Origin of the sequence: Neobacillus citreus, assembly GCF_018343545.2 — a bacterium.
In the GTDB taxonomy this organism is placed as follows: domain Bacteria; phylum Bacillota; class Bacilli; order Bacillales; family Cytobacillaceae; genus Neobacillus; species Neobacillus citreus.
The window spans coordinates 57,672-115,342 of the sequence record NZ_JAGYPE020000009.1; the positions used below are offsets into that span (position 1 = coordinate 57,672).

At 39.0% G+C, this 57,671-nt stretch carries 50 protein-coding genes and 1 pseudogene (1 of these 51 only partly in view); 8 read left to right on the forward strand and 43 right to left on the reverse strand.

The genetic code is table 11. The annotated features are described in order from the left end of the window. Window positions 1-104: 104 nt before the first annotated feature. From KHB02_RS07360 to KHB02_RS07420, 13 genes and pseudogenes are all read right to left on the reverse strand, one after another. On the reverse strand, window positions 105-1,376 hold the full coding sequence (locus tag KHB02_RS07360) for an McrC family protein (protein WP_213145770.1): 1,272 nt from the start codon (window positions 1,374-1,376) through the stop codon (window positions 105-107). Further along, on the reverse strand, window positions 1,373-3,856 hold the full coding sequence (locus tag KHB02_RS29895) for an AAA family ATPase (protein ID WP_213145769.1): 2,484 nt from the start codon (window positions 3,854-3,856) through the stop codon (window positions 1,373-1,375). Before KHB02_RS29895 ends, KHB02_RS07360 begins: the two co-directional genes overlap by 4 nt. A gap of 184 nt (window positions 3,857-4,040) precedes the next feature. Continuing rightward, window positions 4,041-4,259, reverse strand: coding sequence for a hypothetical protein (locus tag KHB02_RS07370; RefSeq protein WP_213145768.1), 219 nt, complete (start codon window positions 4,257-4,259; stop codon window positions 4,041-4,043). Window positions 4,260-4,583: 324 nt separating this feature from the next. Further along, window positions 4,584-5,522 carry a fumarylacetoacetate hydrolase family protein gene (locus tag KHB02_RS07375; RefSeq protein ID WP_213145767.1) on the reverse strand — a complete coding sequence of 313 codons (939 nt, stop codon included), beginning with the start codon at window positions 5,520-5,522 and terminating at the stop codon, window positions 4,584-4,586. A 28-nt stretch (window positions 5,523-5,550) separates the two neighbouring features. Further along, a complete protein-coding gene (locus KHB02_RS07380; protein WP_213145766.1) occupies window positions 5,551-7,167 on the reverse strand; it encodes a class I adenylate-forming enzyme family protein in 1,617 nt (538 codons plus the stop codon). A gap of 35 nt (window positions 7,168-7,202) precedes the next feature. Continuing rightward, window positions 7,203-7,844, reverse strand: a pseudogene (locus KHB02_RS07385) (ABC transporter ATP-binding protein); the annotation flags it as partial. Window positions 7,845-7,929: 85 nt separating this feature from the next. After that, the gene (locus KHB02_RS07390; protein ID WP_213145764.1) at window positions 7,930-8,676 is read right to left on the reverse strand and encodes an ABC transporter ATP-binding protein; all 747 of its coding nucleotides are present in this window, start codon (window positions 8,674-8,676) and stop codon (window positions 7,930-7,932) included. Beyond that, window positions 8,651-9,607 carry a branched-chain amino acid ABC transporter permease gene (locus tag KHB02_RS07395; RefSeq protein WP_213145763.1) on the reverse strand — a complete coding sequence of 319 codons (957 nt, stop codon included), beginning with the start codon at window positions 9,605-9,607 and terminating at the stop codon, window positions 8,651-8,653. The genes KHB02_RS07390 and KHB02_RS07395 overlap by 26 nt, the downstream gene beginning before the upstream one ends. An 18-nt stretch (window positions 9,608-9,625) precedes the next feature. Next, window positions 9,626-10,480 carry a branched-chain amino acid ABC transporter permease gene (locus KHB02_RS07400; protein WP_213145762.1) on the reverse strand — a complete coding sequence of 285 codons (855 nt, stop codon included), beginning with the start codon at window positions 10,478-10,480 and terminating at the stop codon, window positions 9,626-9,628. A 66-nt stretch (window positions 10,481-10,546) separates the two neighbouring features. Next, a complete protein-coding gene (locus KHB02_RS07405; RefSeq protein WP_213145761.1) occupies window positions 10,547-11,437 on the reverse strand; it encodes an isocitrate lyase/PEP mutase family protein in 891 nt (296 codons plus the stop codon). A gap of 20 nt (window positions 11,438-11,457) precedes the next feature. After that, complete coding sequence (locus KHB02_RS07410) at window positions 11,458-12,657, reverse strand: ABC transporter substrate-binding protein (RefSeq protein WP_213145760.1); 1,200 nt, start codon at window positions 12,655-12,657, stop codon at window positions 11,458-11,460. A 39-nt stretch (window positions 12,658-12,696) separates the two neighbouring features. Continuing rightward, window positions 12,697-13,224, reverse strand: coding sequence for a 3-isopropylmalate dehydratase small subunit (locus KHB02_RS07415; RefSeq protein ID WP_213145759.1), 528 nt, complete (start codon window positions 13,222-13,224; stop codon window positions 12,697-12,699). A 21-nt stretch (window positions 13,225-13,245) separates the two neighbouring features. Continuing rightward, the gene (locus KHB02_RS07420) at window positions 13,246-14,496 is read right to left on the reverse strand and encodes a 3-isopropylmalate dehydratase large subunit (RefSeq protein ID WP_213145758.1); all 1,251 of its coding nucleotides are present in this window, start codon (window positions 14,494-14,496) and stop codon (window positions 13,246-13,248) included. 468 nt (window positions 14,497-14,964) lie between these two features. Between KHB02_RS07420 and KHB02_RS07425 the strand changes: the two genes are divergently transcribed. Together KHB02_RS07425 and KHB02_RS07430 are read left to right on the forward strand one after the other, a co-directional pair. Continuing rightward, window positions 14,965-15,570 carry a TetR/AcrR family transcriptional regulator gene (locus tag KHB02_RS07425; protein WP_213145757.1) on the forward strand — a complete coding sequence of 202 codons (606 nt, stop codon included), beginning with the start codon at window positions 14,965-14,967 and terminating at the stop codon, window positions 15,568-15,570. Between the two features lie 88 nt (window positions 15,571-15,658). Then, complete coding sequence (locus KHB02_RS07430) at window positions 15,659-16,615, forward strand: phosphoglycerate dehydrogenase (RefSeq protein ID WP_213145756.1); 957 nt, start codon at window positions 15,659-15,661, stop codon at window positions 16,613-16,615. Window positions 16,616-17,065: 450 nt separating this feature from the next. Here the strand turns inward: KHB02_RS07430 and KHB02_RS07435 are convergent, their stop codons facing one another. The 8 genes from KHB02_RS07435 to KHB02_RS07470 all read right to left on the reverse strand — a co-directional run bounded on the left by KHB02_RS07435 (window position 17,066) and on the right by KHB02_RS07470 (window position 23,850). Next, a complete protein-coding gene (locus tag KHB02_RS07435) occupies window positions 17,066-17,380 on the reverse strand; it encodes an Ada metal-binding domain-containing protein (RefSeq protein ID WP_213145755.1) in 315 nt (104 codons plus the stop codon). Between the two features lie 145 nt (window positions 17,381-17,525). Next, a complete protein-coding gene (gene nagZ / locus KHB02_RS07440; RefSeq protein ID WP_213145754.1) occupies window positions 17,526-19,256 on the reverse strand; it encodes a beta-N-acetylhexosaminidase in 1,731 nt (576 codons plus the stop codon). A 299-nt stretch (window positions 19,257-19,555) separates the two neighbouring features. Then, complete coding sequence (locus tag KHB02_RS07445; protein ID WP_213145753.1) at window positions 19,556-20,008, reverse strand: OsmC family protein; 453 nt, start codon at window positions 20,006-20,008, stop codon at window positions 19,556-19,558. Between the two features lie 14 nt (window positions 20,009-20,022). Further along, window positions 20,023-21,192 (reverse strand): cobalamin-independent methionine synthase II family protein, encoded by a 1,170-nt coding sequence (locus KHB02_RS07450; RefSeq protein ID WP_213145752.1) that lies wholly within the window; start codon window positions 21,190-21,192, stop codon window positions 20,023-20,025. Between the two features lie 10 nt (window positions 21,193-21,202). Next, a complete protein-coding gene (locus KHB02_RS07455; RefSeq protein WP_213145751.1) occupies window positions 21,203-21,916 on the reverse strand; it encodes a sulfurtransferase TusA family protein in 714 nt (237 codons plus the stop codon). A gap of 46 nt (window positions 21,917-21,962) precedes the next feature. Then, entirely contained in the window at window positions 21,963-22,325 is a 363-nt protein-coding gene (locus KHB02_RS07460; RefSeq protein WP_213145750.1) for a DsrE family protein, read from the reverse strand. Window positions 22,326-22,367: 42 nt separating this feature from the next. Then, window positions 22,368-22,607, reverse strand: a complete 240-nt coding sequence (locus KHB02_RS07465) for a sulfurtransferase TusA family protein (RefSeq protein WP_213145749.1) — start codon at window positions 22,605-22,607, stop codon at window positions 22,368-22,370. Window positions 22,608-23,082: 475 nt separating this feature from the next. After that, entirely contained in the window at window positions 23,083-23,850 is a 768-nt protein-coding gene (locus KHB02_RS07470; protein ID WP_241113763.1) for an SDR family oxidoreductase, read from the reverse strand. Between the two features lie 297 nt (window positions 23,851-24,147). Between KHB02_RS07470 and KHB02_RS07475 the strand changes: the two genes are divergently transcribed. Then, window positions 24,148-25,020 (forward strand): LysM peptidoglycan-binding domain-containing protein, encoded by an 873-nt coding sequence (locus tag KHB02_RS07475; RefSeq protein WP_213145747.1) that lies wholly within the window; start codon window positions 24,148-24,150, stop codon window positions 25,018-25,020. Between the two features lie 239 nt (window positions 25,021-25,259). On the opposite strand, the gene KHB02_RS07480 is transcribed toward KHB02_RS07475, so the two are convergent. From KHB02_RS07480 to KHB02_RS07535, 12 genes are all read right to left on the reverse strand, one after another. After that, window positions 25,260-26,666, reverse strand: a complete 1,407-nt coding sequence (locus KHB02_RS07480) for a hypothetical protein (RefSeq protein WP_241113764.1) — start codon at window positions 26,664-26,666, stop codon at window positions 25,260-25,262. A gap of 209 nt (window positions 26,667-26,875) precedes the next feature. Then, on the reverse strand, window positions 26,876-28,687 hold the full coding sequence (locus KHB02_RS07485) for an acyl-CoA dehydrogenase family protein (RefSeq protein ID WP_213145745.1): 1,812 nt from the start codon (window positions 28,685-28,687) through the stop codon (window positions 26,876-26,878). A gap of 14 nt (window positions 28,688-28,701) precedes the next feature. Beyond that, on the reverse strand, window positions 28,702-29,472 hold the full coding sequence (locus KHB02_RS07490; protein WP_213145744.1) for a citryl-CoA lyase: 771 nt from the start codon (window positions 29,470-29,472) through the stop codon (window positions 28,702-28,704). A gap of 77 nt (window positions 29,473-29,549) precedes the next feature. Next, window positions 29,550-31,703: an acetate--CoA ligase family protein gene (locus KHB02_RS07495; RefSeq protein ID WP_213145743.1), complete on the reverse strand. Its 2,154-nt coding sequence runs from the start codon at window positions 31,701-31,703 to the stop codon at window positions 29,550-29,552. 3 nt (window positions 31,704-31,706) lie between these two features. Beyond that, window positions 31,707-33,614 carry a TRAP transporter permease gene (locus KHB02_RS07500; RefSeq protein ID WP_213145742.1) on the reverse strand — a complete coding sequence of 636 codons (1,908 nt, stop codon included), beginning with the start codon at window positions 33,612-33,614 and terminating at the stop codon, window positions 31,707-31,709. A gap of 118 nt (window positions 33,615-33,732) precedes the next feature. After that, window positions 33,733-34,923 (reverse strand): TAXI family TRAP transporter solute-binding subunit, encoded by a 1,191-nt coding sequence (locus tag KHB02_RS07505; protein ID WP_213145741.1) that lies wholly within the window; start codon window positions 34,921-34,923, stop codon window positions 33,733-33,735. Window positions 34,924-35,299: 376 nt separating this feature from the next. Further along, window positions 35,300-35,704, reverse strand: a complete 405-nt coding sequence (locus KHB02_RS07510; RefSeq protein WP_213145740.1) for a Zn-ribbon domain-containing OB-fold protein — start codon at window positions 35,702-35,704, stop codon at window positions 35,300-35,302. A 2-nt stretch (window positions 35,705-35,706) separates the two neighbouring features. Further along, window positions 35,707-36,876, reverse strand: a complete 1,170-nt coding sequence (locus KHB02_RS07515; RefSeq protein WP_213145739.1) for an acetyl-CoA acetyltransferase — start codon at window positions 36,874-36,876, stop codon at window positions 35,707-35,709. Between the two features lie 68 nt (window positions 36,877-36,944). Further along, the gene (locus tag KHB02_RS07520; protein WP_213145738.1) at window positions 36,945-38,117 is read right to left on the reverse strand and encodes an acyl-CoA dehydrogenase family protein; all 1,173 of its coding nucleotides are present in this window, start codon (window positions 38,115-38,117) and stop codon (window positions 36,945-36,947) included. Continuing rightward, window positions 38,117-39,283: an acyl-CoA dehydrogenase family protein gene (locus tag KHB02_RS07525; RefSeq protein WP_213145737.1), complete on the reverse strand. Its 1,167-nt coding sequence runs from the start codon at window positions 39,281-39,283 to the stop codon at window positions 38,117-38,119. The genes KHB02_RS07520 and KHB02_RS07525 overlap by 1 nt, the downstream gene beginning before the upstream one ends. Before the next feature lie 120 nt (window positions 39,284-39,403). Continuing rightward, on the reverse strand, window positions 39,404-40,144 hold the full coding sequence (gene fabG / locus KHB02_RS07530; RefSeq protein ID WP_213145736.1) for a 3-oxoacyl-ACP reductase FabG: 741 nt from the start codon (window positions 40,142-40,144) through the stop codon (window positions 39,404-39,406). Between the two features lie 266 nt (window positions 40,145-40,410). Further along, complete coding sequence (locus KHB02_RS07535) at window positions 40,411-41,217, reverse strand: IclR family transcriptional regulator (protein WP_213145735.1); 807 nt, start codon at window positions 41,215-41,217, stop codon at window positions 40,411-40,413. A 294-nt stretch (window positions 41,218-41,511) separates the two neighbouring features. On the opposite strand from KHB02_RS07535, the gene KHB02_RS07540 reads away from it, so the two are divergent. Next, entirely contained in the window at window positions 41,512-41,649 is a 138-nt protein-coding gene (locus KHB02_RS07540) for a hypothetical protein (protein WP_165976406.1), read from the forward strand. A gap of 180 nt (window positions 41,650-41,829) precedes the next feature. Here the strand turns inward: KHB02_RS07540 and KHB02_RS07545 are convergent, their stop codons facing one another. Further along, the gene (locus KHB02_RS07545) at window positions 41,830-42,264 is read right to left on the reverse strand and encodes a CBS domain-containing protein (protein WP_213119390.1); all 435 of its coding nucleotides are present in this window, start codon (window positions 42,262-42,264) and stop codon (window positions 41,830-41,832) included. A gap of 302 nt (window positions 42,265-42,566) precedes the next feature. On the opposite strand from KHB02_RS07545, the gene KHB02_RS07550 reads away from it, so the two are divergent. After that, entirely contained in the window at window positions 42,567-44,825 is a 2,259-nt protein-coding gene (locus KHB02_RS07550; RefSeq protein ID WP_213145734.1) for a beta-glucosidase family protein, read from the forward strand. A 1,038-nt stretch (window positions 44,826-45,863) separates the two neighbouring features. On the opposite strand, the gene lgt is transcribed toward KHB02_RS07550, so the two are convergent. The 3 genes from lgt to KHB02_RS07565 form a co-directional block, all read right to left on the reverse strand. After that, window positions 45,864-46,685, reverse strand: coding sequence for a prolipoprotein diacylglyceryl transferase (gene lgt / locus KHB02_RS07555; protein ID WP_213145733.1), 822 nt, complete (start codon window positions 46,683-46,685; stop codon window positions 45,864-45,866). Window positions 46,686-47,039: 354 nt separating this feature from the next. Then, window positions 47,040-47,549 (reverse strand): hypothetical protein, encoded by a 510-nt coding sequence (locus KHB02_RS07560; RefSeq protein ID WP_213145732.1) that lies wholly within the window; start codon window positions 47,547-47,549, stop codon window positions 47,040-47,042. A gap of 107 nt (window positions 47,550-47,656) precedes the next feature. Beyond that, window positions 47,657-47,905 (reverse strand): hypothetical protein, encoded by a 249-nt coding sequence (locus KHB02_RS07565; protein ID WP_213145731.1) that lies wholly within the window; start codon window positions 47,903-47,905, stop codon window positions 47,657-47,659. A gap of 331 nt (window positions 47,906-48,236) precedes the next feature. Between KHB02_RS07565 and KHB02_RS07570 the strand changes: the two genes are divergently transcribed. Next, the gene (locus KHB02_RS07570) at window positions 48,237-48,815 is read left to right on the forward strand and encodes a hypothetical protein (RefSeq protein ID WP_213145730.1); all 579 of its coding nucleotides are present in this window, start codon (window positions 48,237-48,239) and stop codon (window positions 48,813-48,815) included. Between the two features lie 111 nt (window positions 48,816-48,926). Here the strand turns inward: KHB02_RS07570 and KHB02_RS07575 are convergent, their stop codons facing one another. Further along, the gene (locus tag KHB02_RS07575; RefSeq protein ID WP_213145729.1) at window positions 48,927-49,130 is read right to left on the reverse strand and encodes a zinc ribbon domain-containing protein; all 204 of its coding nucleotides are present in this window, start codon (window positions 49,128-49,130) and stop codon (window positions 48,927-48,929) included. Window positions 49,131-49,340: 210 nt separating this feature from the next. On the opposite strand from KHB02_RS07575, the gene KHB02_RS07580 reads away from it, so the two are divergent. Continuing rightward, a complete protein-coding gene (locus KHB02_RS07580) occupies window positions 49,341-49,646 on the forward strand; it encodes a transposase (RefSeq protein WP_213145728.1) in 306 nt (101 codons plus the stop codon). A gap of 313 nt (window positions 49,647-49,959) precedes the next feature. Here KHB02_RS07580 and KHB02_RS07585 read toward each other — a convergent pair whose 3' ends face one another. The 4 genes from KHB02_RS07585 to KHB02_RS07600 all read right to left on the reverse strand — a co-directional run bounded on the left by KHB02_RS07585 (window position 49,960) and on the right by KHB02_RS07600 (window position 56,012). Further along, window positions 49,960-51,129 carry a M20 family metallopeptidase gene (locus KHB02_RS07585; protein WP_241113765.1) on the reverse strand — a complete coding sequence of 390 codons (1,170 nt, stop codon included), beginning with the start codon at window positions 51,127-51,129 and terminating at the stop codon, window positions 49,960-49,962. Window positions 51,130-51,175: 46 nt separating this feature from the next. Next, the gene (locus KHB02_RS07590; RefSeq protein WP_277398184.1) at window positions 51,176-52,516 is read right to left on the reverse strand and encodes a M20/M25/M40 family metallo-hydrolase; all 1,341 of its coding nucleotides are present in this window, start codon (window positions 52,514-52,516) and stop codon (window positions 51,176-51,178) included. Between the two features lie 12 nt (window positions 52,517-52,528). After that, on the reverse strand, window positions 52,529-54,331 hold the full coding sequence (locus KHB02_RS07595; protein ID WP_213145726.1) for a S9 family peptidase: 1,803 nt from the start codon (window positions 54,329-54,331) through the stop codon (window positions 52,529-52,531). A gap of 109 nt (window positions 54,332-54,440) precedes the next feature. Beyond that, the gene (locus KHB02_RS07600; RefSeq protein ID WP_241113766.1) at window positions 54,441-56,012 is read right to left on the reverse strand and encodes an ABC transporter substrate-binding protein; all 1,572 of its coding nucleotides are present in this window, start codon (window positions 56,010-56,012) and stop codon (window positions 54,441-54,443) included. A 128-nt stretch (window positions 56,013-56,140) separates the two neighbouring features. Between KHB02_RS07600 and KHB02_RS07605 the strand changes: the two genes are divergently transcribed. Further along, on the forward strand, window positions 56,141-57,037 hold the full coding sequence (locus tag KHB02_RS07605; protein ID WP_213145724.1) for a LysR family transcriptional regulator: 897 nt from the start codon (window positions 56,141-56,143) through the stop codon (window positions 57,035-57,037). A 22-nt stretch (window positions 57,038-57,059) separates the two neighbouring features. On the opposite strand, the gene KHB02_RS07610 is transcribed toward KHB02_RS07605, so the two are convergent. Continuing rightward, on the reverse strand, window positions 57,060-57,671 hold the end of the coding sequence (locus tag KHB02_RS07610) for a threonine synthase (protein ID WP_213145723.1). The gene runs 612 nt beyond the window's last position; 612 of the gene's 1,224 nt are visible here — the last part of the coding sequence; its start codon lies off the right edge, out of view; it ends in the stop codon at window positions 57,060-57,062.

Below are 57,671 nucleotides of genomic sequence, written 5' to 3' on the forward strand. Positions count from 1 at the left end.
TACTTAAACAAAACTCGCCGCAGGATTGGCGAGTTTCTAATTTGGGTCCAAAGAACCCACTTTATTTAATTTTCCTCTCCAGATTTTATATTTGCAATTATTCTTTATGATATAAGGTTTATGGCTATTTCTTTTAACTCGTCTACCTTCTTACTTTGAACGGCCTGCAAAACACTCTCAATGCCCAATGAATGTAAATGTAATGCACCTGGATAGCCTGAAAGAAGATTCAAGGCCAACCTTCTGCTTTTCATATCAAGGTCCTCTAAAAACCGGGGATAGATGATCGCTGCATCATATAATCCATCTTGGGCCATTTTGCGGTTTTGCGCATAAAATGCAAGCTGGAATACATCATCTGTATCGACACGCTTATTGCCATACTGTTTATATTTTACATCCAATACCTTGACATCTTTGGTCCGCTTATTTTCCACGAGAATGTCCGGAATGATGTCTCTGTATCTGACACCATCCAATTGGATTGCCTGTGTAATCCTTTTGCTTGCTGTGATTTTATATTCCATTGGTAAATACTTCGTGAGTAGCTGGGCCACAAACCTTTCAAACAGCTCGTTCATGTCGATTAAAAAGGAATAGTAAAAGTTCTTGCCGGTATAAAAGGTCTTGGCAGATAACCGCTCCCACAAATATCGACCGAGCTTATGGGCGCGTTCATAGTGAGCATTTAGTCGATGGTAGGAAAAGCTAGGCCACTCCGTTCCCTTATATTCGCTGCACAATTGTTCCAGTTGATACCGGATTTGATTCAGCTGTTGCTTTGTTCGTTGCTGCAACTTAATTGTTGTTATTTTTCGTATTACAGATAATAAAATTTGATTTTCCGCTACATCGGTGACCAATTCATCATAGTTGCAATAGATTTTAGTCGGGATATTGAAGTTCTGTTGTAAGTTTTTCCGGAAATGAACTCTCCCTCTTAAATTCGTTAGGTTGTCTGATTCCGTTACGTATTCTTTGATGATCCCAAATTGAAATACTTGATCAACCTCTTTCAGGAAAAGTCGAACGAGTATCTCGAGGAAATCGGATTTGTCGAGGGTTCCCAAGGAATCTTCCCATTGGTAAAAGGGAAGATCCTCAATAAAGGAAATCATATCGATTAGGTCGGTGAACCCTTTATTAAATTTCGGTTGGATGACAATCCGCATCTTGTCCAACTCAATAACCCCAACCCAGCTCTGGGTTTTGATCCGCAGCCCGGTTTTTAATTCATCAAAGTAAAATCTTCTCTCCCACGGTTTCGTATCACGGATAATCGAAGTCCTGGTTAAATAATCTCGTTCATCGGGAGTCAGTTCATAATCGGCAATCTGAATATCCGCATATTCACTTAAAATGAATTGCTGCTTCATAGGACCGTTCCTTTAAATTGCTTTTCTAACGCTTGGATAAACGCATCATCAGTACCATTGAGTAGTTCATTGTTAATATCCATGCCCTCGACATCGACAAAGTCCTCGCCAATGATTTCAGCCAGCTGGGCATAGTCATCAAAGCAATATTCCTGTATCAATGGTATGATTTCCAGCTTGAAAATTTCCTTGATTTCCTCAATGGAGGTTATCTGGTCTCCATCCTGCATAAAATACGCATGGCCTATTTGCTTGTCCCTTCCTTGCAAATGAAGCAAGTTCTGATTAATCGAACGTAATATGTCCGCTGGAGTAATACTTAATAGTGCAACCGGATGATTAATTAAATCGTAATTTGGCATGCATTCAATAAAGGCAAAACGGCGTTTGAGGGCAGCATCCATCATTTTTATGCTTCGGTCTGATGTATTCATCGTCCCAATGATGAAGATATTCTTCGGGATGCTGAAGGTATTTTTAGACTGCGGCAAGCGAACCTCTACCCCACGCTTATCTTTTTCCAGCAATGTAATGATTTCGCCAAAGATTTTCGGTACATTGCCCCGATTTAACTCATCAATAATAAAATAAAAACTCGATTCCCCATTTTCATGGGCTTTTTCTGCCAAGCGTTGGAAAATGCCTTTTTCCAGCTGAAAGGCTATAGTTCCGTTCTCTGATTGAACCGGCTTAAAGCCTTCGATAAAATCTTCATATTGGAAGGACGGATGGAAGGTGCAAATTTCCAAGTTATTCTGGTTCATTACATTTCCAAGGATTTCAGCACTGTCCGAATCCCCTATATCCATTAACGTTTCTGTGAGCCAATTTATGAATTCCTCTGTTACCTCAAACATCGACCCGCGATTACCCATCTTACCAGCTTGTGTAGACTTATATTCTTGCGTATCTTTATAATCATTGTAAGGTATTTCCTCCGTGAATTTCTGGAGACCTTTGACAACCATTTTTTCTCCGTCAAATTCTTCGGCCACCTCCGCAAGACCAAGCAGGGCGTTATTCGTTCCGCCGCCGCGATAAGCAAGGATTTTTTCGCCTTTTTGGGCCGCTCTGAAATTACGTTTCACCGCACCCAGCTCCCAATCAACTGTTCCACCGGTATCTAATATATCCTCCCAGCGAAAGTCAGCGGCGCGTTCTGAGGCAATCATAAGCCAGGTTTTCGCCGGATTTTCATTTTTCGGCTTCAATAGCTCATCCTTGTCATTTTTCCAAGTAATGTATTTGCGTGCCAAATAGGTCTTTCCGGTACCGGGCGGCCCATATAATATGACCTGCCCTTTTCGATTCAGCGCTTGTTCCACCATTTCGAAAAATCGTTCTTCCTCTGAAGTGTATTGTTTTACGGGTGCCCCCGGTTGGGTTGGAATCGCGGTCCACTCAAGAATCTGCTTTTTTCCAACCTTTGAAACTGTCTTATATCCCCAATATTCTTGCTTCGGAATTTCCAATGGCGGTTCAAATACTTGGTCCCATTTGACATAGACCACGTGCTTGTGTTTTGAAAGGTCGTTCCGATACTCATAGCCTTTGTCGGTGACGGTGCCAATCGCCAGAATTTGTGATTTCCCTTTATTAGCAATCACCTTGTCACCGTTTTTTAATTGATAAAATTCCCAAAGTTCATTGGCTTTTTCGGTATTTTTCTGTGGGGATGCTTGAAAATTATGCTTAGAAAATGCAGATTTAAATTCATCATAATCATTGAACTCATTTAAATCGCCGATTTCATCCCAGCCTATCGAAATATATTCGCCTTCCAGACACTCTTGCCAATAGGCAGCATCTCTTCCCGGGGCAATTTTTATGTATTGCTCCTCTCGCATGAACTCGTAATATAAGAAATTGGCAATGAGAATAGGATCGAATTCTTTTAAATCCTCATCTTGATCCAGCTTTTGCCTAAGCTTCACATTTAATTCGATGGAGTCTTTATTTCTAAGTTTTGCTTCATTCTCACCAAGCTCAATTAAGAACTTCCTTAAATGATTCTCATTATAGATCGTGACAAGCTTCTCCGGGTGATAAAGGTATAAAATTTTTCCCTTTAACATGTTGGCCCGATAAAAAAGATTGCTTTCGTCAATCCCTTTATAGGATTCACCATCAAAGGAATGGATTAATAGTTGCATATCCTCTTTAAGCTTTTGCCACGCTTCCTCGACATTTTGAAATTGACCAGGATATTGCCATTGGTTGTCCTTCTTCCGAAAATAAATGATATGTTTCGCTGCACTGCCACCCTTAATACTGCCTAAGGGAATCGTATTGTATTCCAGCCACCATCCAAACGAACCTTTTGCGGACCGGCCAAGAGCATACTGATCCAAGGTCATATTCGGTAGTTGCTCCAGTGGAAACGTTTCTAAGAATTCCTTATGTAATTGTTTTGCCTTTTTAACCTCTTCTTGTATTTCCGGCGTATTGTATTCGAGGATTTTTTCCTTTAAGCTTCGCACTCTATGTCCTCCCTACTTTAAAACTTTTTCTAATTTTGGTATATTTTCCTTTTACATTATACAATTTATTACAGTGCTATAGGTGATAAAAAAATAAGGTCTACCATAAACGGTAAACCTAGCTTGCATTTAAATGTTTTGCCATATAGTGTTTATTCTCATGTTTTCCTTTTTACAGTTTCCTCTAATCACGTTCTCTAATTAGTAAGTTTTCCATACTTAGCTGCTCCATCTCTTCTGTTTTAGGGGTACTTAACTTAACTAGATTTGGTTCTTCTCGCTCAAAATGCTTCTTCAATTGTTCTTCCGAAAACATTTTTTCAATCGAACTGCTATCAAGCCCCTCGGCCATTGCTAATTGGATGAGCTCATTTATTTTTTCTGCTAATTGTTTTGTATCCATTCGTTTTTGGTAGTTGCTTTCTCTAAAAAGCTCCTCAAAGGACGTGAACAGCCTCGCATTTCCTTCAAAAATGGGGTCAGTCCCCCATCACACTAAAGTGTTAACGCGCCGGGGGGCTGACCCTTAAATTCCAAAATTAGAAAAAGGTAACATCAAGTACTGATGATACCTAGTTTATAAAATTGTTTAAACTTCTAATTTAATTGAATAGCCAATATAATTGCTTCTGATTAATAATGTTACAGACCCATAGCTTATTAGAAGAGGATACTAAGGGTCATACAGATGTACTGCTGTATTATGTCTTTCAAATTGCCAGCAATTTTAATTACTTTCAGCCTTTTTTACTTTATTTTGAAGAACTCCCATTTTTTCTATTTCAATTCGAACAATGTCCCCATCTTTCAAAAATACTTGAGGATTTCTTGCTACTCCAACGCCTCCAGGAGTACCTGTTAAAATCACATCTCCTGGATCTAGGGTCATCAATTCAGACAAGTACTCTATTAGACTTTGAACAGTAAAAATAAGATTGGAAGTGTTGGACCTTTGTCTTTCTTCACCATTTACTGATAAGGAAATTTCTAATCGAGAAGGATCTTTAATTTCGTCCGATGTTACAATCCATGGACCCATTGGTGCTGTCCCGTCTACCGATTTTCCTTGAAAGAATTGGGTTGTTCGACGTTGAATATCGCGGTATGTCACATCATTACAGATGGTATAACCTGCTACGTAATCTAGCGCAGTTTCTTGAGGAACATTTCTGGCCCGTTTTCCGATGACAATTGCCAATTCCGCTTCATAATCAAGTTGTTCAGAAATTGGATAAAAAGGAATATCATCTTCAGGTCCTATCACCGTATTTGCAAATTTAGCAAATAAAACTGGGTATGTTGGTAAATCACGGCCCATTTCAACTATGTGATCGCGATAATTATGACCAACACATATAATTTTCCCAGGGTTTAGGATTGGCGCACAAATTTTTATGTCCGATTTGTTTAGGAGTAAAGGGATATCATTTGGATTATTTTTAAGAGCAAATTGAACCGCCTCTTTTGCAGCATCCATACTCTCCTTCCCACCTTGAAGGAATTCAACCATATTATCGGGGAGACATACCTCTGCTACTCGGTTACTAAAAAACTTCCCTTCTTTTTGTAATTTGGCTTTATAAGCGGTTTGAAGATCAATGACAACTTCCCCAACTATTGCCCCAATACTTTTCCGGCCATTATTAGCAAATGATACTAGTTTCATTTTTTCCTACTCCCCAAAAGTTGTATTATTAATGATTAATAATATGGTGCGAGTTTCTTAGTGTTTGTTTCAGGACTTTTCCCCCTGCATTCCGAGGCAACTGATCCATAAACTCGATATACTTAGGAATTTTAAATTTCGCAAGCTTTGCACTGCAAAATTCTTTAAGCTCATCCTCAGTTGTTGATTCTCCTGGCTTCAATACAATGGCAGCCTTTACCTGTTCCCCGTATTTCTCATCTTCTACACCAAATACGGTTGCTTCTAGTACTTTTGGGAATGAATACAACACATTTTCCACTTCAATACTGTAAATTTTTTCTCCCCCGCGATTGATCATGTCCTTTTTCCGATCAAGAATATAGACGTAACCTTCGTCATCCATTTTTGCTAAATCCCCGGTCCTTAGCCATCCATCGACAATGGCCTCAGTTGTTGCCTTCTGGTTTTCCCAATATCCCATCATCACTTTTGGTCCTCTTATTGCAAGTTCACCGATTTGATTTGGTCCTTTTGGATTTCCATTTTCATCGATGATTTTACAGTCCACTAATGGTACTGGCAGACCAATTGATTCTGGTTTTCTTAAGGCGTACTCATCAGGGAGCAAAGTATCTAATCCATGACCTTCTGTTAGTCCATACCCATTATGAATTTTCGCTTGCGGGATTTTTTCTCTAAGTAACTTGATTAATGATACAGGGGCTGGTGCACCTCCATAAAGTAAGGCCCGAACTTGCTTAAAATCATCCGGGGCAAATTCAGGCGAAGTTAGAATAAACCAATACATGGTTGGTACCCCTACCAATACAGTTGGTTTATATTGTTTTATCAAATCAATCGCTTTAGCTGTTTTAAAAGTTTTCATTATGAATACCGGAATTCCCCGATAAATAGAACCTAAAAATTGCAGCATACCAGTAATGTGGAAAATCGGGACGGCTAATAATGTGCTATCATCTTCTTGGAGTTGAAAGGTGCATGCAAAATTCATCCCTGTACTAATTAAACCACGATGTGTCAAAATGGCACCTTTTGGGGTTCCGGTTGTACCCGATGTGTATAAAATCGAACAGGCCTGGGTTTCGGCCACAGAAAGATTGACCGGTTCAGCATCGTATGGTTTGAGAAGAGTATTAAAGGTTAATACCCCCGGGCAACTAGGAGCCTCACCTAAAACAAAAATAGATTGGATGGATGGTATGTAATCCATAATTTCGTTCATTTGCGGCCAAAATTCACCATCCATTATTAAAAGCTTTGACTTCGAATTATCCACTTCATGGATAATTTCGTAGCCCGTTAATCTGGTGTTTAATGGAACTGAAATGGCACCGATCTGTGCGATGGCAAAAAAGCATATAGGGAACTCAAGTCCGTTACTCAATAATAATGCAACTCTATCACCAGCTTTAATTCCAAAACGATTTGCCAAATTAACTGCAACCCGATTGACTTTCTCACCCAGTTCACCATATGTAAGACGATTTTCCTTATATACTAAAGCCAATCGGTTGGGGAACTGTTTAACCGTTTTCCAAAACATTTCGGCAACGCTTGTTGATCGATTTTTAAAAACTGGAATTTGATTTTTTTCTCTAACAACTTGAAATTCCTCAGCTAAATTTTCGTTCCAATATGACACTTTATTTTCCACCTCCAGCAAAACATAAAAGGATTTTAAGCTTTTAATCCCATATACTTCGTGCTTAACTCATCAACGGAAACTGAACCAGCTTCTCCGGACCAAATAAATTGGCCTTTTTGCATGACACTCATTTGATCAGCAATTCTTAAAGCATACCCAATTTCTTGATCGCAAAGCAAAATCCCCATATCATGGTCTGCTTGATCTAATAATCTCCTAATGCTTTCGTAAACTTCCATACGTAATTTAGGAGATAAGCCCATCCCTGGTTCGTCCAATAACAATAATGAGGGTCTGCTCATCATAGCTCTAGCTATGGCCAGCATTTGTTGTTCCCCCCCGCTGAGCATCCCTGCTTGCTTATTCATTCTTGTTTCCAGAATCGGAAATAGGTTTAATAAATATTCTAACTCGTTCGTTTTTTTCTTAATGCCCAAAACCCCGATACTTAGATTTTCTTTAACGGTTAAATCACCAAATATAGCCCTTCCTTGAGGAACGTGAGCGATTCCAGATTTAAATCGGTTTGTCTTGGCAGTAAATGCTGCCTTGTTAAATGTAAGTGATCCTGTATATTGTGCAGTTCCATAGATTCCTCTTAATAATGAAGTCTTTCCAGCCCCATTTGCTCCAACAATAGCAAACACTTTACCTTTAGGGATCTGAAAGGACACACTATTTACCGCTTGAAGTTTCCCATAAAAAACAGATAAGTTGCTAACTTCCAGTAATTGATCAACTTTTTCTATGGTTTGAGTTTTAACCATTGCTTTCACCTATCCATGCTTGGATTACTTCCTTTCTTTGAAATACCTCTTCAGGGCAACCGGTACACAAAAGCTCCCCGCTTTGTAAAACGACTACATTCTGACAAAGAGTGGATACAAAATTTACATCATGCTCAACAACTAATAGACTAAAATTTAATTCTCGTTGTTTCATGAGAATCATTTCGATCATTCTACTTTTCTCAAAATCGTTTAACCCCGCTGCCGGTTCATCCAAAATTAACACACTTGGCCGTTGTATGAGCGCACATAGAAATTCGACAATTTTCTGTTGCCCATAGGACAAATCACTAATCATATCGTCTAAATCTATTGATTCATTTTCAAGTAGTTTTTGTGCTTCTTTTTTTATGTTCTTTTCTAATGTGAATAGGTTTTTCAAATTTGTTTCGAATGATTGATGGGCCGCAATATAAAAGTTATCCAAAACCGTCAATTCATTAAATAATCCCAGATTCTGAAATGTCCTGATTATTTTGTATTTAGGTAAATCCTGTGGATTTTCTTTATTCAATAACTTATTTGCAAAGGTAATTTCTCCCTTGTACCGTTTCTCAAACTGGGTAATGCAGTTAATGACAGAAGTTTTTCCTGCTCCATTTGGTCCGACTAATCCTATTCGCTCTCCCTCTGATAATGAAAATGAGATATCTTTTAAGATCGAGACTCCACCAATATTTAACTGAATCTGGTTAACTTGCAACTGGTTTGCTTTCATTTACCGCTACTCTCCTCCTTTTCATTACTATTGAAATAAGCCCAATAAGCCCTGAAGGAAACAGTAATAACGTTACACCCATTCCAATTCCTAATCCAAGCTGCTGCCATTGAGCAAGTCCAAATACATTAAATAATGCTGGAACCAGCACTAAGAATGCTGCCCCTAAAAGAGAACCGGCAATACTTCCTCTGCCACCTACAATGGCCATGATTAGAAAATTCACGCTAACCATTACTTGAAATAGTTCAGGTGTGATATATCCAACCACTACACCATAAAGGCTGCCAGATATGGAAGTTAAAATGGCACTAAGAACAAATGCAAGAACTTTATACTTTACAACATTAATACCCCGCGCTACAGCTCCATGTTCAGACAATCTAGTTGCGTGAAAAGCCCGCCCTATAAAGGAATTTGCAATTAAAGTGGAAACAAAACCAATGATAGATGCGATAACGATAATAATTGCAACCTCAACACTGCTGGCATTTTCTTGCTCCACTAAAGGTAAAACGGACAATCCTCCTGTCCCCCCTGTAATCTCCATACCTTTTGTAACTTGAAGTAATAATAGGGGTAAGGCTAGGGTGCCAACTGCTAAATAAATATCTTTGACCCTGATTGTTAAAAAACCAACTATAAAGGCAATGATTCCAGATAGGGCGGCACCAGCAATAATGGATAAAACACTATTAACTTCCAAACTTTGCAATATTCCAAAGACATAGGCTCCTACTCCGAAAAATGCGGCATTTCCTAATGAAATCTGTTCCGTATATCCTGTTAGAAAATTCATTCCAATCGAGGCCAGAGAATAGACAGCCATTAACCCCAGTAAATAACAGAAATAAGGAGGGAGAAAAAATGAAGCAAGGATTCCCAAAACCAGTAAACTACCCCATGTAATTATTTGCGTCTTTATGGACATAAAAATTAAATTCCTCCTTTAAACCCGTTTTTCACGAATGGATGAGAATAATCCTTCTGGTTTAATCACTAGCACGATAATAACGATTAAGATTGGAATTATTTCTCGTGATATGCTCCCGAACAAGCCACCCGTAATGCTTTGTACAACTCCCAATAATAAACATCCGAAATAGATCCCTTTTGGATTATTAAGTCCCCCAAGTACGGCACCAATCAGTGCAACCATAAAAGGTGTGCCCATTAAGTTATGGGTTAAAAGCAATTTGGGAGCCGCAATTAAACCTGTGATACCCCCAATAAATCCGGACAAAATAGCTGTAATCATTACAATCTTGCCAACCGAGATTCCTATTGATAAAGCGTGGGATTGATTACTTTTAATGGCCCGTATCCCGACTCCCCAAGAGGACTTCATGACAAAAACATGCAGCAAAATGGCAACGAATGCTGTAATTACAAAGATTACCGCATCCCAGGAACTTATGATTCCTAAATTCATTTGTGGAATTGGAGCTTTTGGAAATGGATGGTCTTGTGTACTTAAACCTACTGTTAATATAGGAAAAATGATATACATAGAAGCCGTTCCAATCGTAGAGATGATTGAACCATGTTTTAATAACGGTAATACTAAGATTCTCGTGATAAGAACGGTGAATAGTACTGTTAGCAAAATAATTTCAATCGCGGTAAGCAAGTAAGAGGTGTGAAACCATTCCATAGTAATGATCCCAACGTACATGGAAAAAGTGATTGTCTCCCCAATTGCGAAATTAACTACACCAGTTGTCATAAATAATGTGCTTATAGCAAAGCCAATCAAGGCATAAATGGAACCGTATATAAGACCATCTATAATTAGCTGTAACATTTGATCTATCGTACCTCCTTACATATTTGTTAGCCCCAGATGTTTTACCAACTGGGGCTATTTCCACTAGCGTCCAAACACTTTCTTTTCATCAGGAAGGTACTTGGCCTCCAACTCGCTAATAATAGGCATTCCTAGGAATTGAACTAAGCTTGTATGATGCGTCTGTTCAACTGGCATGTTTCTCATGGTTTTGGTTTCGGCAATATGTTTTACTGCTCTAGTTGCTGCTGCATGTGCTGCATTCACTGTAGCTAAGGCAAAATGAGCAATCTTTGGACCGATAAATTCGATTTCTTCAAATGTCAATTGCTCCAACCATCCTACAATTACAAGTGATACTGGACAATCAACACTTTTTACAAATTCCCTTAATTGTTCTTTTGTCTTAAAGGCTTTCGAAATAGGTTGGACTAAATCCGCTCCTGCATCACGATACAATCTTGCCCTTCTAATTGCTTCCTCTGGATTCGTGGCATCTGTTCTTGCAATTATGACCGTATCCTGATTCAGTTTGCCTTCAGCAGCAGCTCTTATCTTTCCTACCGCTTCTTCAATTGGTAGGATACTGTTAGTTTCATCTACACAGATTGGGCATCTTTTCGGACTGATCTGGTCTTCAATAATAACACCAGCAGCACCAGCACGCTCAAATTCTTGTACCGATCTAATAATGCTTACCGCATTACCGTAGCCGGTATCGATGTCGGCAATGACCGGTTTGTTTACTACGGCACAAGCATTGTGCACCACATATACATTATCTGATCTAGTATAAAGCTCCACATCAGGCAGACCTAATTGATGAGCAGAGATGGCAAATCCACTTGTTAAAATGCCATCAATTTGCTCCGTTTGATCAGCAATTTTCGCCATTAGAGCATCCCCAGCCCCAATGGTTGTAAAAATTGAACTTTCGCTTAGTCTCCTTCTTAATTCCTGTCCCGTAGCTGCCATTTTAACTCTCCTTCTTTTTTTTAATTTTCTTCTGGTTCGAATAAACCATCTTTTAGAATAATAATAGATTCTGTCGTTTGCCCACGTCGTGCTTTTTCACCTTCATCCAATTTTCCAAACGAAATTGGATCTCCTATTTTCTGATCAAAACTCTTGATTTTCTCTGTCGCCTTAAGAAGGGCTTCTGGTGTAAAGTCATTACCCACCTTTTTTGCAGCTTCGATGAACACTAAGGCTGCAGAAGTACCCATTAACGAATTGCTAGATGGATTCGATAATTTATATTTTTCATGTAAGTCACGTACCCATTTCATGTTATCAGCAGTAATAGGATAATAACTGCTGCAGCTGATAATACCCTCTCCGTTTTTACCCACTAACTTAATCCACTCAGGACTATTTAACCCAGATGGACCTAAGAGTGCAGGTTTGAAATTCTCATCCGCAGCTGAATTCACAAATGATGCCGCCTGGCTTCCTAATGCATATAAGATAACGGCATCCGGTTTTGCTTCTTTGATTCTGTGAAGCTGTGTAGACATCTCACTCGCTTTTGGTTCAAATGTTTCGACAGCAACAAACTCTAATCCTAATGACTTCATCTTTTCTTGAGAAAATTTAAACGCAGGCTCACCCCAGCTGTCGTTTTGATAAACGAACGCAATTCTTTTGGACTTGAGCTTTTTCACTGCATATTCTACCAATGTTGGTCCTTCCACAGATTGTGGTGCAGGTAAAGCAAATAATGATTTTTGCGGAGGGTTGGAGATCGCATCAGAGATGCTTAATGCACCAATAACCGGAAAATTCTTAGGATTCAGATATTTCGCGGCGGATTTTAATCCTTCCGTCCCTAAACTACCTACAATAGCAACAGCCTTTTCGTTATCAACCAAATACCTTGTATTAGCTAGATGTTTAGCTGGGTCATACGCATCATCCATTGGAATAAACTTAATTGGCCGCCCATTTATTCCACCTTCATCATTTGCATCGTTGACAACAGCTTGTATCCCATCTGCTACATCTTTCCCCATGTACCCCAATGTACCTGATAAAGGAAGAGAAGCCCCAATGACGATAGGTTTTTTATCTGACCCTGATCCTTTACTTGGTGTCGCTGATGTGGAAGAACTGCCCGTATTTCGATCTGCACAGCCAACTAAAAAGATGAACAAAAAGCAGATATAAAATAAATACTTTGTTGATTTTCTTATCATGGTATTACCCCCTATTATTAATGAAAGAATGTTTACTAATTAACCATTTTTGCTAACATTTGAGGATAACCTATTGGAGCGTAAGTAGTTGATAATCCCTCCATGCTTAACCATTTCCTTAGTCTTTTGTGGAATGGGCAAGCATTTAATGGATACTCCACTATTTTCATTCTTGATTACTTCATGATCCCAATCCAAAGTGAGTGTATCCCATCTTGACACATTCCTTAAGATATTAGGACATTCAATCAAAGGAAACCCGTTGGTAGTCTCCCCGCGATAGAAACCGGGTGCAAAAGATTCTGCAATGACTCCACTAATTCCCAAAGCTCTCAAGGCTATAAATGCAGGATAGTGAGGGTGACCATAACCAAAATTTTCACCGCCTATAATGAGATCACCTTGTTTCACTTTATTTGCAAATTCAGAATCATAATCTTTCATACAAACAGATTTTAAGATTTCTATTTCTTTTATTTTAATATTAGATACACCTACAATTAAATCGATATCAAAATTAGGTTCGGTGAATATCCATGCTGCTCTGCCTTTTATGACCGGAAGCATAATGTTCCTCCTTCCATGTTTTTAGAAAAATTCCCTTGGATCAGTAATTTTCCCATAGATTGCTGACGCTGCAATGGTATAGGGGCTTGCCGTATAAATATTGGCTTTCGTGCTCCCCATTCTGCCAGGAATATTTAAGGTTCCCGTTGATAGCGCATTTTCTCCGTCTGCTAAAGCACCTAATCGCCCCACACAAAAATCACAGCTTGGAAAACTAACTAGAGCTCCCGCCTCAATTAAATGTGTAGTTATTCCCATCTTTGAAATCTCCGCCTGTATTTCCGTTGAGGTAGGTACAGCATTTAAACGAAAACCGTCCATTACTTTCCTGCCTTTTAGAATGGAAACAGCTTGTTCGAAATCTTTGACTCTGCCGCTTGCACATGAACCAATATAACCTGAGTGGATTGGAATACCCAAAACATCGGTGATAGGAACAGTATTTGCAGAAGATGGTGGAACTACAATTACAGGTTCTATGTCTGTTAAATTAATTTGGACTATTTTTTCATATTGGGCATCTCGGTCTGGAACTACTTCTTGGTATCCAGGTAAACCTCGTTCATGAAAGTAATTGTAAACCCTTTCATCCGTTTCCATAATGGAGGAAATTCCGCCCAGAAACATGGCTTGATTACATAGAGTCATTCGTTCATCCATATCAAGAGACCTTAAACCCTTACCACCATATTCAATCATACAGGCTCTTGCACCCGCCGGTCCGATCCGTTGAACAATTGTATGAAAGACATCTCTAGCAGTAACTCCAGGCTGGAGACTTCCTTCCAGTTCAATACGGACTGTACCTGGTACAACTAAAGATACTTGTTCGGTAGCTATTGCTTCAATCATACTATTTCTAATGCCAATCCCAAGACAACCTAGAGCCCCAACTGTGCTGATATGGCCATCAAAATGAACCACGAACTGATTTGGGCGGGCATACCCCATTTCCATAATAACTTGATGACCAATTCCTCTACCTTCAACAAGTCTTATTCCATTTTCTCTTGCAAACCGCCTTGTTCCTTGATGTAATTCCTGTTCTTTTGCTGTAGAGGCTGGAACAAAATGATCAATGAAAAAAATATATTTTTCTTTGTTGGTAACCCTATTAATCCCTAGTTCTCTTAATTGTTCTTCATATTTGTCGATGTATCCTGGATAATCATAGGCGGTGATGATATCAGGTGAAAATAGGGCTTCATCACCTGCTTGTACTGATCTTCTAAGATTATTTGATAAAATTTTTTCAACAACTGTCTTTCCCATACATTTCTCCTTTCCTTTTTCTCGAAAGATTACTAGATAAAAGCCAATGTTGCTTATCAAGCGTTTTACCGAATCCAGTCATTGACTCGATTCATTTAATAACCCAAGTATATCCTTTGTTGGTTTTATCAGTCAATACAGAAAATTTTGTTTATTTTCAATATTCATTCCAAAAATATATTAAAATATTTAATAACTAGGACTTAAACTTAACAGATTCAGTACTATCAACTCTTATCCAATTTTAATTACTTTATTAATCTAAAAAAAAATCTCAAAAATTAATCAACCCAAGTCATTGACCTGGATTGATTTAAATTTTTCTTTCATGTAAAATCATTTGTAAATTGAACAATCTTTAAATATTACCTTGATTTTTATGGTTTTAATAGAATTCTTCATCCTAGTTCATCTCATTCATCCAAAAAATCAAAATGAAAAATTAGATATATGAAAGGAGAGAATTTAATGACAAAAAAAATGACATCACGCCAATTGAAAGCCCTTGAAACAAAAAAGGCCATTTTTGAATCGGCACTAAAACTTTTCAAGGAAAAAGGGTACGATAATGTATTAATAGAGGATATTACTTCAGGTGCTGGAACATCAAAAGGCTCATTTTATACCTATTTTAAATCTAAAGATGAGGTTTTTATAGAGTATTATAAAAATATTGATGATTTATATGAGAAGTTCTATTTAGAAATTAAGGATAAGCTACCTCCGCAAGAAAAACTAATCTACGTCTTAACCGAAGGTATAAAGCATTTAGAAAAATTAGGTTCAGAGGTTTTAACTATTGTTTTACTAAATCAACTCTCTCAAAAGGATACTGCCCCATTTGTTGTGAATGAAGATAGGACAATCAATAGGATTGTTAAGGAAATAATTGAGGAGGGTCAGGAAGTTAATATATTCAGCAGCGATATGACTTCAAATGAGTTGACTTTTTTGGTCCTGCAATATTATAAAGGTATTTTTCTTGATTGGTGTTTACTTAAAGGCGAATTTAATTTCTTAAGTGTCGGGGAGAACGGTCTTAGGTGTCTTATAAATGGTATGAAGGTTTTTTAATATAGAAAGCGATTACAACAGATCTTAGTATCCACTCTTTTTAACCTGAAAGTTATTAATATATGAATAGCTAGGAGTGAAAAGTGAAATGTTTAAAATTATCTCCACCTCTCCGACATTCGGAAAATATTCTAAAGAGCCGGTTGAATTATTAAGAAGAAATGATTGTGAAATTATCTTTTTATCTAGGCAGCAAAATCCATCCTTTAATAATGAATTTCTTTCTGCACTAAAAGATGCTGATGGATTAATTCTTGGCTTTGAAAAAATAACGGAAGAAATACTTTCTTACGCCCCAAAATTAAAAATCATAGCAAAGCATGGGGCAGGTGTAGATAATATTGATATTTCAGCCGCACAAAAAAGAGGAATTGTGGTAGCAAATGCACCAGGGGCTAACCGCCATGCAGTTGCAGACTTTGTTTTCGGGCTCATGCTCTCCCTTTCGAGAAAGATTAATGAGTCAAGCCTTGTAGTCAAAAATGGAAATTGGATAAATATTATAGGAAACGATATTTACGGTAAAACATTAGGTATTATAGGGACTGGAAAAATAGGGAAAGAAGTAATACGCAGAGCAAAAGGTTTTAATATGAATATTATTGCTTTTGACCTTTATCCTGACCGAACGCTTGAGCAATTAAATTTAGTGAAATATGTACCATTTAAAGAAATCATCCAATCTGCTGATTTTATTACCATTCATACCGATTTCAATAATAAATCCGCTTCCATGATAGGTAAGAACGAGTTTGATCTAATGAAAAATGAGGCATTTTTAATCAATACTGCTAGAGGCGGGATTGTTGATGAGGATGCTTTGTATGAAGCACTTTATTTTAATAAAATTAAAGGTGCTGCCCTAGACGTTTTTGAAGTGGAACCTATAGGAAAAAACAAACTGTTAGAGTTAGATAACTTCATCGCAACTCCACACATAGCGGGTTATTCGGAAGAGGCATTAGTGGAGGTTGGTTTCATTACTGCAAGAAATATTATGAATGTTCTAACTGGTTTAAATTCTGAATATGAAGTAAAAGTTTAAAATAATGCTACGAAACAAACTAAGAAACTATTTTTCATTTAAAATGTCTTGAATTCCTCATTTTGGCCCAATTATTCAACACACTTAATAAACCGAATCAAGCAGCATCCCATAAAGGTACTGTTGATTCGGTTTTATTTTTAAAAAAAATCCTTTTGTTGGCATCGGCAAAGTACCTTAAACTAATTGTCAACCTCTTTCTTTAAGTTAATTTTCTTTTAGTGCAGTATCCATTTTGATTTTATCAACAAGAAGGCCATTCAATTGACCTAGTGTCAGTTCTACTAAACACACATTATGATCAGCACGCTAATTCATTTCCCCTGAGGGCCTTAGGTTACTTCACTGAAGGTCTGTTCAATATGCGGACATGAGGGCGGCATGACAAAAGACGATTGTCCTCTAATCTAATAATTCCTCGATTTGTGATTGCATGGCAAACTCTCCTTATCATTTAGGATTCTGAAGCTTTTTGCTTTCTTTCCATTCAGCATACTTTTCTCGAAGGCATGATGCACATGGTCTGAATCCAGCTGCAATCGCGGTCTCCTCGTCCGCAAAAAACACGCGATTCTGTACATAGCCCCCTTTGGCAATCGCCCGTAATGCTGCCGGGCAATCCATACGTCCGTAGACTTTTGTTTTTCGGTGGCCGCCATATGTACCTGGAATTTTACTCTGATAAGGTTTCTTATACGGACCTAGAAGTGTATATGTTTTATCTTGCTGCCCGCTTTTTTGGATTTCCTCTTTGTTATCTAGCATTTTGGGAACCCCCTCCAACTATACAAATATCCAACTCAAATTTATTTGGATTCGATTACATCCATTTGGTCGACATAATATAATTATTGTTTTATCCGTTTGGATTTGTCTTTTTATTTATATTTTCACTAACCTATCTGAATAATTAATGTAAATAATCATTCAGAAGACTATTGATGGAGTGATTTATTTCATTTATGTTAGGATTTTCTACTTTCGTATCAGTAATGCTATATTTCCTTTTTAGTTGAATAATTCTTTCTATACTTTCATTTAATCTTTGTTCGGAAATTTCCCCATTTTCAACAGCCTTTTTTAAAGAGGAGGTAATCTTTACAACATTATTATAATCATGTCCTATTAAAATAATATCGCTTCCTGCCTTTACTGATTCTACTGCTGCTTTGCCTATATCAAAATGTTCTGTAATCGCCCCCATTGTCATATCGTCCGTTATGATTACTCCCCTGAAACTAAGTTGTTTTCTAAGAAGATCCGTCATGACAGCTTTTGACATGGACGCAGGATTGGTTTTATCCAATTCAGGCAATAAGATATGTGCGACCATCACCACATCTGCTCCATCATCAATCGCACGTTCAAACGGAATTAACTCTAGTTGTTTAAGTTCCTTAAGGCTTTTATTAACGATTGGGAGATCCAGATGGGAATCAACCGATGTATCTCCATGTCCAGGAAAATGCTTAATTGTAGGAATGACGTTTTGCGACTGAATCCCTTTCATCGTTTGAATTCCAAGTTTGCTTACTATTTCTGAATTGTTACCAAATGATCGATCCCCGATCACAGGGTTATTTGGATTGCTGTTAATATCAAGAACAGGTGCAAAATCGAGATTTAAACCAAATTCTTTTAATTCTTGACCTAAAAGTGTTCCGACTTTATAGGAAAACTCAGGATCATTTACCTGTCCAATCTGACCATTTGGTGGAAAATTAGTTAGTCCACCCGGCAATCTGGTCACACGTCCCCCCTCTTGGTCTGCACTTAAAAAAAGCGGTAGATTCGAAATGTTGTCAGTCTTCAGCTGATTCACAAGTTGAACGGTTTGTTCAGGGGTTTCAAAATTATTTTTGAAAAAGATAATTCCTCCGACATGGAATTGGCTTAATAATTTTTGGGCGTTTGTATCCATTGTTGTCCCGGAAATCCCAGCAAGAATCATCTGACCTATTTTTTCATCTACACTCATGTTAGAAATTACTTTTGAAATGGTTTGATTTTCTTGTTGATTTGATGTTTCTTCAACCTGTGTAAAGAGTGAGATATGCTCAACTTTAGGATTTGGTTCCTGCTCTGTTGCTTTAGGCAAAACCCATAATAAATCAGTGGACGTGTTTGCATGATAGACAAGTATCATTTGGTCATGAGTTGAATCTTTATAATATCGAATATCATCGGGTTCTCCACCCGTTTTCTTAATTTCATTTAAAGTGATCTTTTGTAGTTCGGAGTCATAAGACCGTATATCATTCACAGTGTTACCGGCATAGCCGATTGTAGATTGATGACTTTTGTATTCCTCATACCTGCCTTTAGCAGTTTCCGAGACATTGTCTGATTTTCCCCACTCTTTATTTACTTCCTTCCATCCTGTTTTACCGGAGACAAAAGGAATGTTCGGAACCTTACCTTCCTTGGATAAGGAAAAGGTTTCGTCTACTAATTTCTCATTTGAATTCTGATTATCCTTTTTAGTATCGGATGGCTTCGTTATAATTGTGCCTTCTTTGCCTGGCGTCTGTTCGGTATCATTTACTTTGATTGCATAATAAACTCCAATGATTAAGGCAAACATTAAAAGTAGAATCGTAAAAATCCGCAGCTTATTTCGAGTAGCCCTTTTTCTTTTCATTTTCCAATTCCCCTTTCTACCATCCTTTTTTTCTATCCTTATTTCATTAAAGGGCGCGATTATAGAAAAAAAGTAAGAGGTTGATATATATTAGTCATGACTAGTATATGTCAACCTCTATTGTATACTACTCTTATGAATTAGGTCTTGAATCACCGTTTTGCCGAATTTTATTATAACATCTTTAACCTGAATTTACTGTTTGGAAATGTGTGCGTTAGCAATATGTTAGCATTTATTAAAAACGTTGAACAAAAAGGTGATGAATCCTAATTGATTCATCACCTTTTTTATAGTTCTTATATTGTCACAGATGCTTTTAACCAGTGGTTTTCTATTGAAATTCCTGCATCTTTAATGGTACGGAAGACTGGACAACGTAAATCTATTGCCTCTTTTAGTTCATCTATTCTGTCCTGAGACTCAGATGTTTCAACAGTGGCTTTAATGACCACCTTTTCAAAATATGGTTTCACCTCTAAATTCCCCATTAAACCGCTAATATCAAGATCACCTTCAACCTCAAATGAAATTCCTTGAAGGTCAAAGTTCATTTCTTTCGCAATGATTTGTGCCATTACGTTTTCACAGCCAATAAGTGAGGCTAGAAAAGTTGAAAGAGGGTCAATCGCAGAATCTTGTCCGCCCATTGTTACCGGTTCATCAATGGCAATTTTATGCTTGCCTGCAACGGAATCTGTCCTCATGCCATTTCCAATTCCTTGTACCTTTACTGTCATTTGTTGTCTCATATTTTCATCCTTTCTTAAACACTTACCGTTTCTCGAAGTTTTTTAGCAGCAACTGCCATGACTTTTAATTTTTCAAAAGCAATTTCATCACTATTCATTGGTCGTTGTGCAAAGGTACCAAAACCACAATCTGGATTTAAAAAGATTTCAGCATCAGGCAGAATCACCCTTACTTCTTCTACCCGTGCGACAATATCGTCAACAGATTCAACCGTAACTGTTCTTGGATTTATTACACCAAATCCTAATGATTTTCTGCCAATGCTCTTAATCGCATCAAGTTCACCTGCTCTTGGTGTCGCAAATTCAAGAGCTAACTGGTCTACATTTGCCTGTTCAAGATAAGGTATTAATGGAAAATACGGACCACGAAGTAAAATTTCATCGTCAGTACTCCAATTCCCACGGCAAATATGAATGCCAATGGTGGAACCTCTTCCTAACATTCCATCGGTAATTTGATTAATTAAATCTAAAGCAAACGATAACTCCTCTTCTGCATCCGCTTTTGCTGTCAGCGCACCGCACATGAAGGTTCTGTTTGCATTCTTTTGCGTAAACACCACTTCTGTTAAGACAGGCTCATCAAATTGTATAAAATCTACTCCTGCAGCAATGAGGTCTTCCAACTCTTCACGCAGTACCTTGACAATATCAACAGCCAAATCCTCTTTTGTCGGGTATGCATCAACTGATAGTCCTTCCACCCACATCGACCTAGTTAACAGATAAGGACCGGGTAACGTCACTTTAATCGCTTTGTCAGTATGTTGTTTTAAAAATAAAAAGTCGTTTAATGCCAGTGGTTTCTTGCGGCTAATCTTGCCTATTGCAGCCGGATTAGACATTGAAAAAGCCGGAACATCTAATGTTCCTAGAATTTCTTCAAAACTCGATTTATCTTCTACATAATCTAGTAATTCAGAAACACTTAACATGCGAACATTATTCAAATGTTCAGCGACAAAGGAAATATAATTATCTCTCCGCTGCTCACCATCAGAAACAATATCAATGCCTGCTTCTTCCTGCCATTTCAAACATTGTAATACAGCTTGATTGGCAACGTTTTGAAATTCTTCTTCACACATTCGACCTGCCCGTAAATCTCTCATGGCCCGTAGTACTTCTTTCGAACGCGGCCAACTGCCAATGACGGTGGTAGGAAACTTCGGTAACATCATATTGACCTCCTCAATAGACAATCATAAATTCTATTCTAATCTTGACTGATTGTTTGATAGTTTGATAGATAGGAGATCTTTCGAGCGTATTTTCCCACAGTTTTTCTAAATCATCTTCTGAATGTGGTGAAGAGACGTAAAAACTCCCGTTTATCTCTTGAATTCTCGGACTGCCTTCATCTTCTATTTCCAGGTGGTATAAAACATTTTCTAACCCTGCTTTAATAGACACCTCTAATTGGTCGATTTCAATCTTTCTTCTTGAGGCCTGTGCCTTAAAGCCAACCGTTAAATCTGAGGCAAGCGCACCTAGCAGGTAATCGATTGCACTTGGTGCTTCGACTTTTGAACCAAAATCGGCAGGTTGACCGACCACAAACGTGTGGTTTCGTGAATGAACTTTTGCCTTTAATGCTTTTTCAGCCTTCACACGGACGTTCCATTTATATCCTTTTGCAGCTTCTAAGTCCGCCTCTAATTCTTCTTGTTTTCCGCCTTTTCGTATGAAATATCTCGTTGTCCCATCACCCGGCTCCGAATTTAGAAATTCATGATTAACCATCCGGCACCAAGCAGGTAAATCATCTGCAACCGTGCGCTCACGGCTGCGAACCTCGAGGATTTCTCCTGCTAATAAAGGGTCCATTGCTTTTTTAATAATAAGCAATAGACCAGAACCGCAATCTAAATCTCCACCATCACAAACTCTTTTTGGGTTCTCCACAATAATCACCTAATTCCACAGCGATATATCAAACTTGCTTTCATTATTAATAGGTTATAGACGCAGCGCCTTGCGTTAAGAATTCAACAACTTTTGCTCCGCCCACAATCGTAGCACCTTCAATTAAATCTTCTTCGGTTAAATTACGCTTTTTGTAACAAGGGCTGCATACCCAAACGCTACCACCAGCTTCTATAAATTGGTCCATAAGTTGTTTTAACGGTGCAAATCCTTCTTCATGAATATCATCAGCATAGCCTTTAGAGCCTAAGTAAGCGCCTTCAACATTTAAAAAGACAACCGTTTCTTGACCTGATGCAACAGCCGCATTGGCTACAACAAAACCCACGGTCGCTTTATCCTGATCGTTTTTTGCATTTGTTAAACTTACTAAGAATTTTCCAGACATTATAGTTCCTCCTAATAATCTATTAATATTTAAAAGGCTATTTCAGCCTTTTTTAATAAAGTAATGACTAATTTTCCCATTATCCTCCCGCTGCAATAAATGGTGCTTTTGCAATCGACACCATGCCGGGATATCCTCTCGTGCACCAGGGTCATAGGAGATGACTTCAATGATTTCTCCACTATTCATCTTTTTCATTGTTAGAAACAAATTCATAATTAACTCTCCGCAGCCTGTTGGACCCGCATCATATGTCAATAGTGGTATATATGGCTGTCCCATTTTTTTCTTTCCCTTCCAACTATATTAAACTATTTGCTTTTTTAACCTTCTCATTTATTATAGATTGGTTATTTTTCCTATATACACTTTTAATATCGATTAAATAAATCAGATTCAATCTATTTTATCAATACAAAGACCAAAAAGCTGATTACACCAGCAAAAAAAGAACTACTCCCTATTTATAGGAAGTAGTCCTTAATTGTGAACACTTTTTTACAATTACGAGGAAGCCTCCTTTTACTTTTTTACAGCATCCTTTTCTCGATTAATTCCCGCCCTCTAGAATCAAGTTTTCAGTATTCTTCTCCTTCCACGATTTTTGCAAAGTCATCCAGTGTAGTTGAATACTTCACATAAATCCGTGGCAAAAGGTAAAGCTCGTCCTTAACCCCCTTTTTAGAAGAGGCCTCAGTTTTTTTCTTTCTCTGGCCATGCCCATAGATATTGTAATTCAGTATAATCTTCGCATAAATTAATTAAAAATATCCCGCTTACTAATCATAGATGTGGCAAATCGCCACATGACCTTTGGTTTGGTCAGCCATTGGATTCTTGCATCATTGTTTTGATTTTCAAGCACTTTCGCGGCAAGGAACTTCGTTACCGGTTCGACCTTGTCGCCCAAGATGTTGAAGATTTTCCGGTTATGTTCATCAAGCGATTTTCGTAGAAAGTCTGTCGCGACCATTCCTGGACTTAATGTCCCCACTTTTATATTTGTCTGCTTGGCTTCAATTGCCAAAGAGCGGGTAAAATAGCTGACGGCACTTTTGGATGTCCCATATAAAGTCATCTTTTCGCGCATCATTCCATTGCTGCCAAAGCCCTCCATGTTAAAAATTTGGCCGGAACCTTGTTTTAGCATATGATTAAAGGCAACATGGCAGCCATTCATAACACCTTTAAGGTTCGTGCGAATCACTTTATCATATTCCTCTTCGGCCATTTCCCAAAAATACTTTCGCTCCTGATCAATTCCTGCATTATTAATCCAAATATCAACAGTTCCAAAATGTTTTTCGGCATAAATCCACAATTGTTCTAATTCGTCTCGATTATCGACTCTTGCTGCATATCCTTCAACAGTATCAGGATTTATCTTTCTTAAGCTTTGCAATGATCGCTCAACACTTTCCTGGGATTGTCCGTTTATCGTTACCCTGCATCCCGCCAGTAAAAATTCCCGGGCCAGTCCATAACCAATTCCTCTTGTACTTCCAGTGATGACAACATGCTTCATGTTCTCGCCAACTCCATTTCCATGAAAAAAATCGATTATCTTCATTATAAATCTTTTTTTTCAGTGGTCATATGCTGCTTGAAGTGATAATTATTTAAATTTTGTGAAACTTACTCCCAGTTATTTATTACCTTTCTATGCGCTCCATTGATTGATTAAATCTGTGGTCCGGGCTCATATAACCTTTAGATCAGAATGATATCATGTACCCATTTTTTATTTTCCGATAATAATTGGGCTTATTTATCAGAATCAAAATGTTCTTTCCCTCGTCAGTATAAATGAGGTGAAAATAAAATGAAAAAATTTAAACGGTTCTTGCAGGCTGCCCTTTGTACATTGTTGATCGGGTCGGTATTTTATTTCGGTCAGGAGAGCACATTCGCTAAGGACAATTATATTGTTATAAAGAAAGGAGACACATTATATAGCATTTCGAAAAAATACCATATTTCCGTTGGAGATTTAAAGGAATACAACCAACTAACTAGCAACAAGATTATTGCCGGCCAAAAGTTAATGATTCCAGATTTTGAACAAACCAAACCATTATATGTTGTCATTGCTGGTTCATTCAGCAAGAAAACGAATGCAGATAAGCGGGTTGCTTTTTTGAAAAAGAAAGGAATTGATGCGATTGTCGTTAAAAAAGTCATGAATGGCAAAAACTTTTATCGTGTTCAAGCGGGTGTATTTTCCAAGAAATCCAATGCGGAGAAAATGAAGAAAAAGGTAAAGAATATCGGGATTAAAGATGCTTTTCTTTTATCTGAGAAGCCGCTTCATATAAACGGAATCACTCTAGGATCATCTTACAATCAGCTCCTTCAAAAATTCGGGCAGCCAACCAAAATAGAGAATGATAAGAATACTAGGTCGCTTTATTATCAAAACGAAGGTGCCGGGGTCCGGATAAACTTTATTGCAGCCAATGAATCGATTGAACAGCTGCAGGTATACCCGGAATTTTTAAATACTACTTCCATCCCCTCTGACAAAAACAAAATCCTCGATACTTACGGAGACCCAAATGAAATAAAGACCGTTACCTGCTATGAGAGTGCTAGTTGTGAACAAATGATTTATACATTTAATAAAAGCCAATTGATCGTTCAGATTGATCGTGATGGTAAGACTGTTCAATATTTGGATTTACGAAAAACTAAATAATAAAATTTAACTGAACGGCGTTCACTCTTCTCTTGGCATTTAGATGTTTCAACTTGAATCCGTTCATTACAGTCATATTTATTAAAGGATTCAGTAAAAATTACTGAGTCCTTTCTTACTTCCCGAATTGGTATGAATAGCTTCAATTGCTTTTCGAAAGGTCTATAGATGTAACAAGCCCAATCCGGCCACTGCCGGTATTAATAACTTCCAATATTCAACAATAGCCAATTCTACTTTTAATGAATCAAATAAACAAATGTTGATCCAATTATAAGCATGATTAACAAAAATACTCCGTTCCACCGTAACCCAACGGAAAGGCTAGATTTCCCTAATAATCTACTTACAAGTAAATTAATAGGATTAATTGGACTTAATACGGAAGATAAAGACCAGGACAGCATCAACAATAATGCCAGTACCTCGGGTCGTGTTCCTAGCATATTCGCGTCCATTTGTGTGACCAGGGCTGAAACGACGACTAATTGATGAACCCCAATAAAGGTAAGGACCAGGATTGTTCCGGCAACAACGAGGATGAAAAGCAAAAAAGAAATGGAAGCTGTATGAGTTAGGAAAAGTTTAATACTGTCAGCCGCAGCTGTTCCAATCAATGCTTTAGAAAAAAGGCCAGCGCTGATAAATAAAACAATTTCATTTTTCATATTAACAACAGATGTATTTTTAAAAATAACAAACTGTTCTGTAAAATCCCTCCATTTCCCTTTCGCTACAGCCCAAAGAACAGGAAAGGTAATTGATACTAAACTCACCAAAAACAACATTGACCATTTGGTTAAAAATTCAAGAAGGAAGGTCATTCCTATGATCAGAGAAAACAGTCCGGCTAAATTAAGCATTTTTCTTTTATGACTTTTATCTTGTTGGACATCAAAATATTGTTCTTCACTAGGTGTCACAAAGGGTCTGATGACCTGACTATCTTTTCTACGTTTTAACCAAATCCAAAATAATAAATTTCCGGTGACTAACTGGATAATGGCAAGGGTAAATCCTAACGGTATGTAATGCAAAATAGGAACTTTTAGTTGATAAAGAACCAGGGCAACAGATGCGTAATAGGGAGACCATAGGATCACAGATGAAAACCCCACCAGATAGGATTTTGCAAGTATTTCAGGGGCAAGTTTAAAACTTCCAATCAGTTCATGCAGGATTCGAATGGTACCAAGATTCAATACCGGTCCTAGGCAAAACAATAAGATCGATATGCTGCCAAATAATTTTCTTAATTGATAAGCTAATTTCTCTACAAAAAATTGAATGGAATGAAGATACCCCCCGAGTTTCATAGGAATTGTTAACAGAGGAACCAGAATAATAAGACTTAATAAAGGAAGATAGGAGAGTAAGCCTTTCACTGTCCCCTCAATCGCCGCGCCTTTATAAACATTTATAAAGAATCCGAGCATAAACATACAAATACTAAAATAACGAGGAAGAGGCTCGGCTTGTTTAAGGTTGGATAAAAAAACAACGATGGTGAAGGATGCGAGGAAATAATCAAAGATATTGGAATGGGTAAAATTGTGAAGAATATAGAGCAAACACATGGCAAGGATCAGTAAACTTTTCACTTGTATATTTTCTTTTGCTCTAAGCATTAACCTGGTTTCCAACAATTTTTTCAACTCCGTCAAATAAAATTTCTTTTTCATCAGCGCGACTAAGGAAATGAATCACCGATAATAGGGATAGCCCCCATTAGGAACACTTGGAAGTTTTGGCTGCTTTTTAAATGGGGACTATTATATTTTTTGAAAGAACCTATTTTTGGGTGCGGAGCATCAACTATCCTATCTCTTGCTTTTATTGCGGATCCTCAACTCTTTTACTTAGTTGGCGCTTTAGATGATACTTTTACATTATTCTCCATCACGGTCAATAATGGATCGATAATATTTTCAGGAATGTTCTCCCAATCGATAATCGCGTCAAGCCATTCATTTACGTTCTTATCAAAAATACCCGTATCATCCTCCAGGTGTAAGTATCGTTGAAAATAATGGATAAATAGACATAATTTTCGATAACCGCCGTTGGACGAAAGCTGAAATTCCGCTTCTTGAAGCAGCAGGCTTGCCGTAAATAGATGGTACATACGGTTCATAAACCGTTTCGCGGAAATTTCTTGTTCAAGTGATCTTTCCTTGACAATTTGATCTACTTGTTCTTTGAATTTTTCCATTTTCCATCGGCAAAGTTCGGCTGCACGTTGCACATGAGCATTTTTTAAACCTGACAGCCGCTTTTCCAAATCACTAATAAAAGCCCTTCCGCCATCATCCTTGTGAATGGCTCTTAACACATCCAAAGCCACGATATTAGTTGTTCCTTCCCAAATGGAGCCGACATGGGCATCTCGAACGAGCTTTGGATTTACCCATTCTTCAATGTAGCCATTGCCCCCGCGAATTTCCATTGCCTCTGCCGTTACATATCGTGCCTGTTTGCAAACAGTCCCTTTTAGCAAAGGGGTTAAAATCCGAAGCAGTTTTTTCGATTCTTCGTGATTACCCTCAGCCTGATCAAAGACATGGGCTGTGTAAAAAATGGCCGATGAGGCTGCCTCCGTCATAAGGAGCAGTTCAAACAGGCTCTCTCTCATTAAAGGCAAATCTATTAGGGCCTGACCAAATGCCTTTCTTCCTCTTACTGTCACCAGCGCCTCTGTAAAACTTCGTCTCATCATGGCTGCAGAACGTACTGCATTAGAAAGCCGGGAGGAATTGACCATCGACATCATTTGTTTAAAGCCACTGTCAAGATTTCCGATGACATAACCAACCGCCCCTTCAAAAGTAACTTCTCCGGAGGCCATATCCCTTGTTCCTAGCTTATCTTTTAACCGGTTGATTCGAAATCGATTTCGCTCACCGTTTTCCAGTTTTTTAGGTACTAAAAACATGGCCAGACCTTTGGTACCAGCACTCGCTCCTTCTGGACGTGCCAGTACCAGTGCAACATCCGCAGATACGTTTGAACAAAACCATTTATCCCCCCAAAGCTCCCAATGGTCACCTGCCTTTTTAGCTGTTACAGTATTGGAACCTACATCTGATCCGCCTTGCTTTTCTGTCATGAATTGCGCACCAGTCCAATGTTCACTTGGATCGGTACTGAGCATTCGAGGTAAGTATTTGTTCTTTATTTCAGGACTTGCATATTGTTCAATGACTCGGGCCGCTGAATCTGTCATACTCATTGGGCAGCAAAGTCCAAACTCGGATTGCGCAAATAGATACCAAAATGCATATTTTAACACTCTCGAAAAAGGAGTCGGCCACCCCATCACACCTGGTCGATGGGACATGGCTACTAGCCCAAATTCACCATAACCGATTTCCTCCATTCGATGATAGGCCGGGTGATATTTTACAATATCAACTCTCTCCCCTTGTCGATTGTAAGGGACTAATACCGGAGGATGTTGGTCCGCATCACGGGATAAGCCATCTAACTCAGTACCTGCCACGTCCCCTAATTTTGATAATAGTGGAAGTGCTTTTTCATATTCATCCTTCGAAACATAGAAACGCATTAATAAATCTAAGTTTGGATCATCAAGGAAAAAATTAAGTCCCTCCGTCTCTGGCATTCCCCCAAGCTTAGGTTCCAGGCTTAGCAAATGATTATTCTTCAAGAATAGAACCTCCCTTAACCTCGATAGTCCGTATGTTCTTCGATATAGTCGAACAATTGCTGTCCGAAACTTTCTTTTCTTCCCACTTCAATTTCTTCTACAATATGGGCGACTAATCCGACAGCCCGTGCAGCAACCGCAAACGATTTGACAATCCGATAATCAATCCCCATGTCGGCCATAATGGCGCCAATGGCACCAACAGCATTTAGGGTAACCGTCTTTCCTTTTTTCTCGCAAAATTGTCTATGAATCTCATTAAGAAGCTGTGAGTTTTTTCCATTGAACCCCAACTCTTCCGCGATTGCAAATAACCTGATTGTTCGAGGATCTTCAGGTTTATGAACGGGATGACCAAATCCGGGAAGCTGCTTTCCGCTTTCCTGCCTCTCATTAATTACAAGAGAGGCGATTTCTTGCAGATCTCTTTCCTCTCCAAATTTTTGAAAGGCATCCTGAAGCATTTCTGCAACATATTCCATTGCCCCAAGATAAACAGTTCCCGCACCAAGCAACCCTGCCGCAACAGCTGATTGAACAGATTCGGGTGCTCCTAAATAAGTCAGCCTTGTTGAAATAGAGCTTGGAGTATACCCATGCTCGCAGATGGCTACTAATAGTGCGTTAAGCATCTTGGATTCATTTTCTGTCGGTTTCCGATGCATCGCTCCGAGAAATGCCATATCAGCCAGAGTAATTTTTCCGATTAAATCTTCTGTTAGGTCATAACCGTGAACAAAAATTCGATCACGGGTTGATTTACCAATTTTCGTTTGAAATTCCATTGTTAGCTATACCTCCAAAATTTTATATTTTTGAAGCACATTAGCATGTTTTTAACTCCTGTCCTATTTGTTTTGGATTAAATAGTTCCTGCTGAAACAGTAGATTCTACGCCGTTTTTCCAGATAATAATTCCGTCTAGGGCAGCGATGCCTTTCCCTTCTTCGAACACCCATAATGGATTTATGTCCATCTCACTAATTTTTTCCTTATGCTGTGCAGCAAACTGTGAAACCTGCACAATGGCCTCCGTCAGGGCAGAAACGTCTCTTTTCTTTTTACCTCTGGTTCCTTCTAACAAAGGATAACCCTTTAGTTCTTTTAACATATCAAAGGCTTCTTGTTTACTAACTGGTGCCCGGCGAATCGAAGCATCCTTTAGCACTTCGATGAAAATTCCGCCAAGACCGCAAACAATTAAAGGTCCAAATTGGGGGTCTTGTTTTACCCCAATAAACATTTCGATTCCTTCATCTTGAAACATCTCTTCCGCTAGAATTCCTTCGATCTTTGCATCCGGAGCATATTGTTTAACAGATTGCAAGATTTCGTCAAAGGCATTCTCTAGTTGAAGAGAATTTTGAATGTTAATCTTCACACCGCCTGCGTCTGTTTTATGCAGAACATCACGGGAAATCACTTTACATACAACCGGATATTGGAGATGTTCTTTTACTGCTTCTAAGTGGCTCCGATCTTTAATGAGCGTGCCCTTAGGAACGCGGATGTCCAGCTTTGAAAGCTCTTCCTTGACACGTTCCTCTGTCCAAATCCCTGTCATTTCTCCCCCAGACTTTTCGATATTCTCATTTTCCGGCACTTGCAGCCCTGTTTCTTCTTTCCTGCAGAATTCCGAAAAATCTACTATATATTTTAAAGCCATCATTGTTTTATAAGAGGTAGAGAAAACGGGAACGCCAGCTTCTTGCAGAATGGCTTTTCCTTCACCGGTCAACTCACTGGTTCCTGTGATTGTGACAAGAATCGGTTTGTCTGTTAATTTATCAATCTCAGCTATTTTTTGACAGATCTTCTTCCCTAGCTCGCCGCCAAACGTAGTTTGAAAGACTATGGCATCAATGTCTTGGTCATTAATTAGAATCTCAAGTGTGTCCGTTAAAATATGCTGTTCCTTTAGTGCTTGAGCAGTTACATCAATTGGATTAAGCGCTGAACCGTATGGGGGGATAATGGCTTTAATTTCTCTTGCTGTTTCCGCAGACATACGAACCATTTCCAATCCTAGCACTTCGCTATAATCTGCCATGGCAATTCCTGCTGCACCCGAATTGGATATAGTGACAACACGGTTGCCAGCAGTCTTCTTGCCTCTCCTAAAAACCTTCATGGCATCAATCATGTCATCGACATCATTTACGGAAATGAATCCATATTGTTTGGCAATAGCTTGGAACGTTTCTTCTGATCCAGTTAAGGAAGCCGTATGGGATAAAGCGGCTTGCCTGCCAATTTCAGAACGGCCAGACTTTAATAAAATAACTGGTTTATTCAACCTTTTGGAGGTTTTGGAAATTTCAATCAGCATTTCCCCATCAGGTATGCCCTCAAGATAACCCGCCACGACTTGTGTATCTTTATCTTCGAGCATATATTCGATGCAATCAAGCGAATGAATATCCATTTGGTTTCCTGTATTGACGATATAAGAAAAACCTATATTCTCCTCTTGAGCTAATCCAAATAAGGAAAACCCGATCGCACCACTTTGGGAGGCAAAACCTACATTTCCCGATTGGAATCCCTTTTCTGTTTCAAACGAAGTGGCAAAACCCATTGGGATTGTCTTATTAACGTTTAATAAGCCTACACAATTCGGGCCCAGAATGTGGATCCCAGCTTCCTGAGCTTTCTTCAGAACTTGTTCTTGCAGCTTTCTTCCTTCTTCACCGACCTCAGCGAAACCTGAGCCGAATAGAACGAGATGGTGGATTTGTTTCTTTTTACAATCTTCCAGTATTTGCAGCATCCGCTTGGAGGCAACTGCAATCAAGGCAACATCAACTTCTCCAGGGATATCTAAAAGGCTTGGATAACAAGGAATTCCCTCAATTTCATCATATTTTGGATTAACAGGATAAATTTTTCCCTTATAATTGTGACGAATTAAGTTTTTTATTGGTTTACCACTTATAGAGGTAAAGTCCTTCGATACACCAACAATCGCGATCGATTGGGGATTCAAAAAGCGGTCAATCGCATTTATTTTTGACATATTTTAAACCTCCTGTCCTTTTTCCTTGTTGACATTTAGTGAAACTTTAATTTTAAAGAGATAGATTAATCCCAAGACAACGAGTCCGATAATCAGCAAATAAAGATTCATGAAAAACATCAATAACCCTCCAGCAAATAACAATAACCGTTCTACAATCTTTAACGCTCCTGCTCCTAAAAGGTATCCTTCGAGGGATGAAGCAATCATAAATATTCCTATAATTGACAGAACTATGCTAAGAACTGTCTCTAAAGGCTCGCCGCGTCCAATTAAGATGGCCGGGTTATAAATCATAAAGAAAGGCACTATGAACTTTACAGAGCCGAGCTGCACCGCTTGAAAACCTGTTTTCATCGGACTGGCACCGGCGATACTTGCCGTGGCAAACGCTGCTAATGCAACAGGCGGTGTGATATAAGAAACAGTTGCCCAGTAGACCACATATAAATGGGCAGCAATAGGATCCACACCAACGGCTATCAAGGCCGGTGCCATGATAACTGCTAAGAACACATATACGGCAGATACTGTCATCCCCATCCCTAGAATAAAACTAGTAAGCGCTCCGCCAATTAATATAAGGAAGGTGCTGTCTCCCGCTGCAGCAACCAGTTCTCTTGAAAGTGAAAATGATACTCCTGTAGCTGACAAAGCTCCGACGATAAAACCGACCCCTGCAATGATCACGACGATATCGGCTAATACTTTTCCAATTTCTAACAGCATGTCGAAAAGTTGCTTCTTGCTCATACGTGTTTCTTTTTTGATCATAGCGATGATCAGTAAGGCGACACTTGCGTAGTAAGGTGCCTGGCCTTCAGAATTTAAAAATCCTAAAAAGGCGATCATAATGAGAATAGCAAAGATATAATACCAGCCATCTTTCAATGTCTTCCAAAAAGATGGTACCTCTGATTTTGATAATCCTTTTAAATGATTCTTTGCGGCATATCCATCAATCTGAATAAATAACCCAAGGTAATAAAGGAAGGCAGGCACTGCCGCTGCAAGGGCGATATGATAGTAAGGTGTTGCCAAAAAAGAGGCCATAATAAATGCTGCCGACCCCATAATCGGCGGGGTAATGGTTCCGCCTGTCGAGGCAGTTGCTTCAATCGCAGCTGCATAGTACGGTTTATAACCAGACTTTTTCATGGCCGGAATCGTCATAGCACCAATAGTTACTGCATTTGAAACAGCACTTCCGCTTAACATACCAAAAAAAGCACTTCCAACAACGGCTACTTTTGCTGAGCCACCTCGGGTTCTCCCGAATAGAGATAGGGCCAGGTTAAAGAAGAAATCTCCGCCGCCGGTACGAGTGATTACTACGCCAAACACAAGAAAACCAAGAAGCAAGTTTCCAATCGTAGTATAAGCAATCCCAAAGACGCTATTGGAACTTAGAATATGGTTTCTAGCTAATGTTAAAAAGTCATAGGATTGACCCTGTAATAGACTGATAGGTACATTGGAAGCAACGAGGGGATAAAGGGAAATCACCAAGCATATAAGGGATAAGACAAGGCCTGCAGTTCGACGAAGTGCTTCAAGTAATAAGGCCCATAACACAATACTGAAATATGTAGGAATGGTTGGCGCGTTCCAATCCCAGCCTTCTTCGATGATACGCTTTCCTTGTAAACCAAGGTAAACAGTAATTATGACCGAAACAGCAAAAAAGACAACATCATACCATTTGACGGATGTTTGAGTTTTCTTGGCAGGGAAAATTAAAAATGAAATCGGCATAAAACAGCCTAGCAAATAGATGAGGTAAGCATTCTGGATGGGGTTAATTCCAAACAAATGGATATAAAACAACATATTAATAGAAAGAAAAACACCAATAACAGTGGAAACTGCCACGACTACTTTCCAAAAAAAATTAAGCCTTTCTGTTTTCAAGCGAGATCCCCCAATCTTATTATTATCGAATTTTTGACAGTCTCTCCGTTGCTGAGATCTTGATAAAAAAGAATGTCAGCCAGCTTTCAGCGGCTGACTTTCTTTTTTATATAGAAACTTATTTTATAAGTTCAGCCTTTTTCTCTAACCAATAGGCTGGAAACTTATCATTAGAAATGCCTTCCTTCTTAGATTCATCGACTACCTTATCCCAGGCAGTTTTTAGTTTCTTATATCTTTCGGCCAATGCATCATTTTTCGCTTGTTTTTCATCACTCCACAAACCTTTTTCTTTTAAGAACTTAATCGTCCCCTCGTGGAATGGGATACCGCGTGGCTCTGTCAACACTTTATCTTTAGAATATAGGGCCAAGTTTGGTATCGCCTTTTGATAGTCATTAAAGTTTTCATCCATAGCTTTTAATAACTGATAAACAGTATCTGCATCCTGGCTGGCATAACCGCCGATAAGATATCCATGACCCAAGACGTTTGTTGCGCTTTTCATACCAGCACCGTTATCCATTGTATATGGGAACAGCCATGATGCCGTCTTTTCTACACGTGCCCAGCCTTCCTTGTCATTAGGATCCATTTCAAGCCAGCGAATTCCGCCCTTACTGTCTGCTTCAAACATGGTAGAAGCGGTTGGATTAATTCCGGCTACGTCGATTTGCCCTTGTAGCAGAGCATCACCTTGTCCTGCATAGGAAGTAATATCCACCGGTTTTACATCGTCCCATGTGAGACCTGCAAAAGCCAATATTGCTTCGTTTTTAATATTAACGGAGGAATTACCAGTAATTCTAGGAACCCTCTTTCCTTTTAAATCTGCAATCGATTTAATATCTGAATCTGTTCGAACCGCAAACCCAAATTGACTAATTGGTGCCCAAATGGCCCTTACATCTTGAGGACCCCAATCGGGTTTCGCAAATTCTTCCATTGCTTCAAAAGAAAATTGAATTTCATCACCCAATTTTCCAATAGAAGCTTGATTACTCTTTAATGGCAGCATTCGTCCTACCCCGCTGGCGGATGGAAGCATCCTAATTTGTGTTCCATATTTACTAGTCAATGTGTTTGCAATAGCTGACATTTCTGCGTAACCACCGGATCCAACATCGTATACACTCCATGTCATTTGTTTGGGAAGTGAGACAGTACTAGAAGCTGTGGAAGTACTTTTGTTTGAAGCTGGTTTTTTCTCAGTTCCGCTGCTCTTCAGTGATCCATTACTGCTGCAGCCTACCAATAAAATGGAGAGTAAAAAGATAGCCATTAAGAATTTTAGCGGTTTTTTCAACATCCATAATCCCCCTTCATTTATAGCCTTCCTACCTGAAAGAGATGTTACATCATTACTTTTTCAGGCAGGAAACCGTTTTCATGTTTCTACTAAATAAATTTTATATATAAAATTTATTTACGTCAATGAAATTTTATAAAATTCAGTATTTTCCGTTAACATATATTCCATCTAATGAAAAAAGGAGAAATTGGTCGTTTTGATAGGAATTCCTCATAGTGTTTGCAAAGTTGAAACATTGTGAAAGGATATGAGGTTTTTAAACTAATAGAATAGTTTTTCGCTATAAACCAAAACTATTTCCGTTTCGGATTCCATGCCTTCTTGGTTTAAGGCTAGAGGAGCATCAGTATTTGATGTTCCCCTAGTGTTCATGTTAAATAGCTCTTGGTTTAAATTTCGGTAATGTAAAATCCCCTTCTACTTGAAAGACCACTTCAACTGGCATCTCACATTCTACTTTATCTACATCTACATCAATGATATTACTAAGCATACGAACCCCTTCGTCTAATTCGATCAATGCGACAACGTACGGAACTTCATCTTTAAATGCCGGGCCCCCTGGGCGTCTTGCTATGGTAAAGGAATAAACCTTTCCAACTCCAGAAGATTGCACCCATTGGACTTTTTCAGAAAAACAATTTGGACATAAGACCCGTGGATAAAAAATGTAGCTGGAGCAGTCCTCACATTTTTGAATCAATAGTTTATGCTCTTTACACCCTTGCCAAAATACATAGGAGTCTCCATCAGGTATAGGCAGCGGTTTTTCTATCATTTTTAATCCCTCCCTAAAATAACCACGGATGTAGAGGAAAGCGTTCCGCCTGTTCCCGCCACAAGAGAAATTTTTGAATTTTTCACTTGCCTCTCTCCCGCCTCTTCTCTCAACTGACGCACAGCTTCAATTAACAAGAAGATTCCATACATTCCAGGGTGAGCATAGGATAGCCCCCCGCCATTTGTGTTCAAAGGAAAATCCCCGCCTGGAGCTGTCCGCTGATTCGAAACAAAATCCCCTCCCTCTCCAGGTTTACAAAAACCTAGAGTCTCTAGTGTAAGTAAAACAGTAATCGTGAAAGAATCATAGATTTGCACAACATCAATTTCATCATGAGTGACTCCTGCCATCTCAAATGCTCTCTTTCCTGAGACAGCCGCTGAAGTTACTGTTAAATCCGGCATTGCTTGAATGGACCAGTGGCTGTGAGACTCTCCTTGTCCTAGAACCCATACCGGTTTTTTTCGGCAGTCTTTGGCCCGTTCAGATGAGACCAAAACAATCGCACCCGCGCCATCCGTAACTAAACAGCAATCTAGTAAATGTAATGGGTCACAGATCATTGGTGAAGTTAAAACATCTTCAATCGTTAAATGATCACGCATCGTTGCGTGTGGATTTAATTGCGCCCATTTTCTGGTAGCTACTGCAATTTCCGCCAATTGTTCAGGCTTTGTCCCATATTGGTGCATATGGCGATGGGCTGCCATAGCGTAGGCACCTGCAGGCGACGGCAATCCATATGGAGTTTCGTATTGGGCCGTTAAGACTGGCGGTCGTCCAGCCAATGTACGGGATTTTTCAGAGCGCTGCGTACTCCCATAGAGGATTAAAGCTACTTCACATAATCCTGATTGAATGGCTGCAGCCGCATGGCCGACATGCGCTTCAAAGGCTGATCCGCCTATTTGAGTGGAATCGGTATACTTCGGTTGAATTCCTAAGTATTCAGATACCACAACAGATGGAAAGGAACCGATGCCAGGTAATCCCCAAAGTCCGGCAACAAAAATCCCATCGACATCATCCTTTGATAATCCGGCATCCTCTAATGCTCTTTTTGCAGCAATCGCCTGTATTTGTAAAACCGAATGACCGTGTTTTACTTTTCCTTTCTCAAGTTCAACATCTCCAACGCCGACAATAGCAGCTGCCCGTTTGATTGACATCTTTTCACCTACCCTTTATTTTTTTGTTACGCACATAAGTCGTTCTCGTTCCTTTATTTGGTAAATAATTAAATTGTTATTCCTTGAGGTTTTTCAGAAGGTGAAAGCAAGTTTTGCATGACAAATTCAATCATGATCGACGGATGGGTAATATGGTAAAGATGGTAAATAGAAGATTTGTACCAATAATGAATGCTTTCTTCCCATGTAAAGCCCATTCCACCGTGAAGCTGGATCGCATTCTCACAGACTTTTTTATACATTTCTGTACTAAAATAGCGGCTTGCCATAACATTCACTAAGTTTTTATCCTGATTTGTTTCTTGTTTAGCTGCAATATAAAAACTGTAGCTGCGCGCTTTTTCAATAGCGACATGCATATCGGCAATCATATATTTCACCGCTTGGAAGGATCCAACTGGAACTCCAAATTGCTTCCGCTGGGTCACATAATGAATGGTTCTTTTTAATACTTCGTCTGCACCGCCAATGATTTCTCCATTAGTACAAAGTAAATACTGAATAACTTGTTCATTTAACAATTCTTGGTGGTCAGTGTCGAATCCTTGAATAAAATCCACTTTATTAATCCAAACATGATCAAGCTGGATGGTTCCTTGCGGTTTGGCCAGTTCCACTGATTCTTCGGCTGAAACCGTTACGCCCTCCAGGCTGGTATTTAATAATGCTAGAGAAACACCCCCGCTATTGTCTCTTACAGGCAATAAACAATAATCTGCGTGCTGGATAAACGGGATATGTTTGATTTCACCTGTCAATTGAATTCGGCTGCTTTCCTGATTTGCTATTTTGATAGATGGCCAATTGAAGTCTATTCCGTTTTGGGACTTTGCCAGCCGAGGCAAGGCCGCGGTGATGAGGCTCTCTCCAGAAAGCAAGAGGTCTAATTGTTGTTGTTGAACAGCCGATAATTTTAATTGACTTAGGAGAGGGACAATGAAGCCAGCTGTTAACAAATAAGGTCCCGGAAAAGGTCTTTCTCCAAACGATTCTGACAGATACATCAAGTCAAGAGTTGTCATATCCTCAAAGACCTGCCATTTTCCTTGTGCCAGTATTCCGAGCCATCCGTTATCTGCAAGTTTCCCCCATGCATCCTTTGAAAAGCCATGTCTCTTTTCGACTATTTCTTTAAAATGTTCCGGTGCCATTTCTTTTTTTAACAATGATTGCAGAGCCTTTTTTAACATTTGCTGCTGTTCAGAAAAGCGGTATTCCATTATGCTCTCCCCCCCTTTGAGCTTGGCAGTCCCAGAGATTTAGCAATAATATTTTTTTGAACTTGTGTCGTACCGGCATAGATCGTTTCGGCTCGTGAGATAAGAAATTTCTGTAACCAAACTTCATGTTCTCCTTTAACTAACGATTCTTCTCCTAGAACTTCCACGCCTAAATCAAGTAAATCTTGATGACTTTCACTCCATACTAGTTTGGCTATGGCGGGGATGGAACCGTTATCATCACCTTGAGCAATAAGGGCAATATTCCGTAAGGAGATACTTTTTAATATTTCACAGGATAAATAGGACTGAACTAATTTATTTTGCAGGACGGAGCTAATGGCTTGTGAGTTGCCAATGTCCATCTGTTTTTGAAATAGCGAAACCAGCTGCTGGAATTCTTGCTGCATTTTTAAGGCGCGCTGCGCAAAATGAATTCCACGCTCGTGGGCAAGCGCATAATTAGCCATCTCCCACCCGTTATTTATTTCTCCAACGACATCCTCGATTGGAACAACGGCATCATCCAGAAAAACTTCAGCCAGTTCTGATTCACCGGCAATATTTTTTATTGGCCGTACTGTGACTCCTGGCTGTTTCAAATCTAAGATCATCAGGCTAATGCCTTTGTATCTGGATTCTCCCGTTCGGACCAAGATATAGCATTTATTTGCATAGGGAGCATAAGATGTCCAAACTTTTTGACCATTTAATACATAATGGTCTCCTTTACGTTCTGCTTTTGTTTGAAGACCAGCTAAATCCGAGCCGGCAATCGGTTCTGAGAAACCTTGACACCATATGTCGTCATGATTAAGCATGCGGGGAAGGTAGTGCTTCTTCTGTTCTTCTGTTCCATAGCGAATTAATGTCATTGCAAAAATGCCAATTCCATTGGAATTTAACACTTCGGGTGCATTGACCCGTACTAATTCTTCAATATAAACTAACTGTTGTTCCAGCGTTAATCCGAGGCCGCCATACTCTTTTGGCCAAGCAGGTGCTACCCATCCTCCTTGACCCAACATTTTGCCCCACGTTCTTCGTCTTTCCACCAATTCCTCGCCAGTTACTTCATAGTTCCACTCCTTTGGAAAGTTGGCCATTAACCAGGTGCGAAAAGACTCGCGAAAAGACTCCGCCTCTTGTGAGTACTCAAAATTCATTCAGCTTTCCCGCCTTTCATTGCTCATATTTTGATGGCACACAGCTTCAAAGGTACCTGACACCTTGAATACTCCCTCATTGTTCATTGCTATCCTTAAAATAATTCTATTATTCTGTTATTACATGAAACGGCCGCCAGTCACTTCTAAAACATTACCTGTCATGTAATCTGAATAATCGGAACAAAGGAATACCACAGCTTTGGCAATGTCCAATGGTTCGCCGATTCTATTCATTGGGATTTCAGCAATCTTTATTTGCCGAACTTTCTCTGGCACCGCACGTGTCATATCCGTGTCAATAAAGCCAGGCTGCACCGCATTCACATTTACTTGGAATTTAGCAAGCTCTTTTGCTGCAGCCTTTGTCATTCCGACAAGCCCTGCCTTTGCTCCGGCGTAATTCACTTGGCCCATATTTCCCACTTTTCCGGCGATCGATGAAATATTAACGATCTTACCTTTTTGTTCCTGTCTCATATGAATGGCCGCCGCCTGCATACAAAAGAAGGTTCCTTTCATATGTACAGCTATTACTTGATCGAATTGCTCTTCCGTCATCTTGTGTAACATGGCATCCCTTGTAATTCCGGCATTGTTTACAAGAATATCTAAACCTCCAAATGTGTCAATCGCTGCTTGAATTAGTCCGTGAGCACTTTCTTTTTGCGAAACATCTACCTGGTAAGCTAAGCCTTTTGTTCCCAGTTTTTCAATTTCCTTCGCAACTTGCAGGGCAGATTCTAAATTTAAATCTCCAACCACCACATTTGCCCCATGCTTTGCTAGAAATAACGAGATTTCTCTGCCAATTCCTTGTCCTGCCCCGGTTACCACCGCTATTTTTCCGTTTAATTCCATTTCAAGTCACTCCTATATATTAAGATGATGAAAGAAAGGAAACATTTGTTAATCTAATCAAGATTTTATATTTAAAAAAATTTTTTGTCAATGAAATATTGTAATATTTAGAAGATTAAAACCATTGGTTATACTGAGGAAGGAAGACCATTATGATTTGGTTCTCTTCCAGTGAGTTTAGTGTTAAAAAATAAAAAAGGAACGTTCGATGGGGATACGTTCCTTTAGATGATTATTTAGATATATAAATTTTTTATAAAAAAGACTTATTTTTTACTTACGTAACCGCTTATTTTGAAACTAACTTCCTGTCCAACTCTTTTAATGAGTTCGCCCATTTTTACAATTTCTTTATCGTTAAATTGGGCGGTCATACCAATAATTGAAATCGCCATATCCACAGATCCGTCAGTATTAAAAAGAGGTGCCGAGATCCCTACGATTCCATCAATGTACTCTCCAAAGGTTGTGGCATATCCATTCTCTCGGATGGTTGGCAATTCTTTTATCAGTTCTTGAATCTCCTCTGAAGACATTGATCGCAGTCCTTCATTGGTATGTAAAAGTTCGACAGCATCTTCTTCTTCCATATAAGCTAATAAACATTTACCATAGGAACCATCAATGACTGAAAAATGCCTTCCTACCGATACATTAATTCCAAACTCTTCCCCCTCAGACTTAGCAATAATGGTTGAGCGTTTTTTACCAATTCTACTGACAAGAAAAGCGGTTAGTCCCGTTTTTTCTGAAAGACTCTCCAAGTACGGAATAATGACAGAGATATCAAATTGATTTTCTTTTGCTCTTTCCCCTAAGACAACCAGATACGGGCCAAGACTATACCGCTTTGAACTTTTATCAAAACGAACAATCGATAGTTCCTCTAACTTTTGCAAAATCCGAAAACAAGTAGTTGGGGTAAGGGAAAGCGCTTTAGAAATCTCAGTTAAATTACTTTTACTAAATTTTTTTCGGCTTAGTAAAGTTAATATTTTGAACGCACTATCAACAGCTGGAACGTTGTATTTGGGCTTTTTCTTTTCTTCAATACCATTCATATTATCTTCCATTCAAATTCCCCTTTAATTTTAAAATAATAGGCACTAAGTAAAGCAATTTTTATTGACTGTATCTTCGAGATCTTTAAATTACCATTTTAATAATTTTATATATAAAAAATTTTTTTGTCAAAGAAAAATACTCCTTTTCTCCTATATTTCTGTGACATCGTCACCCTCTTATTGGCATCTAGCAAAAAAGACAACACGTCGCAAACCATACGGATCTGACTCAGCGGACATAAAATCTTCGTTTCTGCTCATACTATATTTATAAAATATTTTAATGAATTGAGGTTTTGGAAAATGGATGAAATGAGAACTACAAATCAAGTAGAAGAAGTAAATAAACACCTAAAAGAGATTCCCAAGGAAGTAGAAGCAAGAAGTATTGAAAATCAGCCTCAAACCGGTAAAAACGAGAAAGCTATCGAGCCGTTTTAAGTACCTAAGACCTGTAGAACCATATAGGATAACAATAAAAACAGAGTATGGAAATTCCTCATACTCTGTTTTACATTGGCGTAGCTCTAATAATTGAATTATAAACCGCCAATTACTTCTATTATAAAAATGGTAGCACAGAACCCGGTAGGGATCTGTGCTTTTAAAAGTATCCCCTTACTATTGTTGTGGTGCAGAAGGAGTTGAAATGCTTTGTAGTGCCTCTTCTGCCTCGTTTGCATATTGATTTTGTACGGCTAAATCACCTAAAGCAACCATTCCTACGATTTGTCCATTTTCCACTACCGGCAGTCGGCGTATTTGCTGCTCTGCCATTAAATCTGCTGCCTGATGTACATCCATATCAGGTGTACCTTGTACAATTTGCTGTGCAGTCATGACTTCAGATACTGGTGTTTGTGCATCTTCACCTTGAGCTGTCGTACGAAGGGTAATATCGCGATCTGTTACAATTCCAACAATTTGTTTGTTGTTATTTACTACTGGGATCGCGCCGATATTATATTCGCTCATTAACGCTGCCGCTTCCTGTACGGTTTGTGTTTCGTTAACTGTAACCACATTTGATGTCATAATGTCTCTTAATTGTGCCATGAAAATTCCTCCCATCATATTTACCTTTATAGGATAGGGAACATTGGCGATATTATTAATGGAATTTTTTTCAAATTTTTTAAACAGGAAATATTACCCATTACCAATTAATCATTTTTAATTTTCCTAATAGTCAGATAAAAATATTACAAAAAATCATAAAACTACCACAAATGGAATCTTGAGATGCTTTATTATAATGAGATTGACACCATAGTGAGAGCGTTTTCAAAAAAGGTAGTATGGAGGTGAAGAGTGGATAAAAAGTAAAATCTTTATTCCAATTTGGGGAGGTTGGAGAGATGTTTAAAGTAGGGAAAAAATTCAAGAAACTTGTGTGGTCTACATTTGTATCGAGCGTAGCTGTCGCATCCATAGCGGGCGGAGCATTTTCTGTACAGCCAACACAGGCAAACGCTGAACAGGCCGCTGTTTCATCCCAGCTGCCTTGGATGGATACGTCGCTTTCGCCTGAAAAACGTACCGAACTGCTTATCAATGCCATGACGCTTGACCAGAAAATCCAACAGCTTGCTGGGCAACGTGGAGCAATTCCGGAGCTGCCTGAATGCGGATCACCTGGCAGGCACGTTCCTGGAATCCCTGAACTTGGGATCCCAACATTCAGAATTACCAATGGTCCTGTAGGTCTTGGCGGCGGTGACTGCAGCCCGCAGGATAAGGCCACCGCTTTACCGGTTGCCCTTGGACTTGCAGCGAGTTTTGACCCTAGTCTTGCCTACTCTTTCGGTGACTTAATGGGTGGTGAGGCCCGCACGCTTGGGCTGCACGAACTCGAAGCACCAGGCATGAATCTTGCTCGCTTAGGCGAGAATGGCCGTAATTTCGAGTACATGGGTGAAGATCCTTATCTTGCTGGTGTTTTATCTTCTAAAGAAATCCAGGGTATCCAAGATAATGATATTATCGCGATGTCAAAGCATTACGTACTTAATGATCAAGAACAAAACCGTGGATCTGTGAACGTTAACATCGACGAAAATGTACTTCATGAGCTTTACCTTCTCCCATTTGAAATGTCAGTAAAGGATGGCAACGTTGGTTCCATTATGTGCTCCTACAACCGGGTAAGCGGAACCTACGCCTGTGAGAACGAGTATCTGTTGAATACCGTTTTGCGCGATCAGTGGGGATTCAAAGGGTACGTGCAGTCTGACTTTGGTGCCACCCATTCGACTGCCCCAGCGCTTAACGCCGGATTGGATTTTGAAATGCAAAGTGCCAGATTCTTCAACCCTGCCAACATTAATGCCGCACTTGCGGACGGCAGCCTAACAATGGATACCGTTGACCAAGCTCTTAGTCGCCGGTATATCCAAATGTTCAAATATGGAATTTTCGACCGTTCGATTGTACGTGGTACGATCGATGCTGAAACGAACGGTTCGAAATCACGTGAGATTGCAGAACAGACAGCTGTATTGCTGAAGAATGAGGGTAACCTGCTTCCGCTCAATCCGTCTGTAAAATCAATTGCCTTAATCGGTAAGTCAACCTATGTTGACGCCGCCGTTGCAGGAGGCGGCGGCAGTTCGCGGGTAAGTCCGCTATATACCGTTTCACCACTGCAGGGACTTCAAAATACTATAACTAAACTAGGCTCTGACACAGCGATTACGAAGGTAACCGTGGCTAATGACAATAGTAATCTTAACGAAGCTGTTGCTGCGGCTAAGAATGCAGACATCGTCATCCTTATGGCTGGTGTTGTAACTAGCGAGGGCCGTGACCGCCCTAGCTTGTCCTTGCCTGACAACCAGGATGAAATGATTTCAGCTGTGACAGCAGCGAACAAGAAAACGGCTTTAGTTCTTAAAGATGGGGATCCTGTTCTAATGCCATGGGTTAATGAAGTCCCATCGATCCTAGAAGCATGGAATCCGGGTCAGGAAGATGGCAATGTTGTTGCGAACCTGTTATTTGGTCTTGCCAACCCTTCCGGAAAGCTTCCAGTGACCTATCCAGTTTCCAAAGCGGACACACCAACAAGCACTGCAGAGCGCTACCCAGGCGTTAATCAAGGTATACTGGACAGCACGGGCAAAGAAATTCCGCAAGTGTACTATTCTGAAGGTTTGGAAATGGGTTACCGCTGGTACGATGCACAAGGCATCAAGCCTCTTTTTGCATTTGGTCATGGTCTGTCCTATACAAACTTTGACATTTCTAAACTAGTTGTGACGCCGAAGACAACGGACGGGACTAAGAAAATTCAGGTATCCTTCTTCGTAGAAAATACCGGAAAAGTTGCGGGTGCGGAAGTACCGCAAGTATACGTAGGTCTGCCTAAGAATGCAAACGAACCACCTAAGCGGCTTGTTGGATTTGAGAAAGTCTGGCTCAACCCAGGTGAAAAGAAACATGTGACGATTACCATTGACCCAGCAGCAAGCAACCACCCGCTGGCCATCTGGGATTCCAATGCTGATACTTGGAAAACATTAGATGGTGAGTACAAAGTATTCGTTGGCAACTCTTCTGACAACATTACTTTGACAGATTCCATCAACGTGCGGACCCCAGCGGGGCATAGTAAATAGGTAGTCTATAAAGTAAAGAAGCTGGCGAAAACGTTCTGTTTTACGCCTAACGCGTTTACTTTAGAGGTGCAAATGTTTTAAAACACATAGGAAAACGCACTTGAATTCCGAATATAATTCACAGTGCGTTTTTTATTGATTAATCAAAATTTCGGTAGCCTTTTGTTGCTTATTTTGTCCTAATTCACATTGTAAATCACTCGGTATGAAATAATTATTGTAGGGTGGGTGAATTATTTGCAAAATAAGCGGAGTTTTTTCGGTTAGACTGCTGAATAGACTCGGTTCGGTGTATATAAGCGAAGTTTTTCCGATTAAGTAAAGAAAAATAACCCATTTTCACGTTTTTCGAGCCAATAGTCGGAATTTTTCCGCTTATTTATTCTATTTTTAGTGCTATTTCTAAATTAAGAGAAATTTCTCCGCTTATTTATCAAACTCGCTTTAGCGTCTAATGACTTGTACAACATACGGGGGAGTAAGTGAAAAAAGATAATACAAAAAAGGCTTAGAGATGAAAAAATATCTCTAAGCCTTTTTGACTGTGAAAATATCCTTTGATTTGTGTTGTGAAATTTATGTGATTTGCTATCTGATTAGGTCTGTGAATTAACGTTTTGCTCCCCAAAAGTAAACCCGTTATTCTTCGCCAGCTTCATTTTTATTTAGGTCTGATAGCTACGTCTTCAATGAAACCATGTATTGATTATATTTCCTTAATATCAATTTGTTTCGGCACCCTCTGGCCATCCATCCATGAGAGTGACTGCATGATTTTCAGTTGGGGCGTCAATTAGTTGTATATCTTTCCTTCCATCCATGTAAGATTCACTTGATGATAATATTCGTCATGCTTCATTTTTGCATCCTTAGCCTCCCACGCACATTTTACGATAGTTGGATAAAATTTTTTATAATAAAAATATGATTGGATATATGTCTTGGTTCTTCGCCATTGAGAAGGCATTGTCATGAGATTAAATGAAAACAACAAAAAACCTTCCAAAAAGAATATAACGGAAGGTTTTTGTTAATGAATTACTTAAAGTTATCGGCGGTAGAACTTAAAAGTGCATAACCTTTCTTTCTTCGATAAAAAGCAATGACGATACTTAGGATTACACAAACTATTGATACTAATTGGGCAATTCGTATATGGGATGTTAACATGAGACTATCTGTCCGAAGGCCTTCGACAAAGAATCTTCCAATTGAGTACCAAAGCAGGTAGGTTAAAAATATTTCGCCTCTTCTAAAATCGATTCTTCTTAAAAGGATTAATAGAATAACACCTGTGAAATTCCAGATGGATTCATACAAAAATGTTGGGTGGTAATAAACACCGTTGATATTCATTTGGTTAATAATAAAGTCAGGTAAATGCAGTGACTCCAGAAAACTTCTAGATACCGGTCCCCCGTGGGCTTCCTGGTTCATAAAGTTTCCCCATCGGCCAATGGCTTGTCCAAGCAGCAGACTAGGAGCTAATAGATCTGCCATTTTCCAGAAAGATAATTTTCTTTTTCTACAAAACCAAATGGCGGTTAAAACGGCCCCGATAATTCCGCCGTGAATGGCAATTCCACCATGCCAAATAGCAGGAATTTCAGTAAGATGATTTTTATAGTAACTCCATTCAAAGAGGACATAGTATGTCCTTGCACAAATGATGGCTATTGGTAACGCAATGATAATTAAATCACCAATTGTTCCAGGAGGAATTCCCCTCTTCTCCCCTTCTTTTTCGGCTAACAATAGCCCTAATATAACACCAATACCAATGATCACTCCGTACCAATGTACAGCAATAGGTCCAAGGTGAATGGCAATTGGATTAAGTGGATAAACAAGTGCTAACATACCTGACTCCCTTCTTACTATCATTCATTAACCAAATATTCTTAAAGATTGCATTTTTATTATAACAAACATGGATTATTGGTTTTATTAAAAAATCATTAAAATCAGATTGTAAGATTTATTAATTTGAATGGGCTGTATTGAAAAACAGACTGAAAACCTGTTAATTGTAAATAAATTAGCTAAAGGATATTAATCACCAAACTTTTATATTCTCTCGTTTTTGATCATTTTCCTTTCTATTGTTTTGCTGCTTATATTTCTTATTTTTGGTATTTATTATCTATTTGCCTTGGGATTAATATAAGCCTATTAAAAAAGGATGGTTCGATCATCATCGAAGCATCCTTTTCTTTACTCTTTTTCAATGATTGCGATTTTAATATCACGATCATCCATGACTGCATCTATAGTATCTTGATCATCAGTTATATTGATATTCCCCATTAGCTGAATATTATTCCCATTTAAATTACCGTGATTGGTATTTTCTTTTTGATTACCATCAATCCCATTAACATGACCCTTGCCAACGAATACCGAGCTTCCTGGCTGCATGGAATTGACGTTTACACTATTAAGATTAAGATTTGTTAAGTTGTTTTCATCACTTGAATTCTCGAGGGCAATATGAATGTCCCGATCATCAATTGGTGTGTCAACTATGTCAGGGTCAATTAGGATGGAAGTATTGCAAAGCAGCAAATTAGATTGTCCGCCAATACTTCCGAACACACTGTTTTGCTTGCCATGAGCACTCCAGCCGATCGCAGTATTTTGCTCCCCTATAAAAATACCACACTGTCTCTCCATTGTTTGGACATGAATGTTACCTGCAAAAGTAAAATCTGTAGTTTTACCCATTTATGGTTCACCACTTTAGTTCATTATGAATGAGGTTTAATGCTCTAATTTATGTTCATGAATCTTGGGTTGTGCATTCACCTAAAAAGCGCTGTCTTACTGTTTGCTTATGCATTCACTGGAATGCTCGGCTTAAAGTCCTGATCAAAGATAACCCCATCTATGATTTCAAAGCTATCCGCGATATTATTTATATTTCCGGCATTAATAGTGTTAATACCGTAAATTCCCCCTGTATTTAAATTGTATTTCCTGTTAGCATCCATCCCATTTACAATACCTTCACCAACAAAAATGGCGGAACTAGGTTGAGGAGAATTTATGTTTAACATTCCTACATTAACAATTGAAGCCACCCAAATTTCCTCCTATTCTCCCGTTACTGTTTATTATTTTATGTTCAAAGAATAAACTTTGGAACATAAAATCGACATCTCAAAAATACACCAAAACAGCAAGCAAAAGAATGGATCTGCGAATACAGTTCACCTGAACAAGAAACCGTTGCTTACATTAATTTATATAAAGATTTATTAAATTAAGGGTACTCAATGGCATTACCTGATTTTTGTATAAAAATAAAGGGCTTGGCAAATTTAATAAAAGGTAACTAACTCAGGGGGAATTAGAAATATAAAAGGAAATATTTCTATAATTCGGGTTTTCGCCTATAGAGGAGATGTTAGCTTGACAGTTAAACAATATTGGAAAGAAATAAACAATAAGAGTGAACGGGTTTCGTCTTTAATGCATTCTTTTTGGCGTGAACATTCTGACTGGGGAAACTGGCAGTTCTGGGTCATCTTACTCTTCTTGCTTGTTCCATTGGTTGTACTTCTAATTAAGCTTAACCGAAATAGAAGTCTTGAAATTCTTTTCTTTGGGTACACAGTACATATGTTATGGACCTATACAGACCTCATACTTATCAGACAAGGTTATGTAGACCATCGCTATTTTCTAACGCCATTCTTGCCACAAGCGTTAGGAATTACAGCATCCCTTATCCCTGTTTCCTTTATGCTTGTCTATCAATATTGCTTGAATCAAGATAAACCTTTCATTATATGGACTACTGGACTAAGTGCCATCTTAGCTTTTGTTTTTGCCCCTATTGAAAAGTGGCTGGGTCTCGTTTCCATCTATAAGGGATTTACAATTGTTCATCTATTTTTTATAGATATTGTTATTACCATGATTGCTTACGGGTTGACGAAGTTTTTTGTAAGGTTTTATGCAGCAAGACAGTCGAATTTGGACAACTAAATCTTTTTTCTAAAAACGGGGTCAGTCCCCCAGTACGTTAAAGCTTTAGTGCACTGGGGGACTGACCTTTGAATTTCAGTTTACATAATAATATTATGAAGTATTTTTATATTAACCAAAGAATAAATCCAATATATTGGAAGCTTTAGAAGATTGCTTATTATAGAACTCGGAGTATCCACATTTTTTACAATACACCACGATAAAGGTATTGTGCTGAATATCTAAGATTTTCGATAAACCGGTGCCCGTCATCGCCACTTCCTTTGTTCCTGCATCTTTGCTTCCGCATTTTATACAGCCTTTTTCAGACATACTTGTTCTCCCCCCACAAATAACCAATTTAGTTTCCCTATAATACGAAGGCCGCTCGAAAAGGTTTCAGTGGATTTATAGAAGCATTGTCCTTCTGCCAATCACTGCTTTTTATGGAAAAAACCGCTTGGAGGCTTTACTTTTCACCCATTTACTTAGTATGTTTAATCCCCTTTTATTTCGTGAAGAATGATAAGCGAGGTGATCCTGATGAAACTCCTTTTCATTATCGGAAGTATTGTACTCCCTATATTAATGGTTATACTTCAAAAAAAATGGTCCAAAATAAAGGTCATTTTTGATTTAATGGCGATTCTGTCGGCACTTATTTTTGGAAATATTTCTTCAATCGCTATCTTTGAGATTATCAAAAATGATAAAGTCTTTATGACCAATATTCATGCGGTATTTCTAAATCCCTTCTTCCTTATGACAGGCGCATACCTGGGGCTGTATTTTCTTTATATCCTTGTTTTACAAGTAGTAAATGAAATTAAAACTGATAAAATTCTTTAGATTTTTGGGAAATGGGGCCGGTACCCCGTTACGTAAATGCGTTAATCGCCGGGGGACTAGTCCCTAGATTAGCGGTTTGTATAAAAAAAGGGCATGCCTAATACAATGACCCCAGAATAACGATTAAAATACCGAATTTAACACATTTCTTGTATATCTCACTCGAACAAAAATGGTGCAGGAATTCTTCCTACACCATTCTTCTATCATGATATTTTGAATTAAATTTCTACTAAACTGTTTGCGGAAAGTTATTTCCCCACTAGTCGACCAACAATTGTATGAGTATCCAAGTCGCTGACTGAAAGTTGGATTATTTTTGTTTTTCCTTAAATTGTGTAGTCCGGTGCATATGGGTCAATCTGCTGATTGTTTCTGCCAGCAACGCCGTTCGTTCAGGTAATGATGAAATGTCTAAGTACTCATCATCCCTATGGCCGTTCCCGCCTTTTGGTCCCAGCCCATCGACAGTTGCGATGCCCATTGAGCTGGTGAAAGAGCCATCTGAACATCCTCCTCTAAATGACTCTTTAATTTCAATCCCCATTTCATTCCCAATGTCCTGCACTAAACCAATCAATTCAATCGATTTCTTGGTCTTCACCATTGGGGGCCGATTTAACTGGCCTGCTAGTTTGATTTTTGTCCCTTTGATGTTAGGTTCAGAGCAAATCTCTTTCATTTTCTGCTCCACTTCTTTTATTTGCTCCAGTTTTGTGATCCTTACATCCACTTCAGCTTCCGCAATGGGGGCGATTGTATTGGCGGAAGTTCCTCCTTTTAACAATCCAACATTGACGGTGATGCCCTTCTTATAATCAGTGATTTTATGCAATTTTATCGTTTTATAAGCGATTTCTTCAATCGCGCTGCGGCCCTTTTCATGCTCAGATCCTGAATGAGCAGGCACTCCTTCTACTTTAATTTTGTACCTTGCTCCGCCCTTTCGCTGCGTTACAATCGAACCATCTTTCCCTGCCGCTTCCATAATAAGGGCATACTCTTTATCTTTTCCTATCTGTTCGATAAGAGATCTTGAGTGTCTCGAGCCGATTTCTTCGTCACTATTGAGAACAATTTCAACATTCTTATACGCATCATCTTGCCTCTCAACCAATGATTTCATGGCAAATAGGACAGAAACCAAGCTTGCCTTCATATCGACGACACCAGGTCCATAAGCATAATTCCCCTTTATCTTAAAAGGCCGCTTTTCTGCCGTCCCTCTTTGAAAAACAGTATCCATATGGGCGACAATCATTACTTTGGGATCGATGGCATCAGGGTGCCTGATCACCAAATTATTTCCTCGTTCCTCATGGGGATGAACATGTACATCAAAACCGATTGATTCATATTCTTTTGATAAAACAGCACCTATTTCATCAATCCCTTGCTTAAAATAACTGCCGCTATCCATATTCACCAGCTTCTCTAAAAGGTTCAGCATGTCCTCCATCTTCTCATTATCTATATCTATCAACTTCTCCACTCCTAACATTTTATTACCAATAAAAAGCAAGCATCATTTAAAATTCATGGATGACTAGTGCAGCAAATTTGATTCCTTCGATAAAGTCATCGATATAAATATTCTCATTGGGAGCATGATTGTGAGAGCCAGCATGACCAATTCCAAATCCTACTGCTGGGATACCAAACTTTTGACAAAGGGTATACATTGGACCAGTACCTGCCTGTGATCTCATCACTTGCGGCTTCTTTTCGAAGAATTTCTCTGCACTGCTGACCACTTTCTGAACAAGAGCGTCATTCAATTTTGTCAAGGCAGCACGCTGCCCTTTCAAGCGGACGATTTCAATATCCTCAAATCCATGTTTATTCAAGTGTTTCCTTAACAGCTGCAAAATTTCATCAGGATCTTGTTCAGATACTAACCGGAAATCAATTTTTGCTTTTGCCACAGAGGGTAATACCGTTTTTGCTCCTTGTTCGGTATACCCTGATTCCATTCCACAAATCGTACAAGTAGGTTGAAAAATTAGTTTTTCTTTGAGATTGAAACCTGTTAAATTATTTAAATATGATTTGAGTCCAAGCTGTTCTAATTCTTCCCTTTCTTTATAATCAATGGACTCTGTTAATTCCTTTTCCTCCATAGTCATCTCTTGGATCCGATCGTAAAAACCGTCTATTAAGATTTCTTCCTGTTCATTCTTCAACGTACTTAATGCCCATACCAATCTCCAAGCAGGGTTTGTGACAATCGCTGCCTTTGCTGAATGCAAATCTACATTTGCCCCTTTTGCATGCAATTCTACATAGAGCATTCCTTTACATCCAAGTGTGACCTGCAGCCTTCCATCTGTACTTTTAAAGCCATTTTCCCAAATGCATCCGTCTGTTGTTAATTTATCAGGATGTTTTTCGGTAAATTCAGAAAGATGAGGACTGCCAATTTCTTCCTCCCCTTCAATAATAAATTTAATATTGATAGGCAACTCCTTATATACCTGCTGATAAGCATGAATGGCACATATTCTTGAAAGTAAGGTCCCTTTGTTATCAGCCGTCCCTCGTGCGAATAATTTTCCGTCTCGTATCTCTGGAGAAAAAGGCGGACTTTCCCATAATTCAATTGGATCCTCCGGCTGTACATCATAATGATTATAAAAGGTAAGGGTTCTGTCTTTGCCGGAATCTAATTCTCCATAAACGATGGGATTTCCCGACGTTGGTATGTTCTCTACTGCAATGGATAATCGCTGTAAGTACTGTTCTACTAGATTAACGGTTTCTTCAATACCACGGTTTTGTGCAGCAACACTTGGCTGCTTGCAAATTTCCATTAACCAATCCAAATACATTTCTTTATGATCTTCAATATATTGATAGATATCTTCTATCAAAAGAACGCCCCCTTACTTTGCCATGGTTGATTTTGTTAAATGCTTGAGAAAAAATTCAATGGTATTTTGATGCATCACAATATGATTCGCTCGTTTTTCAGTCTGATGTCCTTCATTATCGAAAACCGTTAGTTCCACTTCTTGACCTCGTGCTTTCATTTCCGTCACAAGCTGCTCTGATTCACTGACTGGTACACGAGTATCATTCAGTCCGTGGAATACCAACAACGGAACCTTTATTTTATGGGCATGATGTAAAGGAGCAATTTCATCAAAGAAATCACTGTCTTGATCTAGAAAACCATATTCACACTCTCTTAGCCTGCGCCTCCATGCACCTGTATTGGTTAACAAAGTTCGTAAATTCGAGATTCCAACAATATCAACCCCAGCTGCCCATACATCAGGATAATGAGTAATCGCAGCCAATACCATAAATCCACCATAACTTCGTCCCATAATACCAATGTTGTCCGGGTCGACTTGATGGGTTTCTATTAAGTCCTTCACCAGCCATACTAGGTCTTTGACAGAGTCCATTCTTTTACGGGCATCGTCCAGTTGAATATAGGTCCTGCCATATCCGCTGCTGCCACGGACATTAGGTGCTGCCACCGCAAAGCCTTGACTGGCCAAATACTGAATCACAGGGTTAAATTCTGCTTTCGTCTGTCCTTCCGGTCCACCGTGAACATAAATAACAGCAGGCTTATTTTTTTCATTCTCTTGATTATAGAAAAAGTAAGGAACCTCCAATTGATCAAAAGAGGTAAAAGAACATAATTGGGGTTCAACAGAGTGGCGAGAAACCGTATCAGATTCACTGATATTCGTTAATCGTGTAACGCTTCTAGAGGATATCGAATATTTCCAGATGTCTCCCGGCATAGAAGGTGTCTTCAATGTAAAGATAAATTCCTCATTATTCATCCAGGAAATGGATTCAATCACACCTGCAGGAAACCCAGTAATTTCTTCTTTTTTATTCGAATGAGGTTCATACAACCATAAGCGCAAGTAGCCCGCTTCGTTTACCGTTAAGGCCAGTCTTTGTTCATCAGGAGACTTCTTGATTTCTTCAATATCCCATTCAGTCCAATGGACAAGTTTCTTTAATTTCTCGGTGGCGGCAAAAGAAAAGCTGCTTAAATAATAGGTCTCTGCTCCAAAATTTGTTAACAGATAGCCTCCATCTCCGTTTTTTTTCATTACTACATTTTTGTAACCAGCTGCTTGTTTGTCATTTCCGATTCTGGTTTTTTCCTGTGTCTTCAGATTGAATCGGTAGATGGCATTATCAAGGTTGGATTCCGTAATGCTGATTAATATATGTTCATGATCGATCCAGCTGAGCACATCGCAATTTCCGTCGTATTGAAAGACCGTCTTTGATTCCTTTGTTTCAATGTCTACGATAAATACATCGAAATAGCCCGGCTGACGGCGGTTGCTCGTATAGGAAACATACTTATTATCTGGTGACCACCCTCCTACATAGTGAAAATGCTCTGGCGATTGAACCAATGGTTCTACCGATGAACTCCCTTCACGGTATAGGTATAACTGCTGTTTTTCATTCCCCTTCCAGTCCATTCCGATGACTGTCATTTTTCCGTTAGGTGCATGATAGATCCCAAGCGTACGCTCTTCCATGCTTACGTATGGCACTGGCTTTTGCTCTTGATCAAGAGTCCAAACTTGCGGAAGGCCTGTCAAATTAGAAACAAATGTAAATCTCCCCTTACCAGGAATGATTTGTGATTTGAAGGCTGAAGGTACATTTAAAAAGTCATCCAAGATGGTTTGATTATTCATTACGGTTCCTCCTAATAATCATGGAATGATGGATATTTCCGTTTAAAGAAATACTCCACCCGCTAATCAGCCATGGATCATTGGGAGGAGTATTTCTCTTATGGAGCTTCTATTGTTTCTTTTTTACGTTCCAAGGAATAGCTCCTTGGAAAGGAGTAAAGCCTTCAAGTTTGTTGCTGGTAGTCATGATGGTTGAATAATGCCCAAATAGAGTAAACGGCAAATAGTCATCCCACATGTAGGTTTGTAATTCTTCCCAGAGCCCTTTCGCTTCTTCTTGTGAAGCTGAAGTTCTAATCTTAGCAAGCAAGTCCGTAATCTTTGGGTCATTGGTCCAGCCAACGTAATCCGGATTCACCACCAATAACTGTGATGGAGTGGTGACATATCCTGTTCCCACAACCATGATATCCCAGTTATCTGGATTCTCCCTTCTTTCGATAAGAGTCGGCCAGTCAAATATTTCCAGCTTCACCTTCATCCCAATTTGTTCTAATTCTTCTTTCATCACAACTGCCGAGTTATACATATAATCATAATCTCGTGTAGAATACAGGGTGATTTCCTCTCCCTTATAACCAGCTTCCTTTAGCTTGGTTTTGGCCGTATTAGGATCGGCAAGATTATAAGACTCTTTTCCTGCGCCAGTGGCCCAGTCTACTTGTTCCGTGCTCATATAACCTGGACTTAATTTGAATAAATCCTTATGTCCAAAGCTTGCAAGCATGATAGCGTTTAAATCTAATGCCGTATTGACAGCATCCCTGATTTTTTGGTTCGTGAACAATCCATGCTTTTTGTTGTAGGATACATTTAATGTACCGCCATCAAAAGATACATAGGTTTTTAGATTTTTATCACTTTTCAACTGTTCATAATTGTCATAAGGCATATAGGTCGCAATATCATACTGGCCCGTTTGGACTCCGGCCATTCTAGTTGACGGGTCCGTTACAATATAATAATAGACTTCATCGACATAGGCCGTTTTTCTTCCGGCAATACCGCTGGGTTCCTCATCGACAGCTGCGTAATCATCAAAGCGTTTTAAGCGAATATATTGATCTTGTTTCCATTCAACATATTCGAAAGGACCAGTCCCGATATATTCGGTTACGCCATCTTTTCCAGCAGATTCAATGATTTCCTTTGGCATAATGGCGGGAAATTGTCCACGTCCTGCCATAATATCTAACACATCTGAAGCAACCGATTGTAATTTTAGTTCTACGTTATAATCATCCTTCGACTCGAAATTTGCACCGCTTAACAGTAATTTTGCCCGGGATGACAGTTTCAGCCATCGATTCATCGATGCCGTAACATCCTCAGCCTTCATTTCCTTCCCATTATGGAATTTAACACCCTTCCTTAAGTGAAACGTGTAAATTAAACCATCGTCACTCTTATCAATTGACTCGGCTAACATAGGAACTGGCTGCTGCTTGGCATTTTGGGTAACCAATGTCTCATAAATATTTCTGGTAACCTCAAGGGCAACGGTTTGTGTCGTTAAATGAGTGTCTAGTGTTGGAGGCTGGGCATTCAGTGCAATCTTTAAAACTCCGCCTGTTTGTTCGTCAGAAGCCGTTTTTTTCGTCGTTTTACTCGTAGTTTCACTGCTGCAGCCAGCCAGCAAAACCAATAAAACCAATATGAGAAATGAAAATTTTTTCACCATCTTCATCCTTTCAAATTTATGTTTATAGAACCTTTTACCTATTCCTATCATAAAATCGTTATTGTAACATTCTTAATAGGGTGTAAATTCTGTAAATTTTTACAATAATAAGACTTAAGGAGGTAAAAATGGATTATCATCTTCTCACTTTTGTTACAGTTGCCGAGAAAAAAAACTTTACGCGTGCAGCCGAAGCACTACATATTTCTCAATCAGCTGTTACTTTATCTATTAAAGTACTGGAGAAACAATATGAGTTAAAGTTGCTTGACCGAAGTAATAAATATGTGCGATTAACAAAGGCTGGGGAAATCTTGTATCAGCATGCAAAGCAAATTCTATCCCTATATGACCGAATGAATCGGTTAATCGATGAAATGACTCATTCAGCAAGCGGGATTCTTACGATTGGTTCCAGCTATACATTTGGGGAATATTTACTTCCGAGAATCATTTCAGAATTTACAGAAGAATTTCCACTCATTAAGCCTAATATCGCCATTCGGAACTCCCATCGTATTATTTCACAGCTGCTTCGTGGTGAATTGGATTTAGGCATTGTTGAAGGTATAGTAGATAATCCTAAATTGCATATTCAACCATTTGCCCAAGATGAAATGGTCCTGATTGTCTCACCTAGGCATCCACTTGCATTAAAACAAGAAGTGGAACTGCATGACTTAAAAGATGAAACATGGATTATTCGGGAGAAAGGTTCTGCGACCCGTCAGGCTATCAATCAACTTTTCTCAGAAAATAACTTCTCACCTAGTGAAATTCGCTCCTTTGGAAGCTCTCAGATTATTAAAGAATCGGTTGAAGCCGGTTTAGGAATTTCTATTTTATCCATTCATACCATTCGTAAAGAAATGGAACTCAAATCCTTACATACCTTAAGAATTAAGAACAACCCGATGATTCGTAATTTTTGCTATGTCATCCCTAAGACCGACCTTCAACCTAGATCCGTTAGTTTATTTTTATCCTTCCTAGAAAACTACTCAACCTTAGACATTTTCGTTTAATTTTCGTTATCCGCATGTTTGCTTATGCTTTCATACTCTTCCTAATAGTGTCCCCTTTTTGTAAGATCGGGACCTCAACGGAAATGGTGTCGGGATACTTAATTCCCATTCCAGTATTTAGGGCAACAACGAAATCTTGCTCTTTTATCCAGCCCTGTTCTCTTAATCTGCGAGCTGCGACAAACGTTGCAGCTCCCTCGGGACAAACGAATGCCCCCTCAAGGCTTGCTAGCTTCTTTTGTTCCGCCAAAAGCGCCTCATCCTCAATCGCAACAGCACAACCATTTGTTTGATAAATGGCTTCAAGGACTAAAAAGTCCCCCAATGCTTTTGGCACATTAATTCCGAAGGCAACCGTCTCAGAATCATGCCAGAACTCTGATTCCGACTTTCCTTCCTCCCATGCTTTAACAATCGGGGCACAGCCTTCTGCTTGAACCGCGACCAAGCGTGGAAGTTCTCCTTCCACCCAGCCCAACTTTTTCAGTTCAGTAAGTGCCTTATAAATACCAATAATCCCTACGCCGCCGCCTGTTGGATATAAAATGACATCCGGCAGCTTCCAATCCATTTGTTCGGCAATTTCGAGTCCCATCGTCTTTTTTCCTTCAATCCGGTATGGTTCCTTTAAGGT

Coding starts and splice junctions, on each gene's coding strand:
- KHB02_RS07360 (WP_213145770.1), bottom strand. CDS start 1,376: ATGAAGCAGCAATTCATTTTAAGTGAATATGCGGATATTCAGATTGCC.
- KHB02_RS07370 (WP_213145768.1), bottom strand. CDS start 4,259: ATGGATACAAAACAATTAGCAGAAAAAATAAATGAGCTCATCCAATTA.
- KHB02_RS07375 (WP_213145767.1), bottom strand. CDS start 5,522: ATGAAACTAGTATCATTTGCTAATAATGGCCGGAAAAGTATTGGGGCA.
- KHB02_RS07390 (WP_213145764.1), bottom strand. CDS start 8,676: ATGAAAGCAAACCAGTTGCAAGTTAACCAGATTCAGTTAAATATTGGT.
- KHB02_RS07395 (WP_213145763.1), bottom strand. CDS start 9,607: ATGTCCATAAAGACGCAAATAATTACATGGGGTAGTTTACTGGTTTTG.
- KHB02_RS07400 (WP_213145762.1), bottom strand. CDS start 10,480: ATGTTACAGCTAATTATAGATGGTCTTATATACGGTTCCATTTATGCC.
- KHB02_RS07405 (WP_213145761.1), bottom strand. CDS start 11,437: ATGGCAGCTACGGGACAGGAATTAAGAAGGAGACTAAGCGAAAGTTCA.
- KHB02_RS07410 (WP_213145760.1), bottom strand. CDS start 12,657: ATGATAAGAAAATCAACAAAGTATTTATTTTATATCTGCTTTTTGTTC.
- KHB02_RS07415 (WP_213145759.1), bottom strand. CDS start 13,224: ATGCTTCCGGTCATAAAAGGCAGAGCAGCATGGATATTCACCGAACCT.
- KHB02_RS07420 (WP_213145758.1), bottom strand. CDS start 14,496: ATGGGAAAGACAGTTGTTGAAAAAATTTTATCAAATAATCTTAGAAGA.
- KHB02_RS07425 (WP_213145757.1), top strand. CDS start 14,965: ATGACAAAAAAAATGACATCACGCCAATTGAAAGCCCTTGAAACAAAA.
- KHB02_RS07430 (WP_213145756.1), top strand. CDS start 15,659: ATGTTTAAAATTATCTCCACCTCTCCGACATTCGGAAAATATTCTAAA.
- KHB02_RS07435 (WP_213145755.1), bottom strand. CDS start 17,380: ATGCTAGATAACAAAGAGGAAATCCAAAAAAGCGGGCAGCAAGATAAA.
- nagZ (WP_213145754.1), bottom strand. CDS start 19,256: ATGAAAAGAAAAAGGGCTACTCGAAATAAGCTGCGGATTTTTACGATT.
- KHB02_RS07445 (WP_213145753.1), bottom strand. CDS start 20,008: ATGAGACAACAAATGACAGTAAAGGTACAAGGAATTGGAAATGGCATG.
- KHB02_RS07450 (WP_213145752.1), bottom strand. CDS start 21,192: ATGATGTTACCGAAGTTTCCTACCACCGTCATTGGCAGTTGGCCGCGT.
- KHB02_RS07460 (WP_213145750.1), bottom strand. CDS start 22,325: ATGTCTGGAAAATTCTTAGTAAGTTTAACAAATGCAAAAAACGATCAG.
- KHB02_RS07465 (WP_213145749.1), bottom strand. CDS start 22,607: ATGGGACAGCCATATATACCACTATTGACATATGATGCGGGTCCAACA.
- KHB02_RS07470 (WP_241113763.1), bottom strand. CDS start 23,850: ATGAAGCATGTTGTCATCACTGGAAGTACAAGAGGAATTGGTTATGGA.
- KHB02_RS07475 (WP_213145747.1), top strand. CDS start 24,148: ATGAAAAAATTTAAACGGTTCTTGCAGGCTGCCCTTTGTACATTGTTG.
- KHB02_RS07490 (WP_213145744.1), bottom strand. CDS start 29,472: ATGGAATTTCAAACGAAAATTGGTAAATCAACCCGTGATCGAATTTTT.
- KHB02_RS07495 (WP_213145743.1), bottom strand. CDS start 31,703: ATGTCAAAAATAAATGCGATTGACCGCTTTTTGAATCCCCAATCGATC.
- KHB02_RS07505 (WP_213145741.1), bottom strand. CDS start 34,923: ATGTTGAAAAAACCGCTAAAATTCTTAATGGCTATCTTTTTACTCTCC.
- KHB02_RS07510 (WP_213145740.1), bottom strand. CDS start 35,704: ATGATAGAAAAACCGCTGCCTATACCTGATGGAGACTCCTATGTATTT.
- KHB02_RS07515 (WP_213145739.1), bottom strand. CDS start 36,876: ATGTCAATCAAACGGGCAGCTGCTATTGTCGGCGTTGGAGATGTTGAA.
- KHB02_RS07520 (WP_213145738.1), bottom strand. CDS start 38,117: ATGGAATACCGCTTTTCTGAACAGCAGCAAATGTTAAAAAAGGCTCTG.
- KHB02_RS07525 (WP_213145737.1), bottom strand. CDS start 39,283: ATGAATTTTGAGTACTCACAAGAGGCGGAGTCTTTTCGCGAGTCTTTT.
- fabG (WP_213145736.1), bottom strand. CDS start 40,144: ATGGAATTAAACGGAAAAATAGCGGTGGTAACCGGGGCAGGACAAGGA.
- KHB02_RS07535 (WP_213145735.1), bottom strand. CDS start 41,217: ATGGAAGATAATATGAATGGTATTGAAGAAAAGAAAAAGCCCAAATAC.
- KHB02_RS07540 (WP_165976406.1), top strand. CDS start 41,512: ATGGATGAAATGAGAACTACAAATCAAGTAGAAGAAGTAAATAAACAC.
- KHB02_RS07545 (WP_213119390.1), bottom strand. CDS start 42,264: ATGGCACAATTAAGAGACATTATGACATCAAATGTGGTTACAGTTAAC.
- KHB02_RS07550 (WP_213145734.1), top strand. CDS start 42,567: ATGTTTAAAGTAGGGAAAAAATTCAAGAAACTTGTGTGGTCTACATTT.
- lgt (WP_213145733.1), bottom strand. CDS start 46,685: ATGTTAGCACTTGTTTATCCACTTAATCCAATTGCCATTCACCTTGGA.
- KHB02_RS07560 (WP_213145732.1), bottom strand. CDS start 47,549: ATGGGTAAAACTACAGATTTTACTTTTGCAGGTAACATTCATGTCCAA.
- KHB02_RS07575 (WP_213145729.1), bottom strand. CDS start 49,130: ATGTCTGAAAAAGGCTGTATAAAATGCGGAAGCAAAGATGCAGGAACA.
- KHB02_RS07580 (WP_213145728.1), top strand. CDS start 49,341: ATGAAACTCCTTTTCATTATCGGAAGTATTGTACTCCCTATATTAATG.
- KHB02_RS07595 (WP_213145726.1), bottom strand. CDS start 54,331: ATGAATAATCAAACCATCTTGGATGACTTTTTAAATGTACCTTCAGCC.
- KHB02_RS07600 (WP_241113766.1), bottom strand. CDS start 56,012: ATGGTGAAAAAATTTTCATTTCTCATATTGGTTTTATTGGTTTTGCTG.
- KHB02_RS07605 (WP_213145724.1), top strand. CDS start 56,141: ATGGATTATCATCTTCTCACTTTTGTTACAGTTGCCGAGAAAAAAAAC.